Below are 57,671 nucleotides of genomic sequence, written 5' to 3'. Positions count from 1 at the left end.
AGAGGAAACCCTCCAGCCCCTGGCGTACGCCCTCCTCGGTCAGGCCGAAGGTGGTGGTCAGGTACTGGGTGAGGGTCCGGCGCAGGGTGTCGGCGGCGATGGTCGGCCTCATGAGCGGATCACCGAGGTATGTTACTGCACCCCTGACCTGCCCTGACCTGCTCGGCAGCCCGGACAACAGGGTTAGTCGGATTCACGACAGACCGACTTGTCGATCACCGCCTAGGCTGCGACGACTTGAGACGAGATCACCAGCGCCACCGGACGGATCGGGCACGCGGCACGGCCGCCAGTAGACGACAGTCAGCGCCTCGTCGTAGATCACCCACAGGGGACGGAACGGACACAGCATGTCGAACGGCTCTTCCCAGCCTCGCCGTAAGCACCTGCTCAACGGCCGTCGCGTACGCATCACCGACCTGATCGACGCCGAACTACTCAAGCCCGGCGACGAGCTCTTCTTCCAGCAGCGTATCGGCGAAGCCCCGCACGAGGCCGTCGTTACTGAACGAGGCAGGCTGCGGCTTCCCGACGGTCGTGAGTTCAGTACGCCGTCACGGGCGGGCGCCACGGTGGCGAAACGAAGGGCGGTTGCCGGCTGGTCGGCCTGGCAATTGAGGCGAACCGGGCACACCCTGCATCGCCTCCGGCTGGAGTTGCTTCAGGCTGTCGCCAAGGAGGTCGGCACAGACCAGGAGACGTCTCAGGAGGAAGCGGCCGGGGTCCGCCGCCGCTTCGAAATCTTGGAAGCAGCACGAGCGGAGGCCGAGTCGGGGCGACCGCGCTCTTTCACCGTTCGTGAGTTCATTGGTCTATGGGGACTTGAGGATCGAGACCGGATGGCGACCGCGCAGGTCGACGCGGACCTCGCCAATCATGGCCTCACCACAAGTCCCGACTTCCGGGCAGTCAGCATGGACCGGAGCATCCGCATCGTGTTGCCGCCGGACCATGAGGCGAGCGGATCCGACACCGATGACACCGCAGACACGACCGAGGCGGGCGCCGACGAACTGAACGAGGAGAGCGTCGACATCGGTCTGACGCTGGACAATCTCTTTCCGCATCGGATGTCGCTGGTGTCGGTGACCCCGACGGCGACGTTCGAAGAGGCGATCACCGCGATGGAGATCAACGACTACTCGCAGGTGGCCGTCCTGGCAAACGCCCACTCACTTTACGGCTCCGTCTCGTGGGAGTCGATCGCCGCCGCGAAGCACCGCGACCCGGAAGCTACTTTCAGCGAAGCCATTGACCGGCGGGCGCGTGACCGGGTCTTCGACTACGACACGCGACTCCTCGACGTGCTCAGCACCCTTCAGCAGTACGGGTTCATTTTCGTGCGCGACGACCAGCGGAAGATCAGCGGCATCGTCACCGCCGCCGATGTGGTACGCAAGTACGACGAGACGGCGACGCCCTTCTTCCTCATTGGCGAGATCGACCAGGAGTTGCGCCACCTGATCGTGAACACCTTCGATGAGGAGACGGTCAAGCAGGCGTGCCTCGCCGCGAATCTCAGCTTCAAGGCGCTGGACGCGATGACGATGGCCCAATACCAAGCTGTGTTGAACAATGCCGCCTGTTGGGAGCAGTTGGGCTGGCCATTGCACCGCAGCCGGTTCATCGAACGGCTCGACCAGATACGCAAGGTGCGCAACAACGTCATGCACTTCAACCCGGATCCCGTCAGGCCCTCCGAGGTGGCGAAGCTTCGCAACTTTCTGCGCCTGATCCGCACCTACCGGGGCCGGTGACTCGCACGACCGGAGATGGGCGCGCCTCAGCATCCAACCAACGAGGGATTGATTCGTGCCGACCTTGACGCATGAGGTGAAAGACGCTCGCAGCCCGGTGGCCCGGTGGCTGCGGTCAACATTTCCGCACCACCACGACGTGCAGGCCGACTACCGGGAGGTGGCCGGCCCTGCCCTGGTGCTGCCGCCCTCGGCGATCGCGCCCGGGACGCAAGGTGCCGCCATCGACTGGTGGTTGCGGTTCCTGATCGACCCGGCGCCCTCGGTCGGTCTCGCAGCGGCGGGGCTTCGGTCGCGCCGCGCGCCCTGCCGACAGGCCGGCCTCGAACTGCTGCGCGACCTGGGCGCGATCGATGACGACGGCAGTCCGGTCGGACCGATCCGACCTGCGCAATTCGTCGACCGATCCGACGAGTGGTGGGCGCGAGTGTCGTACGCGCTGGCTCTGCTGGTCGAGTTGTACCGGGCGCCCGTGGTCGACGGCTCCAGGCTGATGCGACTCGGCCCGTCCAGCCGAGCGGCGGACCTGCTGGCGTTGGCCAACGCCGAGGAGGTCGCCGACCTGATAGCGATGCGGGACCTCGCGGTCGAGCGGCTGCTGCCTGTGCTGCCGCCCGGCCAAGTGACGACGGGGGCGACGTTCGACGGCAGCGCCGACATCCACGCCGACGCGGATCTCATCGTGGGCGGGATGCTGGTCGACTTCAAGGCCGGCCAGAGCGGCCGGCCGCGGGCGGACGGTAGTCGGGCCGCCGTGCTGCGTCGGGAGGATTTGGACCAATTGCTGGGGTACGTGCTCCTGGACTACTCGGACGCGTTCGGGCTGCGCGCCGTGGGCGTCTACGCGGCGCGCTTCGGGCATTTCATGTCGTGGAGCCTCGCGGAGCTCTGCACCCGCCTGGCGGGCCGTCCGGTCGATCTGGGCGCACTGCGGCCGGAGTTCGCCCAGGTCGTACGGCTCGAACTGCCGAAGCACCGGAGCGAGTCGATCGTGGCCCGGCTCCGCAGCCGGACGTCACTCGCCCAGGCGCCGCCAACCGGCTCCTGACCTCAGGAGCGACTGCCGCCGAAGGAGATGCCACCGTGTACGTCACGCGCCTGCACAACGGACCCGCTGACGTCGCCGGACACCGTGTTCGTCACGTTGCCCGGGTTGGCGGCGACGATGGCCTCTACCTGCGCGAAGCGTGCGCGCAACTCTGCACCGAAGGCGGGATCACGTATCGCCTCCTGTTCAAGGAGTGCGGCGAGGCGCTGCACCGCGTCCGGGGTGGGTTGGCGCAGGACGACCTCGACAGTCTCCTGGGCTGATGCCTCCTGACGGAACCGCTGCCGGAGGAACCCGGACAACCCTTCCACGGCGGACCAGGCACCCGCTGCGAGTTCGGTGGTCGCCCAGGTGACCAGGGTCGTCGCCGCCGCGAGCATGAGCGGGTCGTCCACGCTTCACCTCCAGCAGCGCCAAGGCTCGGGACCGGGCAGGAATCCACTGTAATCCAACCTCCTCAATGGTTACCATCAGTGCTCGCTCGCTATACTCCGGGAGGTCGGCATGGGTGCACAACGCTGGGAGGCGGACCCGTCCGCCCAGCTGAGCCGCCGTTGGGGCAAGTCCTCGCACGAGCTGGGCAATACCTCCGGCGACGGCAGTTGTCCCGACGTCTGGGAGTTGAGCAACGGCGACGTGGCGGTGATCGGGCAGGATCTCACCGACACCTACCGGGACCGGCTCCCCGAAGGAGTCTCCGTCGACCCCGGCGAGCGGCTTATCATCATTCCCCGGTCGACCATGATCGCGGCGAAGGCGGACATCCCTGATGCGTAAGCTCCTCAGCGGGGACCCCGGCGAACTGTTGGCCCTCGACGACTACTGGGCCGACTTCGACCAACGGTTCTGGAAGACCGGCCCGCCGGGATTCTGGAAACTGGAACGGCAAAAGACGTTCAAGGAGCCTCACGACGAGGGCTGGCAGGCATTTGCCGCCGGCCGATGGAACGAGTCGCTGCGGATTCTCGAGGCACGACGTCCCGAGTTCGAGGACTACTACCGGCGCATCGCCGACAGCGGGTTCGCCACCCGTCGAGTCCGGGTGGTGCAGGAGCCGCTGACTCCCTACCTGCAATGGGAACTGCACGTGCTGCGGCTACGCCACGAATACGGCGGGCTGACGCGGGTGGTCGAGCAGGGCCAGGTCGCCGCCGCAGAGACCGATGGTCCGCTGCCGGAGATCTACACCCTCGGCCTCGATGTGATGTACGAGGCGATCTACGACGCCGACGGAGTACTCGAAGCGGCGCGACGGTGGCGGAACCCCGCCGTGGTGACGCGGTGTCAGGGGTTCATCGAGGCGCTCTACGCCGACGGCGAGCCGCTGGACGAGTACTTCGCGCGAGCGGTGGCGCCGCTGGAGCCTCCTCGGCCGGGCTGAGCAGTGGTCGGCGACGGCGAGGACGGGCGAGGGCCGGAGCACGTCAACCGGTCCGCGCTGTCCGGCCCCGCCGACCTCGTGCAGGCCCGCGACGTGTACGGCGGGGTGCACTTCCATCCCGGCGACTCCTCCCCCGCCGATCCACCTCCCCGCCAGCTCCCCGGTGACGTGCGCGGCTTCGTCAACCGGGTGAAGGAACTGCATGCGCTGAACCGACTTCTCGACGACGACGAAGCCCTCAACGCCACCCTCATCGTCGTCACCGGCACCGCCGGCGTCGGCAAGACCGCTCTCGCGCTGCGCTGGGCGCACGCCGTGCGGCAACGGTTTCCGGACGGCCAGCTCTACGCCAATCTCCATGGCTACGACCCGGGTCAGCCCAGCCAACCGGAGCAGGTGCTCGACCGATTCCTGCGGGCCCTGGGCGTCCCCGCATCCGCGATCCCCGCCGATATCGAGGACCGCGAGACGCTGTACCGCTCCCGGCTGGCCGACCGGCGCGTCCTGGTGGTCCTGGACAACGCCGCCAGCGTCCGCCAGATACGCCCCCTGCTGCCGGGCACCAGCAGCTGCCTGGTGGTCGTCACGAGTCGAAGCATGCTGTCCGGTCTTGTGAGCCGCGACGGCGGCCGGCGGCTGACCCTGCGTATGTTGGCCGAGGACGACGCGGTGACGTTGCTGCGCGACGTCACCACCGAGTACCGCGCCGGCGACAATCCGGGTGAGCTGGCCGAACTGGCACGGCTGTGCGCGAGGCTGCCGCTGGCGCTGCGCATCGCCGCCGAACGGGCGGCGAGCCGACCGTTCATGCCGCTCACCGAGTTGATCCAGGACCTACGCGACGAGTCGGCCCTGTGGGATGCCCTCACCGCGGAGGACGGCGAGGAGGCCGACGCCGTACGCACGGTCTTCGCCTGGTCGTACCGGGCGCTGAACGCCTCGGCGGCGCGGCTGTTCCGCCTGCTCGGGCTGCATCCCGGTCCGGACCTCGGCACCCCGGCTGCGGCCGCGCTCGCCGGCCTGTCGATGTCGCAGGTCCGGCAGCCGCTCGACGCGCTCGTCGGTGCGCATCTGGTCGAGCAGAGCGCGCCCGGCCGCTACCAGTTGCACGACCTGTTGCGGGCCTACGCGGTGGATCAGGTCAAGCACCTGGAGAGCGACGAGGGCCGTCAGGCGGCGCTGCGCCGCGTACTCACCTGGTATCTACACACGGCGGACGCCGCGCTGGCCCGCACACTCCCGTTCGGCCGGACTGTGCCGTTGGATCCGCCGGTCGAGGTCACGCCGCTGGCCTTCGCCACCGTCGAGGAGGCGGACGCCTGGTTCGCCGCCGAGCAGGACAACCTCGTCGCCACCACCCGCGCTGCCGCCGAGGCCGCACAGCCACGGATCGCCTGGCACCTGGCCGTTCTGCTACGCAGCGTCTTCATGCACCGCAACGCCTTCGACGCGTGGTTCGCCACCGCGCGGATCGGCCTGGCGGCGGCGCGCTCGCTCGGCGACCGGCGAGGCGAGGCGGAATCGCTGGAGAGCCTCGGGAAGGCCCACTTCCAAGCTCGCCAGCTCACGGAGGCGGCAGAGCACCACCGGGCCGCGCTGGCGATCCGACAGGAGATCGGCGACGAGCACGGCACGGCGGTGTCGATCAACGCGCTGGGGCTGCTGGCGTTGCGTCACCGGCGTCTCGCCGACGCGCTGGCGCGTTTCGGTGAAAGCCTCGACATCTTCACGCGGCGCGGCGACCGGCGGTGGCAGGCCTTGCTGCTGAGCAATCTCGCGGAGGCCCGGTACGAACTGGGCGACCTCGCAGAGGCCGTGACGCTGCTGGATCAGGCGCTCACGGTGCAGCGGGACATCGGCGACCGGGCGCAGGAGGGCAACTCGCTGTTCTTCCTCAGCATGACGCTGCGCGAACTCGGACGTACCGACGAGGCCCTGGCCGCTATCGAGCGCGCGCTCGCCATCGCCGAACGCGGAAGCCCAGTGTGGCTCGCGCACTGGCTGGTCGAGTACGCGCGCGTGCAGCGTGCTCTGGGCCGGCCCGCCGAAGCGCTGGAGGCGACGCACCGCGCGGCGACGATCCAGCGCCAACTGGGTGACCGCAGCCGGGAGGCGATGGCACTTGATGGGGCCGGCGAGGCGTATCGAGAGCTGGGGCAGCCGGAGCAGTCGATCGCCTTCCACCTGCGGGCGGCGGCGGTGCACCGGCGGCTCGGGGACGGCTGGCAGCTCGCCCTGGCGCTGGACTACCTCGCGACGGCGCTGATCGACGTCGGGCGCCCCGAGGAGGCGCACCGGTGGTGGCGTGAAGCGGTTGCGCTGCTGAGCAGCTTTCCCGACGCCCGCGCCGCGCAACTCCGTGGACGTATCGAGCAGTTCCTCCCGACGGAGTCTCACTGACGACACGCTGTGTCGCATGCCCGTCCGACCGCAACCGACAACATTGACACTCTGAGACTCTTCGATGACTCTGTGTGTTTAGGCCCGCACGGGTGAACCGGATCAGGGGTGGCCGGGTGGACCTCGACTCGCTCGTACGGTCGCTCGGCCGCGAGTCGACACTCGCCGTCGTGTCCTCCGACCAGGTCGTCACCGAGGTCCTGCGGTACGCCAAGGAGAAGGCCAAGGACCACGAGGCGTACCGGTACGGTAAGGCTCCGTCGCCGGTGCGGATCGGCCCGGGGGTGCGCACCAGCCCGGCGCAGGTGCTGCACGAGCTTGGTGTGGCCACGACGTTCCTGACCGCCTCGCCCCTGGCCCAGGTGGCCCGGCACTGGGCGCACGTGCGCTACTGCGCGACGCTGACCGCGCGCAACGGTTGCCTCGCCCTGTCCCCGCACGCGGGCAACGTGGTCTACCACCACAAGGTGGCGCAGTCCGAGCAGTTGGGCATCGGGCTGGCGCTGGTGGTCGCGAAGGCGGTGCTGCGCCGGCAGCACCCGGACTGGGACTTCCATGCCGTCGACGCGGAGGTGGCGCTGAAAGCGGGTTTCATCGACGGTGTCGGCGAGGTGGACACCGCGTCGAAGACCAAGAAGCGGCCGGACTACATTCTGCTCGGGCACCACAGCTCCGGGCGGCGCAGCGGCGTGAAGATCGTGATCCTGGAGTGCAAGGGCACCCACCAGTCGTCGAACTTCGCGTACGGGCAGTTGGCGCGGGCCGTCGTACAGGTCGACGCGCTACGGGTGGCCGGGGGCCGCCAGCCGTCGCTGATGGTGGCGTCGTGCCTGAACGGAAGCCGGATCACGTCGTACGTGCTCGACCCGCCGGGTGACGGCGAGCTATGGTCGGGCGCGGACGACGACCTGGACGAACTGCTGCGGGCGGCCCCCGACGACCAGGACTGGCGGCCTCGGCCCGCCGCGCCCGGCGACGTCCGCGCCGGGGAGGCTCACACCGACGGTGCTCCCCCGGTCGCCGAGGCGGCGGTGCCGCCCGCCGAGGAACTGCCGCCCGGGGCGCCTGACGTGTTCGACATCCCCGCCGAGCAGCGCGGCTGGTTCACCAAGATCCTGTCACGGGCGGTGGCGGCGACCACGCTGCTCTTCGCGGGCGACAACGCGACGGCCCGCGGGTATGCCACGCCCCGGCAGCGCGGGGAGCCGGCGGCACCGGCGCAGGATGCCCTGTTCGAGCCGGACCTGCCATGGGCGTCGGGCACCACCCAGACGCTGCGGCTGCGCAACGGCCTGCGCGCCGAGGGCACCCGCTACCTCGCCCCGCTGCCCGGCGGCCGGACCCTCGAGGTGTTCCGGGGCGTGGAGAGCGACCTGTACCGGCATCTCGCGGAAGGCCGGATCGGCCCGTACCTGCGAGCGGCACCGCGCATCTTCCGCAGGTGGTCGGCGTCGCGCCAGCAGGGCGAGGTCTTCTCGCTGGGCCGCGACGGCACCATCCTCGTCGTCCGCGCCGCCGACTGACACCGTTGACACCTCAACCTAGCTGTCCGCCGCTGTCAGCCATTCGATCCCCGCGTTCGACGATTGGCCCTACCGAACGAGAAGGCCGCCATCTAGCATCGGGTTTCTTGCATGCCGCGCTAAACCTCGCCGGGTCGTACGCGGCTGATTACTGTCCCGACGGCAGCGGAGGGAAGCGTGAAACTCAGGCGGACCATCAACGACTGGTACACCAACGCGGAGAGTCTAGGTTCGAACGATTCTCGGCACGACTGGGAGAACGACGATCAACCCGACCGTACGCCCGATGCTTGGCTCGACCGACTTCAGTCCAAGGTCGCGCCGCCGACACCAGCCCTGCGCGTCGACCCGCATCCAGGTCCATTCCGGGGAGCCCGAATCGTCGAAACAGACCCACCCAGCAGGAGTTGGCGGACGCTGCCCGCGCGCTCCAAGCACAAAAGCGCGGCATCAAGGACACCACAATCGTTTGGCATCTTATGCAGAGCGGCTGGCCCGACGTCTCCGCGGACCAAGTCCGCAAGGCGCTGCGTGCCCACCCCGCGAAGCCCGGCAAACAGCCGGCATCGAAAGGTCCCTCGTCGCCACGAAGAACGGAACCGGCCAAAAAGAAGCAGCAGTCGCACGGCACCATCACCGTGATAAGTCCACCCACCGCGACCCAGAAGCCAGCGGGCAGCGATACGGCCGTCCGCGTGCCACAGTCTCTTGTCGAAGTGGTTCACGCCACCCAAGCAAGGCACTCGCAGCTCGATATCAAACGGCTGACCAGGGAGGTACGTGCGCGCGGCTGGCCGACGGTCACCAAACAACAGGTACGAGCGGTTCTCCTCGCACGACCTGTTCCGTCGAAACCCGCCCCCTCGCTTCGCAGCCTGCCAGCTCCGGTGTCCCGTCCGGTCGAGCGGGCACCTCACCCGGACGCCTGTTTCGCGTGCGGCGTGGTCCCGTCGCTGCTGGGAACGTGCCGATGTTCCTGAAGCCGGCGGCCACGCGCCCGCGCAGCGTCGACCCTTGAGGCACCTGCCCGGCCTCGTCGCCGTGCGCGACAGCAAGGACCCGGCCGGGCCCGCCCTCACCTTCTCCGTTGATGCATGGGCCGCCTTCGTACGCGGCGCCAAGCACCGGGCCTGATGCCGCACCGATGGGAGGGCGTCCGCTAGGCAAGCCAGACGCCCTCCCATCGCCCAGGTCAGGACGCAGTGTTACGACAGTTTCCAGCCGGCGTCAAGGGCATCTTGGAGGCGCTTGCTAAAGACACTGTGCGCTTGCCTGTACTCATTCTCGCGATCCGCCTTGTAGAACGGCGGGGTATAGCCTTCGGGCGGCAGGTTTTCCGCGGGGCCGTCCAAGTACTTCAATAGCTCACCGTAGCACTTCTTCGATTGCCCCCAACCCCACTGATTGTAATTCTTAGATATCCGCCGCCCATGACTGTCGAACCACATTTCGCTTTCATAGTCCGCCAGCTGCGGAAATCGAGCGAGATACATCGAAATCAAAGATTCTGCACTCAGCCCCAGCCAAACAGACACGATCGCATCGATCTCTAGCAGAGCCGCACGACGATCCGCCTCTACCCGTAGGGGAGTTCGCCGGTCCCAAATGGGACCGATATTACCCAGTGCAGCGACGGCAGGCTGGCCCGTCACCCAAGTTTCATCGCTCCACGATGGGAGGTACATCTCCTTCCAAATCTCGCTGTACGCACTGGTCAACGCATTCAAACGCAGAACCCGAAGAGCCAACGATGCCGCAAGTGGGTGCTCCTCGACGGGCGAGGGAAGTCGCCGAACGTCGGATTCCTTCACGTGCTCCCTGCCCGCCAGGCGAATTGCATAGTCCAGTGGGAGAGAACTCCAGAATCCTACGGCGAGGACAGTTAGGAGGGCAGAAGGGAGAATTGTAGAACGAACAGACGACAGATGAGCAGGGCCCGGAGGAATCAAGGCGGCAATCAAGCTGCGCTCCGACGAAGCCGGTGCCATCTCTCGCCAAGCCAGCCTGAAGTAGGACGTAGAGGGTCGCCCTGCCCATCGGACCTGTAGATCATCCATCTTGTCCGGTTCAACCACGTAACGAAAAGCAGACACAGCAACTGCATCCGGAGCCAACTCGCGCAGATCAATTGCCTTATCTACGTTGGAAGTATTTGGCGGCTGTTTAGCGAACGGCGCAGAAATCCCGAACTGCGCACCACGCAGCAAAACTTTCCGCCAAGAGTTCGGGTTGACAACCCGCTCCTCAAGATATCCATCGCGAACCAGACCTTTATCAACAAGCCCAAGGTTGATGCGCTCAAATCCGCTAGTTTTTGGGCGGAAGTTCGATAGCGTCTCAATCGCTGCCTGTTCCGACGCGTTCAACGGGTAGAGCAGTCGCGTATGCTCAATCGGCGAATCGAGTTCGTTGGAAAACTCGTGCCAGACTTGCAGAATCTCCTCGTTCACCCTGACGACGCGACTGCGATGGGGGCGCACGTCCCAATTACCCCCCACTTTGATCTTCGGCATATCGCCACTGCCGTCATGCGTCAATGAGGCGGGTAGGGTGTTTGCATCGAACAGCCAGCTAAGATGCAAGAATTCAATCTTGCCAGGAGGCCCATAAATATTGAGCGAGAACTGCTTGTTCCAATTCACTTCAGGGAAGAGTAGCCGCCGGTTATGGAAGTGAGCATGGAGCCGCAAATGCTTATAAGTAGCCGCCCGAAACTCCGCCTCTCGAATTCCAGCCATATGCGTATCATAGTGAATCAGACCTGAAATTCCAGCACGCGCCGCGTTGGCCCACACTTTAATCATGAAACAACGGTAGAGGTTAGGCTGGGTGCCACCGAGCTCCGGATAGTTGACCCGAGACCCCAAGTAGTTTCCGGTAGCGTTCGTTACAAGAAACGCCTGCGTATACGATTTCCAGTCGCCCGCGACAGTCCGAGCCTTTCTCTCAGCCCACTCGTCAACCGACCCATGTATGGAGAACCATGGGTCGTAGTCTGCAAGGACAGCTGTCTCGTTCCACTCCGGCCTCACCCATGGAGGGTTGCCGACCTGGAGGGCGAAACCGCCCAGGGCGAAGGCTTGGGCGAAAGTCAGTTCCCAGTGGAAGAAGCCCTGTTGCTCGGCAATCTGTTCGGCGGCGAGGAGCCAGGGGAAGCGGTCGGAGAGGGTCCAGGGTGAGTCGACGCCGATGACACCGTCGAGCCTCTGCTCGAACTCGCTCATCTCGCTCAGGCTCGTGAGCTTCCGGCCGAGGAACCTCTCGGTGTCCTCGTCCGCGTCGCTGCGGCCGATGAGTGCTTCGGCGAAGGTGAGCCAGTCGTCCAGGTTGGTCAGCGGCACCTGCTGGCGGAGTTGTTCTGCCACGGTCATCCGCCGGGTGCCGCCGGTCGCCTTCGTCGGCAGCTTTATCTGCTGCGCCTGCACGTTGCCGAAGATGTCCTGCGTCTCGTAGACCGGTTCCTCGTACGCCGGCACCTCGCTGACGTGCGACACCTGGACGGGCGCGGCTGGATACACGGGGTCGGAGCCGTCGAGGAGGCCGACCTCGTCGAGCGGCCAGAACCACAGCGCGCACCACACGTCCATCAGCGTCTTGAGCCGCCAGTACGGCGTGCCGGGCGCGGTCAGGTCCGCGAGGATCTTTTCCCGGGCCACCGCCCCGGTGACGGGCGGCAGGTCTTCGGCGCCCCAGATCTTGATGTCGCGGCGGATCTCCCGCTCAGAGATGGCGAGGCGCTGCTGCACCAGGCCCCACAGGAACTCCACCCGCCGCGCGAGCGCTTGCAACCGCTTGACCTGCGAGTTCTTCCCCTTGACCGACGGCACCCGCTTCATCGCCGTACGCCATGCTTTGAGCTTGGCAGTCTCCTCCGGTGCCAGCTCGCGGGCCTCCTTCTCCCCCGCGACCGCGCCCCAGCCGTCGGCGGGGAGCAGGAAGTGGTGGATGGCGCCCTCGTCGATCGGCCCGTCCCGGAACGGCTTCTCGGCCGGCGCGGTGGTCAGCCACGACTTGTCGACGAGCTGCATGGGGTCGTAGAGCTTGCGTCCGCAGCCGATGAGCGAGTTGCCGCGTTGCAGGTGCAGGCCGAACCAGGGGGCCTGGAGGCCGGTGTGCATGACGTTGAGCCAGACGGAGACCTCGGCCAGTTCGACGGCGGTGCGGTTGAGGTCGACGCCGTAGCAGTTGTGCAGGGCGATGTATGCCTTCACCCGCTGGAGTTCGAGGTGGTAGTCCTCGGGGTCGAGAGTGTCGTCGAGTTCGGTCTGCCGGCGGCGCAGGTATTCGGCGGCGACCTGGTTGATGGCCTCGTTGAGGAACGCGCCGGAGCCGAGCGCAGGCTCGCAGATTGTCCAGTCCAGCAGCTCGCGGGCCGGCGTGATGGTGCCGTCTTGGTCGAGTCGGTACTTGAGGGCGAGCTGGACGGTGACCTCGGTGAGCGACTGTGGGGTGTAGTAGGAGGCGCTGGTCTGCCGGTCGCGGCCGGCGAGCCGGTAGACGAACTGGCCTGGCTCGTAGCAGACCCGGCTGCGGACGCCGGTGTAGGCGTTCTCCTTGTAGACGAAGACGTTGTCCTCGTACTCGTCGGTCTTGGAGGCGGGGATCATCCACGAGCCGTCCTTTGGGTCACCGTTCTTGGCGACCTCGTAGAGCTGCTCGGTGGCGACGAACCCGGTGTACGACATCAGGCCCTCGTAGACGGCGCCGAGCTGGTTGATGCCGAGCTGGGCGTAGGAGATGAAGCCGCCGCGCCGCTTCTTGCCGCCCTTGGTGAGCATCAGCCGGCGCAGCACCTCGTAGAGGACCTTGTTGCGCAGCCGGGTGTCGATCTTCGGGCCGTCCGGGTCGTCGGGGTCGCTGCCTGGCTCGGCGATCAGCCGGCCGATGAGCTTCGTCTTCTCCGGCAGGAACAGGTCCGAGCGCATCGGCTCGAAGCGCAGGCCCTCGCCCTCGCTGGCCTTCTCGTCGACCTCCGCGCCGCCGCGCGGGCGATGGCCCTCGTTGACCATGCGGAACAGCAGATCCAGTGACTCGTAGAGGTGGGTGCCGTTCTCGGCGGACGGCGGGAGGCGGCGGGAGACGAGGTCTCCGATGCGGGCGAGGCTGTAGCCGTCGACGTACTGGGGGTCGTTGACGGGCAGCACACCCAGTTCGGGGCGGGCCTCGGCGTAAAGCAGGAACAGGATCCGGTAGAGGTAGCGCAGCGCCTCGCGGCCGAGTTCCTTGGCCAGTTCGTCGAGGTCCATGACCTGCTGCGGTTGGTGGCCGGCCTGCCAGATGCGGTCGAGGACTTCGTTGGCGATGAGTTCGACGGAGACCTTCAGGCCCTCGCGGAGTTCGCTGGAGACGCCGACGGCGTGCTGGCGGGAGCCGGCGACCAGGTCGGCGAGGGGTTCGGTGCCGCCTTCGGCGGGTGGGCGCAGCGAGTCGGCGCCGAAGAGGGCGGCGACGACGTCGTACTCCTTGTCGTCGTTGCGGCCATACAGGGTGTCGAGGCTGACGGCCAGGTAGCGGCCCTCGCCCCAGGCGGCCCGGTCGGCGAGGGTGACGACGCCGCCGCTGAGGATCAGCACGTAGCGGGGCTTCGGGTTGTCGGCGGCGAGCAGCCAGGAGGCGAGCTTCGCGCCGGTGCTGATGGTTTCGTTGCCGGTCAGCGTGACCGGGTCGAGCAGTCGGCCGGCAGCGTCCGGGTCCTGGGCGGCCTCCGTGTCGACGGCCCAGCCGCAGTCGAGGGCGAGGATGCCGTGGGCGGTGCCCAGCTCGGCGTGGGCGACGTGGATCTCGTGCTCGTGGCCGTTGCGCTCGACGGTGATGGTCTGCGGCTGCGGCTCGAAGCCCAGCGCCCTGAGTGCGTCCTGGTGCAGCTTGCGCAGGCGCTCCGGGTCGAAGAATTCGTCGTCGGCCAGCTCGGTCTTGGTGTCGAAGTAGGGGCGACGCATTCCGCGCAGCCCGGTGCGCGGCGTCTGCTCGCCGCCCTTCTCCCGCTCGGCCCACTGCTTGACCAGCCCGCTCTTGAGGGTGGTGGGCAGGATTTCGGCGAGGTAGTGCGCGGAGAGGTACTCGCCGCGGTTGGTCAGCGACTCGAAGCTCATGCTGCACTCTCCGGAGACGGGACGAGGACGGCGAGGACCCGCAGCAGCGGGTCGCCGGCGGTTTCCAATCTGTCGAGCAGGTCGCGCTGTTCCTGGACGGTGGCGGTGACCCGCTGGCGGCGCTTTTCGCGATGCACGCCGGGCAGTTCGTCGAGGAGGCTGGCCTGCTGGAACGTGGTCAGTTTCTCGCGGTGCCGGCGCAGCGGCTCGGCGTTGACCGCGTCCCACTCGGCGCGCTTGCCCTCCAGGTGGTCCCGGGCCACGGCGACGGCTTGTGGGAGCAGGGCCTTCAGCGCGTCGGTCGCGATGGGCTCGGCGCGGTTGACCATGTCGGGGCCGACCCTGGCCTCGTGCAGCACTTCGTCCATGGGGCGGATCGTCGGCTGTGTGGGCAGGCCGGAGACGGCCATCCACTGGACCACGGTGGGTTGGCCGAGGCGGTTGGCGTAGACGCCCTGGATGACGAAGGTCGGGGCGGTGACGTCGGCGGTGAGGACTGGGGCCTGCTGGCGGCCGAGCCGGATCAGCACTTTGTCGACCAGCCAGTCGACCATCGGGTGCACGTCGCTGAGGAAGGCGATCTCCGGCCACATCGGGGTCTTGCTCTGCCGGGCCTGGTCGAGCTTGCGCTGGGCGAGCGTGCGGTCGAAGGTGACCTTGAGTCGCAGGTCCTCGCCCTCGCGGTGGGTGCGCAGGTAGGAGCGGGGTAGGTCGGTGAGCCGGTGTACCAGGTCGTCGGGGGCGAGGAAGGTCAGCAGTTCGTCCTCGCGGCGCAGGTCGATGTGGTCCTCGGGCCGGTCTTTGTAGATCTCGTGCAGTGCGGCGTCGACGAAGTCGCGGGTGGAGTCGAAGAGCTTCGGCACCCGGGCGCGGGGCACGTCGGTGGTCACTGGTGCGGTGCCGACGTCGCCGAAGAGGTCCGCCATCACGTCGATCTCGGCGTGGGCGGTCTCGTAGGACTCCTCCACTGTCCTGCCGGCGAGCAGGTCGCGGACCAGCCGGTCCTCTTCGGCCTTGGCGTCGTAGAGTCCGGTGGCGGCCTCTACGCTGCCGAGACTGCGGTGGGCGGTTTCCTCACGGTTGAGCAGCTTTTCGGAGATGGTGCGGTCGTCCTTGGTGTCCTCGCGGTTCGAGGTGAGGATGAGCGCCCGGAACTGGGGCTGGTGCTTCTGCCCGTACCGGTCGATGCGGCCGTTGCGCTGCTCGATGCGGATGAGGCTCCACGGGATGTCGAAGTGGATCAGGTGGTGGCACTGCTGGTGCAGGTTGACACCCTCGGAGGCCACGTCGCCGGTGAAGAGCAGCCGTACCTCGCTGCCGGCCAGTTCGAACTCCTGCAGGATCTTCTGCTCGTCGGAGTCGGCGACGCCGCCGTGCAGCACTCGGATGGCGTTCGGCTTGAGGCCGAGCATGCCGGGGACGACTTCGGCGAGCCATTTGATGGTCGGTACCCGCTCGGAGAAGACCACCGCTCGGGTGTCGCTGCCCTTGCCGACGTCGATCTTCTTCAGCTCGTCCACGAGGTGTTGCAGCTTGCTGGAGTCGCGGTCGGTCATCGCGGAGGTCAGCTCCGCGAGCCGGTCCAGTGCTGCCCGTTCGGTGCCGGTGGCCTTCTTGCGCCGGTTGGTCACCGTCTCGTGTAGCGCGCGGTGGGAGGAGAGGAAAGACTTCAACAGGGTGTACGGGAAGAGGCGGTGCTGGCCGGTGATCGCCTCGTCGGTCCACTTGCCGGCCAGCCACACGTCGGTCAGCTCGTCGAAGACCTGCTCCTCGAGCTTGCTGGCCGCGCAGTGCAGCGCCTGGGAGGGGCCGCGGTCGGCCCAGCGGTCGCCGATCTGGTCGCGCACCTCGGGGCTGATTTTCGTGCGGCGCAGGTAAAGGTGCGCGATGTCGCTGGCCTGGTAGTTCTTCTCGTTGGCGATGGCCGCCGGGTCGAGCAGGGAGATCAGCTGGGCGAAGGATTCCTTGTCGCCGTTGTGCGGTGTGGCGCTGGCCAGCAGCAGCGCGTCGGTCTTCGCGGCGAGCCGTCGGGCCAGCTCGTTGCGTTGGGTGCCCTTGTTGATGAGGTTGTGCGACTCGTCGATGACGACGACGTCCCAGGTGGTGGCGTCGAGGTGGTGGCCGAACTGGCCCGCGTCCTTCAGCGTGTCGACGGAGATGATGGCCCGTTTGAAGTAGGTGAACGGGTTGCGTCCGGCGGGGATTTCCTGCTGGATGCGCTGGATGCCGGTCGAGTCGAGCCGGACGAGCGGGATGGCGAAGCGGGTCCAGAGTTCCCGTTGGAACTGTTCCAGCACCTGCTGCGGTGAGACCACCAGGATTCGATCGCCTCGGCCCCGGCGGATCAGCTCGGCGAGGATCAGCCCGATCTCGAGGGTCTTACCGAGCCCGACCACGTCGGCGAGCAGGATGCGGGGCCGCAGGCCGGACAGGGCCAGCTCGACGGGCCGCTGCTGGTAGGTCAGCGGGTCGAGCAGGAATCGGTCGGTCAGGGCTAGACCTCGCTCGGTGCGGGGCAGCGGGGTACGCCGGAGGACGGCTTCCAGGAACAGTCGGCTCTGCCGGAACCGCGACGAGGTGTCCTGGATGAGTTCCGTTTCCTCGGGAATCAGCGCCGTGATGTCTTCGAGGGCGGTGAAGAAGGTGGCCTCCACGTCCTGCACGAACTCGGACACGCCGACGGCCTTCACCATGGTGCCGTCCGCGGTGCCGGTCTTGACGCTGCGGACCAGCCATTCCTCGTCCCGTACGGCGATGCGGGAGCCCGGGGCGAAGGTCGTGGCCTGGGGGGTGGTCATCGGTGCAGCCTTCCTACAGGGTGGAGCGGCGGGCGTACTGGCGGCGGATCTTGTCGACCAGCCACCCCACGTCGGCGCGGGCGGTGGTGGGCCGCCCAGGGTCAACGGTCGTGGGGGTTGGCTCGCGTACCGGGGGGGCGTCCTCGTCGACGACCGCTGTGCCCTCGGGGTTCTGCCGCGGGTCGTCCAACTCGGGTGGGACCGGCAGCTCTGCGTCACCGTCGTAGGTAAGGTCAGCGACTTCCTGCCGCAGGTCGATGATGCTCTTGCCGCTGGTGGCGGTGGCGACGGCCAGCAGGCGGGTGCGGACGTCGTCGAGCCCGGGCCGTGCGGTCGGATCGAAGGCGAGCATCGCACCGAGTAGCTGCACCACGTCGGCGGGCACGCTGGAGAGGTCGGGCAGGTCCTCGGGTTCGCTGATCCGCAGTAGCAGGTTCCAGGAGTTGGTCAGCGGGTAGAGCCCGCGGCCGGTGAGGGCGAAGACGAGCGTCGCGGCGAGGCCGTAGATGTCGACAGCCGAGGTTAGCTCCCGTTCGCCCCGGACTTGCTCGGGAGACATGTAGGCCGGCGTGCCGACCAGGGCTCCGGGCTCGGTCAGGTAGTCGTCCCGCTCGATCAGCACTGCCAGGCCGAAGTCGATGAGCATGGGGCCGTCGGGGCCGAGGATGATGTTCTGCGGCTTGAGGTCACGGTGCAGCAGCTTGACTTGGTGCACCTTGGCGAGGCCGTCGGCGAGCATCGCGCCGGCCATGGCGGCCAGGGGCAACGGGAGTGGGCCCTTCGCGTCGACGTATTGGCGCAACGTCACACCGGGGACGTATTCGACGGCCAGCCAGGCTGGGTCGCCGTAGGGGTCGGCGTTCTCGAGGCGGGCGACTCGGGAGCCGAACACCAGCTTGAGGTTGTCGACCTCGGCAGCGAAACGTTCCCGAACCGTCGGCGCCTCGATGAGGTGCTGCTTGATCACCTTGAGGGCGACCCGGTCCGCGGTTGGCGAGACGGCGAAGAACACCTCGCCCATGCCGCCCGAGCCGAGCGGCTTGACCAGTTCATAGCCGCCGATGTTGCGCAGCGTCATTCGTCCCCCTCACGATGACACCCATCTGAATTGCTGGTCCGTCGTGTCGGCCCCACGCCTGACGGACGCATGACCGTACATCGTTGCGTGAGCAAGAATCTAGTGACTCCTCGGCGATTTGCGCTGGTCCAGGGACGTGCCATCTGGTCGCAGACCGCCTCGCGCCAGTCCATCCGCGATCAGTTGCACGAGTTCCGCACCCAGCGAAGCGGCCTGTCGGATTGCCGACTCGAACGCGTCGAGACGCCGGAACGCCTCCCCGTGCGCCCGCTGCTCGTCGAGAGGCAGTCGCCGCACCTGGGCGCGGCGGATGTCGAAACGCGGGGTTCCCGACAGGCTGGACGTCTGTTTCTCGTTGGCGGAGGTGCGTAGCTGCCCGGCGAGGAACCACGGGTCGAGCGCGGCCGGGTTGGGGCGCAGCAGGTAGAGGTTGCGACCGAGCAGCGCGCCCTCGGCAGTGATCACCCGGGCGGTCAACGTGTGGGCGATCATGGGCACCACCACGTCCCCGACGGCGAGGGAAATCTCCTGGCCGACCTGCTCGTCGACCTGTTCGGAGGCGTCGACGCCGGCTAACACGTCGGGCACGGTGAGCACGCGTGACCTGCTCGTGGAACGGGCTGCGGAGGAGACACGCACCGGTCCGATCAGTTGGAGCGCACCGCTGCGGATCAGCTCGGCGACTGAGGTGGACAGCGGCGGGGCCCCCGCGGGCATGGGGCTGACCTGCGGCATCAACGCGGGCAGGTCACCGACGATGGCGGCCAGATGCTCCCTGGTGCGTACGAGATGCTCGCCGGTCTGCTCGCCCCCGATGACAGGTTGCCGGCGAGCGGGGGTGAGGTCGATTTCCTCGTCGAGCAGTTCGATGACCGGCACCGCGCGAGCGAAGCCTGCCTCCTCGACGTCGGCGTCGGGTGCGGTGGTGAAAGCCCGCCACGTGGCGAGGACCCGCGCGGACAGCTCGGCGACGTCGCCTTCGGCCGCGTCGACCAGCAGGGTCCGCGCCGGCGCTGGCACGTCGGCTGCGGGCCGCCGCAGCACCCATAGGTGCAGCGGAACGCCGTGTGGTGCGGCCACCCCGCTGGGCAGGGCGATGACGGCGCGCAGGGCGCCGCGCCGCAGCAGCTCCGCGCGGATGCGCCGGCCTGCGCGCCGTCCGGCTGCGGCGGGTGGCATGAGCAGGACGGCGTGTCCGCCGGGACGTAGGTGGGCGAGGGCGTGCTGCACCCAGGCCAGTTCCGGTTCGGTGCGTGGCGGGGGGCCGTACTCCCAGCGGGGGTCATAGGCGAGTTCTTCGCTGCCCCAGTTGGTGATGCCGAACGGCGGGTGGCAGACCACCGCGTCGACGGTGCGGCCGGCGAAGGCGTCGACGCGAAGCGAATCGCCGGAGCAGACCTCGGCGGGAACGTCGCGCAGGGCGAGCCAAAGGGCGGCGAGCTTGGCGAGGTCGGGATCGAGTTCTTGGCCGTAGGCCGAGGTACAGCCGGCGCGGGCGGCGGCCCGCAGGGTGGCGCCGGAGCCGGCTGCGGGGTCGAGGACGGAGCCGCGGCTGACGTCGGCGATTCCGACCATCAGGTCGGCGAGTTCGTCGGAGGTGGCGTAGTGGCGGCCTGGGCCGGGGGCGGAGAAGCGTCGCCACAACTGGTCGAAGGCGGCTTGGGGGCCGAGTTCGTCGGCGAGGGCGTCGACGTCCGGCAGCAGGGCCGACAGGTGGGCGTCGACCGTGGCACGGGTGCGGCGTTCGCCACGAAGCCGGGCCAGCAGCAGGGCGCCGACGGCGGCGAGTGCGGAGGCCGGGGTCTCTTTCGGGGCTGCGAGGTGCTGCCAGAGTCGGTCCGCGGGGGACAGCTCGGGGAGCTTGCCTTGGGCGCGTAGCCACTGCTCGACGTGGATTAGGTCGAACTCCGGGCTGGCGGTGGTGCCGCCCACTGGGGTGGGAAAGTCGGGGTGCCGCTTGCGCCAGTTGCTGACCGCGGCGCGACCGACGCCGGCGAGCCGGGCGATCTCTGCCGCCGTGACGGTCGGTGTCTTCACCTCCGCAGTCTCGCACATCCGTCAAGGTTCACAGCGTCTGTTGACACAGTTCTCGGACAATGCTCTCATTGACGCCGCAACGTTCACATCAGGAGGACAACGATGCGCAAGACCACCACCCTCGCCCTCGTCGCCGCCGCGGTCGTCGCGCTGGGCTGCAGCTCTGGAACTACCGACAGCTCCAGCAGCTCGGGCAGCTCGGGCAGCGACAGCGGCGCCAAGGGCGAAGACAAGGCGCCGAAGACCGCCAAGATTGGCCAGCCGGCCCGGGACGGCAAGTTCGAGTTCACGGTGAAGTCCTCCAAGTGCGGCGTCGCCAAGGTCGGCACCGACCTGCTCGGCGAGAAGGCCCAGGGCCAGTTCTGCCTGGTCACGCTCAACGTCAAGAACATCGGCAAGGAAGCGCAGATGTTCGACGGCAGCAGCCAGAAGGCGTACGCGGCCGACGGCACCGAGTACTCCTCCGACACCGGTGCCGCCATCTACGCCAACAAGAACGCCGAGACCTTCCTCAACGACATCAACCCCGGCAACCAGGTCACCGGCGTCGTCGTCTTCGACATCCCGAAGAAGGTCAAGCTCACCAAGCTCGAGCTGCACGACTCCCCGTTCTCCGGCGGCGTCGAGGTCGCCCTCACCTGATCCGCCTCGCACCGGGCGGGCACCACCGGCCGGACCGCGTCAGGTGCTCCGCGTTCAACTCTGCCCACCCACCGGAAGGTTGCTGCCCGTGAAAAAGGCGATCAGCGCCGCTCTGCTCATCACGGCCCTCGCACTAACCGCCTGCAGTCAAGCCACCAGCGCCGAACCGACCACAGCCACCTCGCCCGCGGCCAGCACCGCCACCGCCAGTCCGGCACCCCGCCTGGGTGACCCTGCGCGTCACCCTCCAGTGCAGCAACGGCCTGTATTGCACCAACATGGACGGCTCCACCTGCGTGTACTCCGACAGGTTCAAGCCATTCCCCAGCCAAAGCCTCACTGTCTCCGACGGCAACGGCAACGTCCTCAGCGCCAAGTCCATCCCGCTGGACGGCGAGATCAGCGGCAGCACAGAGACCAGGGACTACGTCTGCACCTCTGCCCTCACCTTCGAGGTGCCCGAGACAGACCTGTACCAGGTCGACGCCTTCGGTTTCACCACCAAGACGGACAGGGGTCCTTTCACCCTCACCATCCCCTGAGCTGCCAGATGAAACCGATCACCTCACGACGACTTCCATGAGCAGCAGGAGACACCATGTCGGATCCGACCGCTCCAATCCCCGAGCAACCCACCTCCCCGCCGCAGCCGTCGGCCCACCCGGCTACCCCCACGTCTCCCACCCCGGTTCCCCCCGGCAGCGTCCTACCCGGTGCCGCAACACCGACCAAGCGCGCCAACGCCCGCGCCTGGGCCATCGGCGGTATCGCCCTCGTCATCGCCCTCTGCTGCGGCGGCGCAGTGGTCGGCGCAGTCACTAGCGACGACGCTGACCCGGTTGCCAGCGCCAGCAGCTCGGCTGTGCCTGTCCCGAGCAGCGCCACCCCGACCACGGCTACACCGGCGACCGCCGCCCCGACGACGGCCGCCCCGACGACGGCCGCTCCCACGACCGCCGCTCCCGAGCCGACCACGCCTCCGCCGACCCCGAAGCCCAAGGTGATCAAGGGACGCGGCGACGACGTGGTACGAGTCAAGGAGCTGACCGAGCTGTCGGTCGTGAAGTTCACCTGCAAGTGCTCCAGCAACACTGTTCTGAAGAGCGACGGAGACGGCCTGCTGGTCAACGAGATCGGCTCCTACAGCGGCAAGCGATGGATCAACCTCGAGAACGGGTCCCTGACGACCCAGTTCGAGATCGAGGCTTCCGGGTCCTGGACGTTGACCATCGGCTCGGTAGACCAGCTGGCCACGAAGGCGCTCGCCGGCAAAGCAAGCGGCAAGGGTGACGACGTGCTGGTACTGGGCGGCGAAGCCACCGCCGCGAAGATCACCCACACAAGGGGCAGCTCGAACTTCGTCATCCATGCCTACTCGATCGAGACCGGCGAAGGCGGCCTGCTCGTCAACGAGATCGGTGGCTACTCCGGAGTCCGTCCGCTCCAGGCCCCCGCCCTCGTCCAAATCACGGCGGACGGCAACTGGAGCATCACGCCCGCCTGATCCGCCGAGAACATCAGCCCGCAGCGCCGAGACGACGAGGCCCATTGCCCAGCGCCCTCCCTCACCCCACTACGAGACGTCAGGAGGCATCGTGCGTCCCGATGAGTTCCTGCAAGCCCTGGACCTGCTCCCCGCACCCCTGCACGAGCGCGCCGTCGCGTTGTGCGCCTACGCCCAGACGCCCCGCCGTGAGGTACGTCGTCAGCGACGGTCACTACGGCCTGCGCGGCCGGGGCACCGACCGGATGGATGAGCCCTTCGACGTGCGCCCCCGGGCGCATTCCCTGGTCGATGCCTTCCTGCGCGACTGGCACACGACCGTCGCACGCTGACCGCATCCGCAGCCTGCACACCCACGGGAGACGATCATCGTTCGCACCGATAACGGCACCGCCATCTCGTCCACCGCCGCCACAATCCACCCCTGGGCCGGTCCCGGCATGGACGCCTGACCGACGGGCTTGTTGATCATCTACTTCTCCGGCTGCACCTTGAGCTCGCAGCGGTACGGCGAACGGCGTTTGCCCCACTGACGCCTGCACAGACGGGGCAGCTCGACAGCGACCCGAAGAGCAGCTGACCCGTCCACGACATCAACATCACCGCATCCGCAACCTTGCCCCCACCGCTCACCCGGGCGGGCCCGCATCTGATGCCGGCCCGCGGAGACCACGCGCCTGGAGATCACCATGCCGCTGCCCCGTCAGCACTCCCCCGCGACACAGCCCGGGCCCACCCGCCACACGGAACCGCTGGCCGAGCTGATCTTCGACCGGCTCGCCGCCGACGACGTACCGGACGGCATCGCCGAGGTCGTCCTCGCCGCGTTCAGCGGCGATACCGACCTGGCCTCTGCCCTCGCCGGCAAGCGGACCGCCCTCGGCCTGCCCGCCCCGACAACCGACGGGCCGCCGACGCAGATCTGGCTCTCCTCGATCACCGTCGCTGGGTTCCGCGGCGTTGGCCCGGAGCGCACCCTCCAGATCGCCCCCGGCCCGGGCCTCACCCTGGTGGTCGGCCGCAACGGCTCCGGCAAGTCGAGCTTCGCCGAGGCCGTCGAGCTGGCGTTGACCGGCGACAGCGCCCGCTGGGCCGACCGCAACAGCGTCTGGCGTACGGGGTGGCGCAACCTGCACTCCCCCGACCCGTGCTGGATCGTGGTGCAGCTGCGCACCGACGGCGTGGCGAAGCCGGTGACGATTACCCGGTCGTGGCCGGTCGGCGCGGCGCTGCCCGACGCGGAGGTCACCGTCACCAGCGACCGGGGCCGGCACGCCGACCTGACAGAGCTGGAACTGGCCCGCCCGCTGGAGTTGTACCGGCCGTTCCTCACCGCCGCCGAGCTGGGTCGGCTCACCGCCGGCACGCAGAGTCAGCTCTTCGACGCGATCTCCGCGATCCTCGGCTTGGAGGCGATCACCGAGGCCGACCAGCGGCTGATGGCCGCCGCCCGGCCCATCGACGCCGCCATCAAGGACGTACGCACCCGGCGCGCCGCTCTCGCCGAGCGCCTGGCCGAGGTCGCCGACGACCGGGCCCGGCGGGCCGCCGCGCTGCTGACGGGCCGCAGCGTGGTCGACCTTGCGGCGCTGACCGCGATCCTCGACGAGCCGGAGGAGGCGATTGCCGACGGGCCGCTGCTGCTGTGCCGGCAACTGGTTGCGCTGACCGTGCCGGCGTCGGACGAGGTGGCGCGGCTGGCCGTCCAGCTGGCCGACGCCGCCGCGGAGGCGCAGCGGCACGACGGCGGTCGGTCCCGGGCGGCGCTGCGCAGCGCGGAGCTGCTCCGCCTCGCCATGGAGCACCACGCGGACGCCGGCGACGGTGCCTGCCCGGTCTGCGCCGCCGGCACCCTCGACGGGGACTGGCGCACCGCCGCCAGCGTGTCGCTGGCGCAGCTGCGAGACCGTAGCCTCGCTGCCCAGTCGGCGGCGGCGCGGCTGAGCGCGCTGCTCCGGCAGGCGCACCACCTGGTTGACGACCTCACCGTGCCGGAGGGTGACGCGGCGGAGGTGCCGCTGGACGGGCTGCGCGAGGCCGTGGCCGCGCTGCGGCGCGTACCCGGTGAGCCTGCGGAGCTGGCGGCGCACCTCACCGCGCGGTACCCGGCCGTCGTGGCCGCGGCGGAGGCGGCCCGCGCGTACGCCGAGGGGTTCCTGCGGGAGCGCGACACCGGTTGGCGGCGGGCGGCGGGCGAGCTGCGCGGCTGGGTCGACGTCGCGGCCGGGCTGCCCGAGCGGGACGCGATGCTGGCCCGGGTGAAGGCGGCGCGGGCCTGGCTGAAGGCCACCGCGGTCCAGCTGCGCAACGAGCGGGTGGCGCCGTTCGCGCAGCATTCGCAGCGGATCTGGGCGCAACTGCGGCAGGAGAGCAACGTCGAGCTGGGCGCGATGACCCTCGAAGGGGCGAACACCCGGCGGCGGGTGGTGTTCCCGGTCAGCGTGGACGGCGCCGACAACGGCACCGCACTCGGGGTCATGAGCCAGGGCGAGATGCACGCCCTGGGGTTGGCGACGTTCCTGCCGCGCGGATGCGCCCCGGAGAGCCCGTTCCGGTTCATCGTCGTCGACGACCCGGTGCAGAGCATGGACCCGGCCAAGGTCGACGGGCTGGCCCGGGTGCTCGCGGAGCTGGCGGAGCAGCGGCAGGTGGTGGTGTTCACTCACGACACCCGGCTGCCCGAGGCGGTCCGCCGCCTCGACCTGGGCAAGGCCCGGATCGTCGAGGTGACCCGCGCAGAGCGGTCGGCGGTGACGCTGCGGCCCGGCTCTGACCCGGTAACCCGCTACCTCGACGACGCGTACGCGCTGTCGCGCAACGACGAAATCCCGGCCGAGGTGTGCGGACCGGTGGTGGCGGAGCTGTGCCGCTCGGCGCTGGAGGCAGCCTGCCACCGGGTCGTGTGGCGGCAGCGGGTGACGCGCGGGATGCCGCACCACGACATCGAGGTGGCCATCGTGGACGCGTCTCGGCGGCTGGCCACCACGGTCGCGTTGGCGCTCTTCGACGACGCCGAACGAGGCGGCGACGTGCTCGGGCACCTGAATCGCCGGTACGGGCAGCGGGCCGTGGCGGCCTACCAGGCGTGCCGGGAGGGCGTGCACGGGGCGTACCTGGCAGATTTGCCCGGCCTGGTCGCGGACACCCGCCACCTCGCGAAGGCCTTGTCGTGACCGCCCGTGCCGATGCCGGAGCGGCCACGCCGACGCCCCGGCACTGCCTGGCGGCGGCCGACCAGCTGCTGCGCGGCGCCGGTACGTTCGGCGCGGCTGCAGCCAACGCCGGATGGTGGCCACGGGCCTGCGCCTGCCTGATCCGGCTCGCCCTCGAAGGCGGCATCGACACCTACTGGCAGCAGACCAGGCCGGCGGTGGCGCAGTGCCGGCAGGGCCGGGCGAAGCAGCTGATGCTGCGCGGCCGGCTCGGGCCTGGCGCGGCCGTCGCGCGCCGCGTCGCGTTCGCCTGGGCAACCCTGTCGGCCGTCGCCCACCACCACTGCTACGAGCTGGCGCCGACAGCCGCGGAGCTGCGCCGCCTGCACACCGAGGTGAGCGCCCTGCTCACCCAACTGGCCGGAAGAACGGAACCCTGACGATGACCTACCCGCAGCCCCACCACGACCCCGCCGGTCCGCTGCCGGTCTCCGGCGTCCCAGGACCGTTCCCGCCGGTGTCCGGCCTGCCCGGCCCGTACCCTCCGGTCTCCGCCACGCCCTACCAACCCGCCGGCTACCCCCAACCCGTGCAACGGGTAACCGTGCAGCCGCCGCTCACATCGGGCACGGCGACCGCGTCAATGGTGCTCGGAATCCTCGGCGTACTCGGCGGCTGGTGCCTGTTCGGCCTGCCGTGCATCCTCGCCGTCATCCTCGGCCACGTCGCCCTGCGAGAGACCCGGGACGGCACAAGGTCGGGTCACGGCATGGCGATCGCCGGTCTCGTCCTGGGCTACGTGTTCGTGGGTCCGATGATCGCCTTCACGATCCTGATGTTCTTCGGCGGCGTCATGGGCGCGGCCGCCCCGTCGCCGACCCCCTGATTCCCGGGTCAGGTATTCATCCGCGGGGCAGTACCGGCGGGTACACCGCACGTTGCATGCGGTGACGCAGGAGGGTCGATTTTGCCGCAGCGACCGCGGTGTCAGCGATCGTGGACGCCGATGCTGGGCGGCAACCGTGCCTCGATTCCAGTTCGCCTACGCGACCCGGCTGCACAGTGGCGCCGGACGAGTTCGTGCTGCGGATATCCGACGAACCGCCCCTGCTCATCCACGGCACCGCCGCCGACGTAGCGAAGCCAACGACGTGCAAGATCTCGCCGGGGAGCTGCGCGGTCGAGGCCTTCCGCACGAGCGTATGCTGCTCGACGGGGGTCGGACACTACGTCGCCACCTCCACCCACGCCGAGGCACTGGAAGCGGAGCCTGCTCCCCGCAACCGGATCTGCTGACCGAGCAGATGCCGACATGGAGCCGCCGGACGCTTGCGACGGCTCTCGCCAAGCCTGCGGCCGGCACCATGCATCCGGCCAAAGAGTGGTGCGCAGGTCGAACTGCTCGACCCGCGGCGTTGGCTCATCGAACTCGCCAACTCGATCTTCGACTACCCTGAGATCTGGCACAATCGCCAACACCGACAAGCAGATACGGTGCCGGCGCAGGCGCCTACGGCAGCGGGCTCCGCTAATTCCCGCGCGCCACTGTCGTCTAGTTTCGGGAATGGAGCATGCGAAGTATCCCCAGCCAAAGTGAAGTAAATCGGCATGGTTGATCCTTAGAGCGCCAGCTCAGGAAGTCTGCTCCCCGCGCACGCGGGGGTGGTCCGCCGTCGTCGTCAACCTGCGCGGCTGGCTCGACCTGCTCCCCGCGCACGCGGGGGTGGTCCGCCGTCGTCGTCAACCTCCGCGGCTGGCTCGACCTGCTCCCCGCGCACGCGGGGGTGGTCCCGCGTCCAGGACGGCCCGCAAGCCCTCCCGGTCCTGCTCCCCGCGCACGCGGGGGGTGGTCCCAGGACCGACTTCGATCCGGTCGCCAGCGCCGGCTGCTCCCCGCGCACGCGGGGGTGGTCCTCGAACGTGCCGTGCACGGTCGTGACCAGTCCGATGTGCTGCTCCCCGCGCACGCGGGGGTGGTCCCGGCGGGCACCTTTTGCCCGGCTGGAACCTGGTCTGCTCCCCGCGCACGCGGGGGTGGTCCTGGCGACTTACACGAACGATAATGGTGGGGAGACTGCTCCCCGCGCACGCGGGGGTGGTCCGTACGACGCCGCGGCCGCCGCGCTGAAGGCGATCTGCTCCCCGCGCACGCGGGGGGTGGTCCTGCCCGGGTGCACGGTAGACCGGTGCCCGATGGCTGCTCCCCGCGCACGCGGGGTGGTCCCTTGTCGTCAGGCAACGCGGGATCCTCCGGCACCTGCTCCCCGCGCACGCGGGGGTGGTCTCCTCGGGTGGTGGCAGTGGACGAAGTTCGACGCGGCTGCTCCCCGCGCACGCGGGGGTGGTCCCTCCGGCTCCGCCGCCCCCTCCCGGTAGACGGCCTGCTCCCCGCGCACGCGGGGGTGGTCCCGGGTCGGTGGCCTTGTTGAACAGCTGGATGGGCTGCTCCCCGCGCACGCGGGGATGGTCCAATGTCCGCAGTCGGGCCAGCCTCACCCCTGTCCTGCTCCCCGCGCACGCGGGGTGTCCGGTGACCCACGTGCATCCTGCATGGAGGGTGGCCTGCGCCCCGCGCACGCGGGGGTGGTCCCGCCGTCACGGCCGACAGGATCGAAGCGGGGTCCTGCTCCCCCGCACACGCGGGGTGGTCCTCGCGACCCCGAGCCGATCCCACTACCTCTGCTCCCCGCGCACGCGGGGGGTGGTCCCACCAACCCCACCAGCGACCACGTCGGCGCCAGCTGTTCCCCGCGCACGCGGGGGTGGTCCGGAGGGCGACCCGCTGAGGATCTGGACCAAGGTCTGCTCCCGCGCACGCGGGGGTGGTCCCGTCCCCGACCCGGGCGTCCGACCGCCGGGGGCCTGCTCCCCGCGCACGCGGGGGTGGTCCCTCCTCCATCGCGCTGAACACGTCGGCCCACGCCTGCTCCCCGCGCACGCGGGGGTGGTCCCGTGTTCGGGGTCATGGTGAACCAGCGCATGCCCTGCTCCCCGCGCACGCGGGGGTGGTCCGGCCAACGAGCAGCTCAACGCCCGCGCCGCCGACTGCTCCCCGCGCACGCGGGGGTGGTCCGTGGGGCCAGGACGTCCCCGTCACCGACGAGTCCTGCTCCCCGCGCACGCGGGGGTGGTCCGGTGTCCTTCGCTGGCGGCCGGATCACCTCGACCTGCTCCCCGCGCACGCGGGGGTGGTCCGACCGCCGCACTGCGGAAGAAGCGCAAGAGCCCCTGCTCCCCGCGCACGCGGGGGGTGGTCCCCAGAGGTCCTCGGGGTCGACCGCCGGGTCATACTGCTCCCCGCGCACGCGGGGGTGGTCCCCGTCAGCCGGGTCGGCACGCCACCCGCCGACCCTGCTCCCCGCGCACACGGGGGTGGTCCCCTGCCGCAGATCCTTGCACTGGTGCAGCGGATCTGCTCCCCGCGCACACGGGGGTGGTCCCCACCCCAGGGGCGCGCGGCCGGGCCCGCCGCACCTGCTCCCCGCGCACGCGGGGGTGGTCCCCGGTGCCCGTCGTCCAGCCGCAGATGCCACACCTGCTCCCCCGCGCACGCGGGGGTGGTCCGGGGATCGGCCTGACCGGGAAAATGACCGCCACCTGCTCGCCGCGCACGCGGGTGGTCCAGGTCGACGCACCGGCCTGTGCGGTCGCCCCCGCTGCTCCCCGCGCACGCGGGGGTGGTCCGTCCATGAGGTTGTCGAAGACGATGACCTCGGGCTGTTCCCCTCGCACGCCGGGCGTGGTCCACCGTGCTCACTACCGGCGCCGTCGGGCTCGCCCTGCTCCCCGCGCACGCGGGGATGGTCCGGCGGCCTTCGTGATGCGTGCGCCGTTGGCGTCCTGCTCCCCCCGCACGCGGGGTGGTCCCACCGCGTCGAGCTTGGGAAAAGCCGCCCTTGCCGCCCGGCATCCTCTACGCTGGTCGCCCGCGGCGCCCAAACCGGCGGCGCCTGGCCGCCTTGCTCCAGCCCTCGGGCACGGCAGGGTTGACCATCGGGTCAGCAGGGCGACGCATCAGGGTCACGCCATCCACATCTACAGGGGTCCAGTGATGGTCATGCGCCAGGAACGAAAGTCGCCGTTCACCGCGAACCTGAAAGACCATCAGTGCCCGGCCCGCACCAGCCATGTCGGTCACTCGAGTCCACAATCTGTTGCGTACGCGAGTGCTCGCGTGGCCGACGTACACGCCAGCGGAAAGTTCAAACAGCCACTGTGTCAGATGCCCACGCAGTCCGGGTGGGCAGGCGGTGAGGATAATGACGGTCATCAAAAATCGACCTGGCCAATGTCGGCGTAATTGCGACCCGCACTCAGTTCGAGCCCGGTGTCGTCCCAGAGGCGAAGGGAGTCTTCATCCTCAATCTCGCCACCTGGTTGGGGTTGGAGCAGCAACATGCGGATGTCGCGTACACATCGGGCGAGGATGGCCCCATCGTGTACACGGTCACGCACGGCGCGTCGAGTGTCGGTGCCGATGTCGGTCGAGCCGCCAGCCACCACATCGAAAGCAACGGGGATGGTTATCTCAGCCTTGTAAAGGTCGGCGATGTCGTACACGAAAGCGCGTTCATGCCCGGTGTGAACAAAGCCGAGACCGGGCGCGGCTCCGAGCGCGACGATGACCGTGTGCACGATGCCGTACAGACAGGCGTGTGCGGCAGACAGAGCCATTTTCATCGTGGGTAGCGGGCGTCCTCGGCGGCTTGGAGGACGAGGATGGCCTGCACGATCGTGGTGGCGCGGCGGGGGCAGCAGCGTAGCTTGGTCAGGATTTTCCAGGTCTTGAGGGTGGAGACGGCGCGTTCGCCGAGGGCTCGGATTTTGGCGTGGTGCCGGTTGACGGACTTCTGCCGGCGGGACAGGCGGGTGCGGCGGCGTTTGAATGGGGTCCAGATGGTACCGCGGGCGCCTTGGTAGCCCTTATCGGCGAAGGTCAGCACGTTGGCGCTGGCCAGGGCGTCGATCAGGCCGTGGGTGCGGGCTGCGGTCAGGTCATGAACGGAGCCGGGCAGGGCGGGTGAGGCCCAGATCAGCCGCCCGGCGGCGTCGGCCAGGACCTGCACGTTCACCCCGTGGCGCTTGTGCTTACCGGAGTAGTAGGGCCGCTGGTCAGCGACCCGGTCGATCGAGATCAGCGTGCCGTCGAGGATCGCGTAGGCCAGCCGTGCCGCCTGGCGCATGACGGCGGTGAAATCGTCGGCGCAGGCGGCGAGCAGGTCGACGGCCTCGCGTAGATAGCGCCACACGGTCGCCACGGACACCTCGAAGCCGGCTGCGAGGCGGGTGAGGGTGTCGCCGTTGCGCAGGTGGGCCAGGGCCGTCAGGGCCTGCTGCTGCGCGGGTAGCCGGCGCCAGCGGCCGCCGAGCGTGCGGCGTCGATCGCGGATCAGCTCGGTCAGGCGGGTCAGGCTGCGCGTGGACAGCGGAATGCTGGCAGGATAGGTCAGCAACGAAGCTCCCGTGCTGGGCGGTGCGTCTTGGTCGACTGCTGTCCTACCGGGAGCTTCGTCCTGTCTGGAGCAACGACACGCCGCTGAGTGCCTGCTCAGGCGACCTGATCACGATGAAAATGGCTCACAGTGCCTGGTTGATGGGATCCCCGGCGGCAAAGTCGGCGCGGTCATAGTCGCGGTTGCGCCAGGCGATGCCGGTCCGTTCGGCGTGTTCCCGGTACGTCCGGCGGACTCGTGCGCCCTCCTTGCCTCGCAGTTGCTGCATGGTGAGGTTGGCGGTGTTCTCGCCTGGGAAGCGCATCGCGTACATGGTGCGGGCGACGGCGAGCCGGCGGTCGCGATGGCTAACGGCGGCGGCCTGCGCTACGAGCAGGCGGCTGGACGCGGCGAGTGACCGGCCGTGTGCGTAGTAGCGCACGCCCCGCTCGCCGACCCAGACGGCGGTGGCACCGTGGTCGGCAAGCAGGGCGATGGCCTGGTGGGTGATGCTGGTGCCCGGACCGAGTAGCAGGACACCTACTGAGGCGGCCGGAATGTGCACGACACCTTGATCATCGGTTGCGGTGATCGCGTTGCTATCTCGGTGGATCACGCTGCGTTCGAGGTAGAGGAAGCTGATCCGGTCCTCGGCGCGGGCGAGGTCGGCGAGTTCGGCTGGCGGCACGCCTGGGATCTTCATCGGTCAGCTCGGACTCAGCCGGTCGGGGCGAGGGTAAGCAGGCCGCAGCCGTACGCCTTGGCGTGCCCGATCCCGCTGGTCAACGTCTGGCGGAAAGCGTCCGCATCGGTGACCTGGAGGATGCCGTCGTACGTCACCGTGGTGAGGGTGACAGTACCCATGCCCCGTCTGAAGCTCTGCGTTTGGCGGTGGTGCAGCCGCAGGTTGGGCCGTCCGTCGTGTTGGGTCGCTAGGGCGAAGCCGTGCCGGCTGGCCCGGCTGGCCAGCCACTCGACCTGCTCCGGTTCACGGAGGTAGCCGAAGCGTTGTGTTTCCTTCGCGTCGGCGGTTTTGCGGCCGCTGTGGGTTGGGTTGGCGGTGAGTCGGAACGCCCACTGCTGGCTGGGGCGCAGCGAGCCGAGCAAACCGTCGTAATCACGGGTCGCCCAGGTTTCCGTGGTGGGCCAGCCGGCCTGCTCGACCAGGTGGGTGAGGTCGGGTCGGCCGGGGCTGACAATGTAGAGGTGCACGGTCGCGGTGGCCGGGGTGTCTAGCCGCCACAGGGTACGGGTGCTGGCCCGCTCGTGGTCCTCTGGGACGGCGAAGGCGGCGCGGACGGCCGCGTGCATGGCGTGTGGCGAGGAGAGCAGCTTCCGCGCGCCTCGGCGTGCCGGGTTGATCCGGAATCGGGTGAGGAACATGGTCATCCTCCCAGCAGGCTCAGCGGGTCGTGCTCGGTGACACCGGCCCGCTCGGCGAGGTCGTTGGTGACATCGACGTGCCGACGCAGCACCGACCGCCAGGTGTGTTGCCGATGCGCGGGGTCGAAGCTGACGGGCTCGTCGGGAACGGTCTCGGTGACCGGTTCGCCCGGTCGGGCGTCGCGGATGATCTCCAGCCGGACCGTATGGGCCGCCCGGCGCCGATACCAATCCGCGGCGAGCCACGGCCACGAGGTCAGCGCGTCGTCGAGGGTTCCGTCGTGTACGCCGAGGCTGATCGGACCGACCGGCGGGCATGAACGGCGCCCGAGATAGAGGGGAAAACGCGGCCGCGCCAACGCCTCCGCCAAGCCATGCAGCAACTCCCGGTCACCACTGACGGCAGCGAGGAAGGCCGCGTCGGACAGGTAGAAGCGGTAGGTCAGCGGCGCGCTGTCCCGCCCGTCGAGGGTGCGGGCGGTGTGGAAGTCCCGCAGGATCTGCCCGGGCTGGTCCAGCCTTACCCCGAACTCCAGGCCCAACAGCTCCGTGAGCGGCTCGGTGCGGCGGACACCCTTGGCGGCGGCCAGCAAGCCGATCACTCCGCTCTTGGTCGGTGCGACCTCGGTGCCCCGGCGGGCGAAGCGGCTGGACGAGCCCCACGACTGCAGCGGACCAGCCAGCCGCAGCAACAACACGCTCATGCGGGCTGTCCGAGCGCCACGGCGACCTGCTCCCCCACCCCGTTGACCAGCTCGCTGAAAGTGACCGCCTTGCCCAGGTCGGCCAGCACCGCAGTCTTGTCGCCGACCTGGGTCACCCAGCTGGCGACCGGACGCTCGCCGAACGCGTTCTCGACCGCGACGGTGTGCTTCGCCAGGGCTGCTGCGGCCAGTTCGACCCGTCCGACGGTGTCCGTCTCGCGAATCGGCGTTTCGAACGCGCCAACCAGGTTGATCGGCTGCGTGTCGCGCACCCGCACCATGACCGCGTCGGGCAGCGTACGGTGCGCGAACGTGTTCTGCTTGCCAGTAGGCATGCTGCGCGCGAACGCGACCAGGAACGCCTCGATCGCCGCCCGGGTGGCGTCGGCGTCGCCGAGGGTACGACGCAGCTCGTCCACGTCGACCGTCGCGTACCGGTACAGGGTCGACGAGTTGAACTCGATGGTGCCGATCATGCCGGCGCCGGTCTCGTCGGCGTCGGCCTTGCGGTCATCGACGGCGGTGAAGTAGTCGAACTCGTTGTCGACCGGGTGCACGCTGATGGCGTGTGCGACCTGGCACGCGGCGTCGACGTTGATGTCCGCCATGTCGGCCACCATCCGGCCGAACATGGCGACGTCGACGGAGTGTTCGGTGTTGGCCAGCGCCTTGAACCGGGCCTTGTCCAGGGCGGTGCCGGTGCGCGAGGCTTCCAGCGCTGCGGCGGCGAGGTTGTCCAACTGCCGGTGACTCAGGAACAGCAGGTACCCGGATTCGACGTCCTTCGCCTCGCCCTTCTTCTTCTCAGCCTTGGCAAGGCCGGACGCGACGAAGACCTGGGCGGCCATCGCGGACGCGGTCTCGTCGGACACGCTCGGGTCGAGGGCCTTGATCCGAGTCGCGAGCGACTCGCCCACGCGCTTGGTCCGCTCGCCGAGCTGGGAGCGGTCGAGCAGGCCGGCGAACGCCAGTCGGATCGCTCGCTTCCATGCCTGGCTGGACACCCGCGCGCGTCGTACCCCGCCGTAGACGGCGGTCTTCGGCGAGCCGGTGTCGTCGCGGTTGAGGTTGCTCGGTGGCACCGTCTGCAGCGCGTAGACGTCGATGATGGTGCGGCTCATGATGGGTCCTCCTCGGGGGCATCGGTGGCGGTGGCGTCAATGTCGGTGCTGGGGCGACTGCGGAAGAACTCTCGACCCCAGGTGGCCTGCACCTTCGGCCGGCCTGCGGGCCGGCGCAGGGTCTGCAAGTCGTCGGCGAGCAATCCGTAGTCGAGCGGGATCTGGGGCTCGCGCAGCATGGTGATCAGGCTGCGAAGGTGGTAGATGCTCTCGTGGTAGGTGCTGGCGGTGCCGAGCGCGGCGAAGCGGCGGCGCACGCCGTCCGGTCCGCTGGACTTAGCGACGAGGTCGGCCAGGGCATGACCCAGCCCTCGTCCGTCCACGTGCATTCGGTCGCGGCGCGACTGCTGGTGCAGCGCGTACAGGCTGACCGCGTCGTGTACGGCGTACTCGGCATCGGTGGCATCGTCGGACGGTTGGAAGCCCAACAGGCGCTCCGGCACCTGCATGTAGGACTCCAGCGTGTAGTCGAACCCGGGGACGCGGCCGATGGCGCGACGCAGTCGGGCAAGTGCGCTGACCGCCTCCGGCTGGGGCGGATCCCGCAGCAGCCGCACCTGCAGACCGCCGACCGTCCGGGCGACGTGTTCGCCCAGTTCACTGCGACGCCGTCCCCACGGCTTGCGGGCCAGAGACTCCGGCTGATCCATCTCAGTCATCGTCATACTGCTACCTCCTGCTCCTGACGTGAGGGTTGGGCCGCCATCGGCAACACCTTGGCCAGGCCTGCGCGGAACCACGCCTCGGCCTGCGAGCTGGAGTAGTGCACTTCCTTGCCCGTGCGGTCCGCGCCGGGCCGGCCGACCCAGGCCGCTGGGCCAGCGGCGGCGACCAGCTCACCGCCGATCCGCTCGACGCCCCGCCGCACCAGGCGCTGCCACGAGGCGCGCTCCGCTACCGAGTCGCTGTCGGGACCGAGCTGCGCCAGCCAGTCACGGAACGCGCGGTCCAGCAGGGCGTACGCGCGTTCGGCCGCCCGCTCGCCGTCCCCGCTGTCGGTATCCCGGCTGCCCGCGGCCCGTACCAGGTTGGTGGCGAGCCGGCGCAACATCCGGACCGCGGCCTCGGCGTCGGCAGCAGCGTCAACGGCCGTCGCACGCAGCGCCGAATGCTCGACCAGCAGCATCACGTTCATGGTCAGCGCGTCGCTGAACACCTCGTCGATGACCGCCTGCTGTGTGCCGTAGGTGGCGCTGGTGGCGCGGGGACGGACCTGGAAGTCCGACCCGACACCGCCGGTCACGGTCAGCCGAGCCAGCCACTGCACTACCATCGGCGACAGCCGCTGCGGCGGTTCGGCACCCAGCGGCGGTGGCGATGGCAGCAGGGTATGCAGTCCTCGCCACAGTGCTCGGGTGTGGTCGTGCGGCCGGGGCAGGTAGACCGGGGTCCGCTTCTGTTCGCGCTCGCGCGGCGCGCTGCGTCCCCAGACGCTCATCGGCTCCAGCAGATGCCGATCCTGCCATTCGAGCCGGTCACCATTGGAGATCATGGCTCCGGTGATGGCACGGGCATCGCCGAACAGCCGGATTCGTCGGGACTGCCAGGTGTAGAGGCTGAGCAGGCCGTACGGGCCGCGTGTCGAGTCGGCCTCCTCGACGGCCGTCTGCGGCTCGCGCTCCCATACCGGCAGGTCCCGCTCGTCGGCTATTTGCCAGTTGGGCGCGATCGGCACCAGATTGAGCAGCAGCGTCTCCAGCAGGGTCGCGCCCTCAAGGAAGACGCCGCCTAGCCAGCCGAGCGCGCTGGGGCCAATCGGGTAGCCCTTGCCGTTCTTGGCCCGTGGATCCCCGACCGCGCCTGTCTTGATGCCCGACGGGTCGTACGCCTGGCAGTGGACCAGCCAGCGGGCCGCCTCGGCCGGTGTAATCGACTCCATCCCCTTACCGGCCCGGCTGGTCAGGAAGGGCATGCCGTTGGGCACGTCGGCGATGAGCCGCTCCAGCCCGTACGTGTTGTTCTTCTCCGCCCGCAGGTCGGCGACCTGGTAGAACGGGTGCTCCGGGTGAAGGAGGTCGAACCGGTCGCGAAACGCGTCGAGGTAGTCCGCGATGTCCACCAGCGGGAGGTGGCGCTCTCGCCACAGCGCCTGCCAGGCAGCCTCCCCAGGTGGGCCGCCGGTGGCCCGATGCAGGATCGCCAGCGCCAGCCGGAGGATCGCGAACGTTTGCGTGGGGAGTTCACAAGCGATCAGGCGCACGTCGCCGGCCTGCTCGAACAGGCCCAGCAGCGATGCCTCGCGGCGCTGACCCGAGACGTCTAGCACCGGGATCCACGTCTCATCCAGCAGTGAGAATCCGGTTGGGTGCGGTGAGTCGGTCACCGACATCACCTCCTTTGTGGTCGAAGTGAATTCAGGCATCGGCGCGGATGACGCGCAGGCCTTCGTCCGGGTCGTAGTGCAAGTCGAAGCCGGCCACGGTGGCCCGTCCGTCCGCGTCGATGTCGAGCACGAGCTCGCCGGCCAGCCAGTGGCTGTCCTGCCATGCGGTGGCGTCGGTGCGCCGCTCCAGTTCGGCGATGACCTCGTCGATGACGTCTGCGGCGGTCATCGCGCGTGGCAGCGGCAGGGTGCAGCGCGCGATCTGCCGCGGCAGTGGCCAACGCGGGACACTGCCGGTCGACACCGCGATCCCGCCACCGTCGATCCATGGCGGGAGAACCAGGCCGTTCGGTGTCCGTACCAACAGCAGGACCTCAAGTGACTCGCCGTCGGTGTCGCGGACGTGGCCCCGAGCCGTGTGCTCGTCCGCGTCACCAACACCGCCGGAGAGCCACCCGATCAGCGGGACGCCACGCTCCGCGACCTCAGCCAAGCAGAAGCCGTTGGCCTTGAGCTCCTTGGCGACGATGTCGTCCCGCAGTCGCGCCTCCGCCTCGACCATCACAGGCTGCCACGACGCCGGGCCGACTGCGGCACCGCCGTACGCGGACTGGGTGAGCGACGCGATGTCCGCCGGCAGCCGCAGGGACGCGCCGTCGAGGTACGGCAGCAGAACGGCGGCGCTGCGCAGCAGCGTGGCGGGCTGGTAGACGCGACGTGAACCGGTGACCGGCTGCGGCGGCTCCTGGGGTCGCGTCCAGTCGGCGCCGGTGATGTAGCACGTGGGCACAGCGAGCCGGGCGGGACGGTCGCCGCGCGGGTGGCGGTGCAGCCGGCCGATGCGCTGCAGCACCAGGTCAACCGGGGCCAGGTCGGTGACCAACAGGTCGAAATCGATGTCGAGGGACTGCTCTGCAACCTGGCTGGCCACCACGACGTGCCGCTGTGGGCGGCTGCCCCTACCGGGCGGCCCGAACGTGTCGCGCAGCCAGCGGTCCTTCGCGGCACGGTCGACGGCCATGAACCGGGAATGCGCCACCGACACTGGAGTGTCCGGCCCGAGTGCCGCCCGTAGCTCCGCCGCCGTCTGCTGGACCCTCGCGACCGTGTTCCGTACGACGAGTGCGCAGCCGCCGTCCGCGAGCTGCCCGTGCAGCAGCTCGACCAGGGTGGGCAGGTCATCGTCCAGGCGTCGCAGCTGCACGGTGATGCTGCGGCCGGAGTCTGCGCAGGTGGTCGCGGTGCCACCACGCCCCGCTTCCGATGCGGTCACCAGCGGGTATCGCAGGTCGGTGCGCAGCGCCGCGTGGTGGTCGGCCCTCGGCTTACCCCGATCACGCCAGGTGAGCGGGGGCGGCGGTCCGAGCCGGCCGCGGTCGTACGCCTCCATCAGCTCAGCCCGGCGGTGCGCCGGCAGCGTCGCGGAGAGCACGACGACCGGCACGCCGTACGCCCCGAGCCACTCCAACGCCCGGTCCAGGAATCGACCCATGTAGACGTCGTAGGCGTGCGCTTCGTCGATGACGACGACCTTGCCGGCCAGACCGAGGTGGCGCAGCACCAGGTGTTTGCTGCGTAGCGCCGCGAACAGCAGCTGGTCGATGGTGCCGACAACGAAGCTGGACAGTAGCGTTCGCTTCGACCCGGCTAGCCAGGCGTGTACGCCGACGTCGGTGCCGCCCGCATCCTCGGCGATGCCACTGGGCAGCGACGTCGTTTGCAGCCGGTCGTACTCGGGGTTGAGCGCCGCCTTGCCGTGAGCCAGCCGCACGTCGCGGTCACCCCGACCGACCTGCGCGTCGGGCAACCGGAGCAGCCAGGACAACATCCGACCGAACATGGCGTCGCTGGTGGCCCGGGTGGGTAGGGCGAGGTAGCAGCCGGACGCCCCGGTGCGGCGGGCCAAGATCTCCACCGCCGCCAGCGCCGCCTCGGTCTTGCCCTCCCCCATCGCCGCCTCGACGATCATCATCCCGGGCACGGGCATGGTCGCGGCGAGTTCGGCGACGGTGCGCTGCACCGTGCGTGGCACCGCGCCGGCGGGTAGCTCGAACCGTGCCGCGAACAGCGCGTCCACGCTCGCCGGCGGCGCGGCCGGATGCCACGGTACGGGTAGGTCCAGCAGCTCCCAACCGGCCAGCAGCCGATCGGCGTCCGCGCTGTCGAGCGTGTACGGGAAGAATTCCTCGTTGCTGGCGATCCAGTCGGCGACGATGACGAGGCCGGTGAGGGCGGCCTGGGCCGGCTGTGACAGCGGCGCTTCGTTCCACTCGATGAGCCGGTCAGCTGCCCCCGACCGCTCGGTCATCCAGGTCAGCAACTCCTGCTGCACTTGCTGCCACGCCTGGTCACCGCGCAGGTGTGGGCGGACCTGCACGTCGCGGAGGCCCTCGTCGGTCGGCGGTACCCCGTGGTGCCGCCGACGACGACTGTGTACGGGTGCGGGTTGGTCCAGCCCTGCTCGTTCAGCCAGTCGGCCAGCACAAGTTGCCCGGCGGTGGCGTGCGGGGCGTAGCGGCGGTCGGCGCGGATCAGCTCTCGGTCGTAGCCGAGCCCGCGGTCGCGCATGCGCTCCGCCAACGCGTACGCCTGGCAGGCGAAGGCGGGCGTGGCCTTGCCGATGTCGTGCACGCCGGCCAACCAGACGGCCAGCGTGCGGGCGTCCGCGTCACCAGCGGGCAGTTCGTCGGCAATGCGGCGGCGCACGGCTGGGCTCAGCCAGTGATCCCACAGTCGGCCGGCCACGTCGGCGGAGTCGGCCAGGTGTCGCCACAGAGGCAGCCAGCCCACCGGCGACAGACCTCTGCGGTCGGTCTTGCCCCACACCGAGCGGGCCGCGTCGCCTAGCTTCGGGCCGCCGGCGACGATGCGGGTGCTCATCGTGCCCCCGGCAGCAGAGGGCTGGGCGCTCCGCTGTGCGACAGGTAGAGCACGTCGCGGGCGCGGGTCAGCGCGACGAACAGCAGGCAGCGCTCACGCTGCAGGTCCTGCATGTGGGCGTGTGGGTCCTCCGCCGCGGACGTCACCGCGTTCGGTGCGGGCAGCACGCCCGCGTCCAGTCCGGCGACCGCGAGGCACTGGAACTCCAGTCCCTTCATGCGGTGCATGGTGGCGACCCGCACCCCGTCGACGCCCCGCTTGTCGTCGGCGACGGGAATGTAGGCGTCGCTCAACGTCTTGCTGATGGTCTTGACGAGTTGCCCGGTGCGGGCGGCGACACCGACCGCGTGGGGCTCCACTCCCTGGTCCAGCCAGGTTCCCACCTGCTCGATCAGCGCCTCGAACTCGCCGTCGCGGCTGCCGTGCGCGGCGACGACGGGCGCGCCGCCGCGGGTAATCGAGCGGTAGCCGCGCAGTGTGTCGTTCTCGCCGTCGAGGCCGAGAGCGGCGTCGCCGTTAAGGACCTTGACCGACAGGTCCAGGATCTCGTGGGTGGTGCGGTAGTTGACGGTGAGCCGGCGGGTCCGGCCGCGCACCCCGATGCCGAGTTGGGCGAGCGACACGTGGTTGTCGTAGATGCGCTGGTACGGGTCGGCCAGCAGGAACATGTCGTTCGGCCCGGGTGCGACGAGGGCGCGCAGCAGCCGCCATTGTGCCGGGTGCAGGTCCTGCCCCTCGTCGACGACGACGTGCCGGTACGGGGCGGGTGACTGGCGCGCGATCGCGGCCGCGCCGTCGGCGAGCTGGGTATGGGTACGCAGGCGCCGCTTCGCCAGCTCGCGCGCGACGCCTTCGATCGCGGTCCACGCCTGATCCCGTTGGGCGGCGCGCAGCCCTTCACCGCGGCCCCTACGCGGGGCGTCGCGGTACTCCTCCAGGCTGGTCACCTGCTGTGCGAGCACCACCTGCTCCCACTCGCGCTTGAGGAAGGCGGCGCTGAAGCTGGTCACCCGGCCGGCTCGGTTCACGTACGTCGGCCCGGCCTTCGCGGCCTGCTCCCACAGCCGGTCCGTGACATCGTCCTCAGCGACCGCGACCCTTCCGCCGCGCGCAACGATCTCGTACGCCAGCTTGTCGACACTGACCACGTCGACGTGTGCCCGTACCTTCGGATCGGCGGTGAGTCGGTACAGCTGTTTGCCGAGTGCCTCGGCGAGCGCGCGGGTGAACGTCGTCAGCAGCACCTTCGAGCCGTCGTCCGGCAGCCCCTGCGCGAGGAAGACCGCCCTGTGTAGGCCGGTAACGGTCTTCCCGGTGCCGGCGCTGCCGGTCACCAGCGCCGGACCGCTGTAGACCTCCCGGTAGGCAACGTCGCGTTGGGTCGGGTGCAGGAAGGTGCGCCACACGTCGAAGGGGTGGGCGAGGATGGCCGACAACTCCACAGGGCCGGAGACAAAGGCGATCCGCTCTGGCGTACGACGAGCTGCGGTCAGGAGGTCATCGGTGTCGACACCCGACACGATCCGGTTGGCTACCTCGGCCCAGACATCCTCGACGGGCAGCCCGCTGGCTAGGCCACGCAGAACGTCGAGCTGCACCTCGGGCAGCCGCCGGCCAAGGCTTTCCAGCTGCTCGTCTGTGCTGATCAGCCGCAGCAGCGGCACCAGGTCCGGGTCCACACCGAGCCGACCGAAGTCGGCGTTGGACACGCCGTCGAACAGCCCGGCGGTGGGCAGTTGCGAAGGCGCGGTGGAGGCGAACTCCTCGATGCCTGCCTGATCGCGCATTTCGAGGACGCCGAGCGCCTGGTTGACGGTGAACCGCCGGCTCACCGCGAAGGCGACGGCGTCGTCGTGCGGCATGACGTTGAGCAGCGCGTACCTCTGCCCTCCGAGGGAGAGCACAACCCCTCGATAGAACTGGTCGATGCGGATGGTGCGGATGTTCGGATCCCGAGCCCCGGTCAGCTTCTCGAGGTGCAGGCCCGCGTGAGTGTGCTCGGCAAACTTGCCGATCGCTGCATCGACGGCGCGCTGTACCCGGCGCTCCAGCCTGGCGTAGGCGGGCAGAAACCCCCGGTCGATGGCCAACTCGGCCATACCATCCCCCCCGTCGTTGGTGCCTGAGACAGACCAAGGCGCCACAGCTGGCACCGCGACAAGCACGGGCAGCACGACCAGCCCTGGACCGTGCGAGGCGAAGGACAGCTCAGCCAGAGCTTGCCCTGCGATTGATCGACATTGAACCAGTCTGTGAAGCGTGTTTGCAAGGCATTTGCCCGTGCTGTCAGTTCACCGACACGGGCGCCGCGCACCACCAGGCATGCGGGCCACAGTGGGCGTTGGCGGCTAAACTGAGCCTCGTGCTGGCGGACAAGCGCCTCAAGGATCGGTACATCCTGAGCCGTTACCCATTGGCCCACAATGGGATGGGCGAGGTTTGGACGGCGCGAGACACGGCGCTCGATCGCGACGTCATAGTAAAGTTCGTCAACGCTGCGGCTTTGGATGTGGATCTGCTACGCCGGTTCCGACGCGAAGCGTTGCTGACCGCCCGACTTGATCACCCTGGAGTGCCCGCGGTCTACGATCTTGACCAGCACGACGGCCGCCCCTACGTCGTCCTGCAAAAGATCGACGGAATCACGCTCTCGGACCTGATCGCAGAGCATGACCCGATCCCGATCGGGTGGGTGGCAGCCATCGGGGCACAGATCAGCAGCGTTCTGATCTCCGCCAGGCAGGTCGGCCTGGTACACAGAGACATCAAGCCGAGCAACATCATGCTGGACGCGAGCGGCGCGGTGAAGGTCTTGGACTTCGGCTTGGCCGTCATACGCGACGACGACCGCTACTCGCGGATCACCCAGAGCGGACAGAGCCTCGGCACGGTCGGCTACATGGCGCCTGAGCAGATCCTCGGCGAGCCCACCGATCACCGCACCGACCTATACGGCCTGGGCGCCACGCTGTTCGATCTGCTCACCGCCCATACGCCATTCGACGGCGACACCACCGTGACCTCGCTGCGGCGCCAGTTGGACGACCCGCCGCCCCGTCCCGGCGCACTACGCCCAGAGATCCCGACAGCACTCGATGACCTGGTTCACTCGCTGCTGGCATTCCACCTACAGGACCGGCCGGCCGACGCCAGCGAGGTGTACACCGCACTGGCTCCGCTCGCCCAGGACCGGACACCATTGCCTGGAGTGGTCCCCGACCGCGTCGGCGCCGTACAGAAGTACGCCGCGATCGTCGGGCGGGTACCGCAGCCGACCCGCCACACCGTTACACCACCGCAGGCCCGACACGCAGACCTCGATGTGGAACAGGCCGCGAGGCAGGCGGAGCAATCCTATGCAGCCGGCAAGTTTCGCGCCGCCGCCCGCACATGGCGACGGCTCGCCGACTATCACGCGCAGCGGCACGGCGATGACCACCCGCTGGTGTTCGACCTCCGACTGCGCGCCGCCCGTGCCCACATGCCGCTCGGCGAGCACGACCGCGCGCTCCGCCAGCTCAACGCGCTGCTGCGGGACCGGATCCGGACGGATGGGCCCGAGCACCCAGCCGTGCTGGACCTGCGGCAGGAGATCGAGGACCTCAGCAAGGAACACACCGCACATCGGCCCCCTCGATACGTACCGAACGCGGATCGCTGAACGACCAGGGCAACAGCACCGCCTTCTGCTCCGGGAACCGGCCAACCTCGCAGTGGAAGATCCGCGCGCAATTCTGCCCACGCGTCTCGGTTGTCAGGGCACGCCGCGCGAGCGGCGAGTACATCAGGCTGTGTTTCAGCCAGGCCGCCTCCTCGCCGTGACGGTCGAACCCACGGCCGCTGGCCGCGTGCCCGAACGCATCGTGCACCGCACGGAACATGTCGTTCTCACCGTCACTGAGATACGGGTGCGGGTTACCGCTCGCCTCGCTGGCCCACACCTTCAGCCGGCGCTGCCGCACATCGTCGACCATGGACTCGACGTTCGCGTACGGATCCTCGTCGACGATCCGCACCGCCAGACCAAGGCCACCGAACTCGACCCGGCCCACCAGGAAGTGGTACTGCCGTACGGTCTCCTGGCAGAACGCCGCATAGGCCGCATAGGCCCGCTCGTCCCGGATCGGCGCGGCAATGTAGGCGTCCGCGATGGCAGCCCCCAGCATGGGGTCAAGGCGCACTCGCGCGAATACCTCCGGAGCGATGGTGTCACTGACGCCGGAGCCGTACCGCCGCGCGCCGGCGAGCAGGTACCCGACCGGCGGAAAGGATGTGGCCGAGGTTGTTGACAGCGCAGGTGCGAGCAATGGTGTTCATGGTCCTCCTTCGGTCGTTGAGATAGGACGAATCCGGTCAGCAGGTGGCTGCGACCTGCCGCAGCTCGGGGCTGTCCGGACGCTGGCCGGACGTCACGCGCTGCTCGCGGCGCAGCAGCTCGCCGAGCACGCGGATCTCCGAGGCCCGACGGTCCTGGTAGAACTTGGCGATCTTCCCGATGGTCGTGCTGTGTCCACGACGTGGCATGAATCCCCCTCAAGAGGGCTGGCGAACCGGAACTCCCAAGAGAGTACGGCTTGTGAACCGAGTACACAAGCGCCGGCTGCATGGTAGCGTTCACGCGTGACAACAGAGCGAGGCGCGGCCATCGGCGAGGCAACCCTGACCGCCAGCGGCATCGCGCGACTGGCCAACGTCGGCAGGGCCGCCGTGAGCAACTGGCGTCGTCGGTACGCCGACTTCCCGACACCAGTTGGCGGCACTCCAACCAGCCCGTTCTTCGATGCACGTGAGATAGAGCGATGGCTACGCCGACACGGCAAGCTGCACCAAGCCACCACCGAGCAATGGGCCTGGCGACACATCGAGAGCTACCAACCCGCAGCCCACATTACCGACGCCCTCGGCATCTCCGGCGCCTACCTGCTCGCCCGTTCCAGTCAGACCGCCGACACCGGCAGCGGCCTTCTCACCCCGACACAGCTCGTCACCCACCTGCGCGTACTCGACCCCCGCCTCGCCGAATTGGTCGCCAACCTGCTGCCGAAGCGGTGGACTCCGCAACTCACCACCATGCTGCGCACGGTCGACCAACTCAGCAGGGAACAGGACCCGGAGGCCGCCTTCGAGTACCTGCACAGCCAGTACGTGACCTCGGCTCACCCGCTGTCCGGCCTCGCCGGCACCCCGGACAGCGTCGCCGAGGTGATGCTGACTCTCGCCGGGTCCGGCGCCCGCACGTTCGACTTCACCAGCGGCACCGGATCGATCCTGCGCATGGCCGCCGACCGGGCGCTACAGCAGGGCGCCGTGACCCACTGCTACGCGCAGGAGATCAACCCGCAGTACGCCCTGATCACCCTGCTACGCCTCTGGTTCGTGCACCTACGCGCCCAACGCGCCGGGCACCCGGCGGCTCCACCCGCCGTACACGTCGGCGACAGTCTGCTCGCCGACGCCTTGCCCGACCTACGGGCCGACGTCGTCGTAGCAAACTTCCCATTCGGCATCCACGACTGGGGCCACGACCGCCTCGCCTACGACCCGCGCTGGACATACGGACTGCCCCCACGCACCGAACCCGAACTCGCCTGGGTGCAGCACGCCCTGGCCCACCTCGCCCCCGGCGGCACCGCCGTCCTACTCATGCCCCCGGCCGCCGCGCTACGCCCGGCCGGCCGCCGCATCCGCGCCGAACTGGTACGCCACGGAGCGCTGCGTGCCGTCATCGCCCTGCCCGCCGGCCTCATGCCGCCGACCGGCATCGGCCTGCACATCTGGGTACTCACCCAGCCCGATCCCCAGCAGTCACTCGCCGGAGGCCTGCTGGTCATCGACACCACCACCGCGACAGAAGGCCTCACGCTTCCCGAGATTGTTGGGACGGCGTGGCGTGCCTACCTGTCCGGCCACAACGCTGAAGCGCCCGGCGTCCATCGCACCATACCCGCCATCGAAGTACTCGACGATCAGGTCGACCTGACGCCGCAGCGCCATCTTCCCCAGGCCAACGAACTCGCCGCCGACCCGGCTCACATCATCACCAGAATCAGCGACTTCGGTCGACTCGTCGACGAAGTACGGCGCGGTCTCCCCTCCGTACGGGAGGCACAGACGGCAGCGCTACGCACGGCACCCCAGGCCGACGTTGCCGACCTGATCCGGGCCGGCAGCGTAGCCGTGCACCGGGCGGTTTCCCGTAGCCGATCAAGCGGCGCGACCGCCGATGGTTCCGTGCTAACCTCCGCCGACATTCTGACCGGTCGACCGGCGACCGGCACTGCCGCCCGCGCCGTGAGCGACGACCCCGGACCACGCATACAGGCCGGCGACATTCTCATCCCGGTCATCGGCCGCGAGATCATCGCCCAGGTAGCCACTCCCGAGCAGGTCGGAGCCGAACTGGGGCCGGGTGTGCAGTTGGTGCGCGTCGACATTTCCCGTTTCGACCCGTGGTTCGTCGCCGGCGTCATGTCCCGCACGGACAACCTGCGCGTCGCCGGCCGAGCCTCCAGCGCCGGCAGCGGCTCACTACGCATCGACATCAGGCGACTCACCATCCCCGTACTGCCGCTGGACCAGCAGCAGGAATACGGACAAGCCTTTCGCCGGATCGCCGAGTTCCGCGCCGGACTCGACCAGGCCGCAGCGGTCGGGGCCGCCCTGGCCCGCCAGATCAGCGACGGCCTCACCGCAGGTATCCTGGCCGTCACGTCCTGACCGGATTACGTCGGGCAGCCGTGCTGCGCTCTGCGCGCCGGCAGCGGTTGGCTGCCAGGCCTTCCGGGACGGCATAAGCAGCATCCCTGCTCCAACATCGCGGTATGTCAGGCCTCGTCGACAGCGCGTCCGCCATCGCGTCGGCACCGGCCCGGTGGATCGACCGAGACTCCCGATCTCTGTCGACGAGGTCGGTCCAGGTGCCCTAGCAGGACGGCGACGGCAGCACACCATCTGCGACTCGCTCTCAATCCGGTCCGGGCCCGCCAGCCTGGTCGAGGCCGCTGCGGTCGATGCCCGCCAGATCCGACATAAGATGCCCGCGGCCGTCGCCCTAACAAACTCCACGGTGTCGCCGTCGTCGACGAGGCGTTGGGCGTCGTCGCCTTCGCGGGCCGGCTCGCCGACAACGAGCTCATCCGCACCCTGGCTGACCAGACCGGCACCAGCAGGAACGGCCATCAGGCCCGTGATTCCACAGGCAGCCAGGTTCCCCCGCCCGAGCCAACGAACATCGGGCCTACGAGAATCCTGCCTTGGCGCGCAGCCGCCGGTAGCGCCAGTCCCTGCCATCCCCTCTGCTCTCAACCGGCCGCCGCCCACCGCAGCGGCTTACCGGCAGATTCGCAGCTTGCGGGTAAGCCCACCGCCATCAGAATTGGCGGCTGGCGCCAACTGCAGACCGACCATGCAATCCCCTATCCTGAGCATCAACGGATCAAGAGGAGGCGGCGAATGCCTTCGACATGGCTATCACCAAAGTCGCACGCTGCCACCCACTTCGCCGAGCAAACCGATCAAAATCCTCACTCTTGATCTCCAGAACCGCAGGTCACGAAGCCTGCTCCCCGCGCACGCGGGGGTGGTCCTGCACGCGATCGAATCTCGGGCCGGCGTGTACCCTGCTCCCCGCGCACGCGGGGGTGGTCCGACCGACACGGCCGTGCGGGCCTGGCAGGTCCGCTGCTCCCCGCGCACGCGGGGGTGGTCCGACGGCCCACGCGATCGTCCTCCAGGACCTGCTCCCCGCGCACGCGGGGGTGGTCCCACCAGGATCAGCTTCTTGTTCACGGTTGTTTCCTGCTCCCCGCGCACGCGGGGGTGGTCCGCAGAGTCGTCTGCGAGTAGGACTGGCCGGAGTCTGCTCCCCGCGCACGCGGGGGTGGTCCCCCCATCGGCGAGATCGTCGAGGAGGTCGTTGACTGCTCCCCGCGCACGCGGGGGTGGTCCTCGACAGAATCGCGCGCATTGCTGCCGCATCGTCTGCTCCCCGCGCACGCGGGGGTGGTCCGGAGCCGGAGGAGTGAGCGCCATCGCTGACGTTCTGCTCCCCGCGCACGCGGGGGTGGTCCGTCCGCTAGCCTGGTGCATTGTCGACGCATCCTCTGCTCCCCGCGCACGCGGGGGTGGTCCGAGCCGGAGGCCCGCCGCATGACCACCACCCTCCTGCTCCCCGCGCACGCGGGGGTGGTCCGCTGACGGTGGGGGAGTGTTGGGCGAAGTGGGGCTGCTCCCCGCGCACGCGGGGGTGGTCCCGCCAGGACCTGGCGGAATTCCTCGGACGCCTCCTGCTCCCCGCGCACGCGGGGGTGGTCCTGGCGAGTTCTTCCGAGAGGGAATGCCTCCGCCCTGCTCCCCGCGCACGCGGGGGTGGTCCCCAGAGTCGGGACGTCGGCCCCGTCGAGCCGGGTCTGCTCCCCGCGCACGCGGGGGTGGTCCCACCAACGGCGTACTCACCCAGCGCATCCGCACCTGCTCCCCGCGCACGCGGGGGTGGTCCCTGTGCCGTCGACCGGACCGCAGTGCCACCCAGCTGCTCCCCGCGCACGCGGGGGTGGTCCGTTACACCACCTGCGCCCGCCCACGCCACCCCCCTGCTCCCCGCGCACGCGGGGGTGGTCCCAGCTCGTCCCCGGGCGCGGGGTCGACATCCTTGCTGCTCCCCGCGCACGCGGGGGTGGTCCGCTGCCGTCACTGCGGGAACTGGCCGAGCTGTACTGCTCCCCGCGCACGCGGGGGTGGTCCCGCTGATCCGGCCTCGGGTCCCCACGCGGTGCTCCTGCTCCCCGCGCACGCGGGGGTGGTCCCACGAGCCCCGCCGCCATGAACGCGAGCCCAGGCTGCTCCCCGCGCACGCGGGGGTGGTCCAGTGCTGCACAACCTGATTGACCACCAGGCGCGCCTGCTCCCCGCGCACGCGGGGGTGGTCCTCCAGCACCAGCGCCGACAGGCCGCTGTCGGCCCTGCTCCCCGCGCACGCGGGGGTGGTCCGGCCGAGGGCCGGGAGGTCCGCGAGGACGAACGCTGCTCCCCGCGCACGCGGGGGTGGTCCAGGTCCACCCAGACCGGCACGGCGGCGTCGGGGCTGCTCCCCGCGCACGCGGGGGTGGTCCCGAGGCCCACATGGTCCACGAGCCGCCGGAGGACTGCTCCCCGCGCACGCGGGGGTGGTCCGTCGGCCGGGTCCGTCGTCCACCTGCCGTTCTGCTGCTCCCCGCGCACGCGGGGGTGGTCCTCGATCCGCAACACCCGATAGATCAGGAAGGCACTGCTCCCCGCGCACGCGGGGGTGGTCCCATCGCACGATCGGAGACACCCTGATGGAGATCCTGCTCCCCGCGCACGCGGGGTGGTCCTGCGCCGCCGCCGTGGGGAGTAGCTGCTCTGCCCTGCTCCCCGCGCACGCGGGGGTGGTCCCGACCCGCGCGCCTCGACGGTCGGCGACTGCGACTGCTCCCCGCGCACGCGGGGGTGGTCCCTGGTCGACGCCGCGCGCCGCGAGCTGGCCGGCCTGCTCCCCGCGCACGCGGGGGTGGTCCCTGGACCGCCGTGGTGGTCTTCCCGCTGCCTCCCTGCTCCCCGCGCACGCGGGGGTGGTCCGCGGGGGGGGGGGGGGGCAAGCCGGTGCTCGGTGTCGTTGATCTGCTCCCCGCGCACGCGGGGGTGGTCCGTAGGTCTCCTCGGTCTTGTACGGGCGGATGTGCTGCTCCCCGCACACGCGGGGGTGGTCCGACGGGCTGGCGTGGCATCCTGACGGGACCGACCTGCTCCCCGCGCACGCGGGGGTGGTCCGAAGTGGCGGAAGACCTGACGACGCTCATCGAACTGCTCCCCGCGCACGCGGGGGTGGTCCGCCGCCTCCGCCCTCGGCGACGTGTACCTCCGGCTGCTCCCCGCGCACGCGGGGGTGGTCCCCCGAACCCTGGGACTTTCTTCTCCCAGAGCGCCTGCTCCCCGCGCACGCGGGGGTGGTCCCTCGTTGCTCGGGTCGGCCTTGCCGTCGGCGACCTGCTCCCCGCGCACGCGGGGGTGGTCCGACGGCCGCATGGACCTCGGCCGGCCTGGTCGGCTGCTCCCCGCGCACGCGGGGGTGGTCCCCGTGACGGGGCCGGCCTGGTCGTGGACGGGGCCTGCTCCCCGCGCACGCGGGGGTGGTCCGGATCTTGGGGGCTACTGGTGGCGTGCAATGGCCTGCTCCCCGCGCACGCGGGGGTGGTCCCACCGACCACCGGTTCACCCCCGACAACCCCACCTGCTCCCCGCGCACGCGGGGGTGGTCCGTCCTCCCACGTCGGGTGCGCCGCCAGCAGGTCCTGCTCCCCGCGCACGCGGGGGTGGTCCAGCATGCCCCGGAGATCGGTGAGGCGATCTCCACGGCTCCCCGCGCACGCGGGGGTGGTCCGTCGATGACGGGGTCGCCCGGCTCGCCCCACAGCTGCTCCCCGCGCACGCGGGGGTGGTCCCTGCTGCGCCAGCATCCCGACCTCGCCGACATCCTGCTCCCCGCGCACGCGGGGGTGGTCCCGGGATCACCTGGCCGAGCGCCGCCCACATAGCCTGCTCCCCGCGCATGCGGGGGTGGTCCCGAGATCGGCCGGCTCACCGCCGAGAACGCGCGCTGCTCCCCGCGCACGCGGGGGTGGTCCTCCGCCACATGACGGGCCCACGTGACGATGTCGCTGCTCCCCGCGCACGCGGGGGTGGTCCGGCCGCCGAGGTCGCGGCGCTGCCCGGCGTGAACTGCTCCCCGCGCACGCGGGGGTGGTCCTGCCGGTGGCCGACGAGGGCGTGGCGGTGCAACCTGCTCCCCGCGCACGCGGGGGTGGTCCGCGCGGCACCCGACCGAACGCGCCGTGCCAGTACTGCTCCCCGCGCACGCGGGGGTGGTCCCCCACCTATGCCCACCACGCCCGCCTACCTGAGCTGCTCCCCGCGCACGCGGGGGTGGTCCGTTGATTGCCTCCGGGGCCGGGAGCGCCGGACGCTGCTCCCCGCGCACGCGGGGGTGGTCCTGATCTGGCACAGGAGTTCAACGCACAGCCGTACTGCTCCCCGCGCACGCGGGGGTGGTCCGCAGGTCGCCGCCGACCTCGCGCCGGCGCTGCTCTGCTCCCCGCGCACGCGGGGGTGGTCCGTTGCGAGGACCGCTCGACCTTCGGTCGGGACCCTGCTCCCCGCGCACGCGGGGGTGGTCCCGCCGACATCCTCTCCGGGGCGGGCCTGGAGATCTGCTCCCCGCGCACGCGGGGGTGGTCCCGAATCGAACTCATCGACGCTGAGTAGCTCGATCTGCTCCCCGCGCACGCGGGGGTGGTCCCGGTGCGCCGATCTGGCCGGCCGTGTAGCTGATCTGCTCCCCGCGCACGCGGGGGTGGTCCCGGCTCCTCCCGGTCCGGCCGGTCATTGGCATCCTGCTCCCCGCGCACGCGGGGGTGGTCCCTACGACCAGGACCGGACATGGATCGACGTGAACTGCTCCCCGCGCACGCGGGGGTGGTCCCACGCCCGGAAGGCTTCCGACACGGCGCCGGTACTGCTCCCCGCGCACGCGGGGGTGGTCCGCTGCTGCGGGCCGAGCCGATCGCCGTGCAGTGCTGCTCCCCGCGCACGCGGGGGTGGTCCCATCGTCGACTACACGGCGGTACGCGACGGCATCTGCTCCCCGCGCACGCGGGGGTGGTCCCATCGTCGACTACACGGCGGTACGCGACGGCATCTGCTCCCCGCGCACGCGGGGGTGGTCCCGACCTGTTGGACACGATCAACTATCAGTCGCTCTGCTCCCCGCGCACGCGGGGGTGGTCCGTTCCTCGGGCCGGCACAGCCGACGGCGCGGCTCTGCTCCCCGCGCACGCGGGGGTGGTCCGCTCTCTGGCGTGGTCCCCCCGGTCCCTCTCCCCTGCTCCCCGCGCACGCGGGGGTGGTCCTTGCGCCTTCCCCTTGTTGTCAGAATGGCTGTCCTGCTCCCCGCGCACGCGGGGGTGGTCCGTGGTCACGAAGGCCCTGGGCCAGCTCCCGCAGCTGCTCCCCGCGCACGCGGGGGTGGTCCCAACCGCGCCCCGTGGGGCGTCGCGAAGGAGGACTGCTCCCCGCGCACGCGGGGGTGGTCCGTACGTGCCGACCTCGCGCTGGCCGCGCCAGTCCTGCTCCCCGCGCACGCGGGGGTGGTCCTTCCGGGTCGGGCCGTATTCGTAGAGGAACGCGCTGCTCCCCGCGCACGCGGGGGTGGTCCGTGGTCGCAGGCCGGTGGCAGCAAGAACAAGCCCTGCTCCCCGCGCACGCGGGGGTGGTCCTCCCCCCGGGCGGCCCCACCGTCTTCCCCGCCGCTGCTCCCCGCGCACGCGGGGGTGGTCCGCGGATCGTGGCGCTGGGCACGGTGGTGGTCGCCTGCTCCCCGCGCACGCGGGGGTGGTCCGCCGGGCCGCACGGTGGGCCGGTACCGGCAGCACTGCTCCCCGCGCACGCGGGGGTGGTCCCGTCGCGCCCACCTGGTCGGTTCGGCCGATGCTCTGCTCCCCTCGCACGCGGGGGTGGTCCCTGCGCCACCGGCGGGTTCCGCAGCGCGGACAGCTGCTCCCCGCGCACGCGGGGGTGGTCCCTGAATAGCTCCGCTCAGCTAGTGCGGAGCAGGCTGCTCCCCGCGCACGCGGGGGTGGTCCGTCCCTGTGGCTCGGGGAGGACGGCGGCCCTCGCTGCTCCCCGCGCACGCGGGGGTGGTCCTGGACCGCATCGGCCCCGTGTGGCAGGCGATCGCTGCTCCCCGCGCACGCGGGGGTGGTCCCTGCTTTCCCCGCACCTGTCACGGCCCGCACGCCCTGCTCCCCGCGCACGCGGGGGTGGTCCGCGCGGCCAGCGGCACCAAGTTGGGGTCGCTGACTGCTCCCCGCGCACGCGGGGGTGGTCCCTGTGCTGCTGGTCAGGAACCCCGCACCACGATCTGCTCCCCGCGCACGCGGGGGTGGTCCCTTCGGCATGTCGAACTTGGGGTCTGACTTCGTCTGCTCCCCGCGCACGCGGGGGTGGTCCGGTCGCGGCGTAGACGCTGTTGATCTTGCTTTCCTGCTCCCCGCGCACGCGGGGGTGGTCCGGAACGCCGAGAGCGCGTCGCCCTGGTCATGAGCTGCTCCCCGCGCACGCGGGGGTGGTCCTGCCTAACGCCAAGCGGCAGCCCCAGAACGGGGCTGCTCCCCGCGCATGCGGGGGTGGTCCGTCGATAAAGGACACGTCGGCTTCCGCCTCAAGCTGCTCCCCGCGCACGCGGGGGTGGTCCCCAACCGGCGGGCGGCTGGTCCGGGGTGCTCCTCTGCTCCCCGCGCACGCGGGGGTGGTCCTGACCCGGGCGGACGAGGCCCTTGCGTGGATCGCTGCTCCCCGCGCACGCGGGGGTGGTCCTCAGGGCGTCCGGTTCTCCATCACCGCCGCGGGCTGCTCCCCGCGCACGCGGGGGTGGTCCCACGGCTGGCCCTGCTCGACCGCGCTCGCGCACCTGCTCCCCGCGCACGCGGGGGTGGTCCCGGGTTCGGCCGGGCGTCGGTGCCGTCACCGCGCTGCTCCCCGCGCACGCGGGGGTGGTCCTCGGCGGCCGGGGCCGGCTTGGCCGGTACGGACCTGCTCCCCGCGCACGCGAGGGCGGTCCGTCGATCACTGTCTGTAGCCCGCCGTATACCTTCTGCTCCCCGCGCACGCGGGGGTGGTCCTTCGCCGGGTGTGCGTACCGATCGTCTCGGTGGCTGCTCCCCGCGCACGCGGGGGTGGTCCAGGCTAGCCCCGAACAGTATGCAGGACATCAAGACTGCTCCCCGCGCACGCGGGGGTCGCGGGGGTGGTCCGGCCAACGTCGGGTTCGGGCCAGCCGGCCCCTTCTGCTCCCCGCGCACGCGGGGGTGGTCCACAACCGTGGACGCTGCTCACCAACGTGGACCCCTGCTCCCCGCCGCGCGCGGGGGTGGTCCGATGAGGGTGTCGTCGTCCTGGCCGTCGACGAGTTGCTCCCCGCGCACGCGGGGGTGGTCCCGACGAACAGACCACCTGCGACCGCTGCGGCCGCTGCTCCCCGCGCACGCGGGGGTGGTCCGTCGACCACGATCCGGGTCCGGCCGGGCCGCGCCTGCTCCCCGCGTACGCGGGGGTGGTCCCCCTGCCGGGGTCCGACCGACCGGGTGACCGGTCTGCTCCCCGCGCACGCGGGGGTGGTCCGTAGGTCACCGCGATGAGGACGCCGGCGCCGCCCTGCTCCCCGCGCACGCGGGGGTGGTCCGGGCCGCGAGTGGGGTCGGGTGCTGATCGCCGACTGCTCCCCGCGCACGCGGGGCTGGTCCGCTCCAGCGGCTCACGGTCGACGCCACTGACGCCTGCTCCCCGCGCACGCGGGGGTGGTCCGCACCCTCGCCGGCGTCCTCCGCCAGGATCGTCCTGCTCCCCGCGCACGCGGGGGTGGTCCCCCGGAGACCCCGCTCCGCTGACCCAGCCTGCACTGCTCCCCGCGCACGCGGGGGTGGTCCCGAGAAGGGGCGGCCCACGTGGACCCCACCCTTCTGCTCCCCGCGCACGCGGGGGTGGTCCCTGTCGTCGTGGGGCCCGAAGCTGGGGCGGATGCTGCTCCCCGCGCACGCGGGGGTGGTCCCCGCGAGCAGGTCCCGCTTCGTGGTTATGGGCACTGCTCCCCGCGCACGCGGGGGTGGTCCCCAGACGTTCGCAGACCTGGAGGTGGATCAGGTCTGCTCCCCGCGCACGCGGGGATGGTCCGTCCATGCCGTCGTACGGCAGACCCCACACCACCTGCTCCCCGCGCACGCGGGGGTGGTCCGGTAGGGGCTGAGGACCCGGTCGAGCAGGGTGTCTGCTCCCCGCGCACGCGGGGGTGGTCCCGCGACGGTGCAGGACGACGACCACCTACAGGTCTGCTCCCCGCGCACGCGGGGGTGGTCCCATGCCGGCGTCGGCCATCAGCGTTCTTGGTGCCGCCGAGCTCATCGTCGAGGTCAACGACATCGACTCCGGCCGACTCCAGTACCGCGCGGACGGCATCGACGAGCTGCTTGCCGGTGCCGTAGAGCAGACCCTCGCGGACCGTCGATGCCCCAGTTTCGGCTTCCTCGAGATCGCGCTCCAGCGCGCGTGTCGGCGAGTGACGTAGTCCGCCTCAAAAATTCGGTCAGCGCCGTTTGCACATCACGTTCACGGCGGGTCAAAAAGGTCTGGTCGGTCGCGAACTGACGCCTCGCCCGACGCATCGCGCCTGGGACGAACTCCGGCAGCGCCTGCTCCCGCAGCCACTGCGGGGGAAGTGGCCACGGCGTCTCAACGGGCACGACGTAACGCCGCTCGACACCATCCGGTGAGATCCCTGCCGCCACGACCGGCTCACCGAGCTCAGTCTCCAAGATCGGCACCAGAGTGCCCTTCGGCGGGATGCTGGACGCGCCCGTTGTACGACTCAAGCGTCGCTCCGCTGAGCGACAGACTGCGCCACAGAGGTGCCGGGTTGCAGTTCAACATCCGTAGTGCGAGCTGGCCGTCGGCGTCACCGAGCTCCTCGGCAGCCGGCACCCGCGCACCCTTGCCGATCGCCCGACTGCTGACGCTCGTGTAGCTCTGGCCGATAGGGACGGAGCCATCGTGTTGGAAAAGGACACTGCGCGGCTTGTCTTCGAGGTCACCGATCGGGCTGATCACCAGGGCGGTCTCGCCCCGGCTCTCGGCACCCTGCTGGAAGCAGTTGAACTCGTCGGCGCCCTGCCCGGAGTAGACGCTCGGCTGCACAGCCACTGCACACGACGGGCGCGGCCGGTCGAGAACTGTGGCCCCAGCTCCTCGAACTCCTGCGCAGCCTCGCGGAGCAGCTCGCGGCCGTCCGGGTCTAAGGATCGCAGCCTCGATCACCCGGCGGTCTCTACTTCCAGCGAGGTACCTCGCGTGGTTACTGCAGCACAGCACATGGACGCTCGCCATCCAGCAGGCCATCGGCCGAGACGCCCTTGGCAATCAGCAAAGCGGTGATCCAGGGCGCAGGGCTGGCCTCATCAGCGCCGTCCGGCCGTACGACGCGCGGCACGCCTGCCTGACCTACCTCGCCGGCACCGGAGTGCCCGGCCCTGGTCGCCCTGGTCGTGCGGAGCACCCCACGTGCATGGGAGGACGGCCTGGATCGCGGTCAGCATCACGAACGGGTCGGAGCACCCCCACGTGCGTGGGGAGGACAACACCGCCCACGTCGTGTCCGCGTTCGCCGTCGGAGCACCCCCACGTGCGTGGGGCCCCCCAGGCGGCTCGCGCAGGTTGGCACGTCGGAGCACCCCCACGTGCGTGGGGAGGACGCTGCGCCGCGTAGCGCGGTCCGCGCCTTGGCCGGTGCACCCCCACGTGCGTGGGGAGGACTTGAGGCGGGCCAGGAACCGGTCCGCCCACACCGGAGCACCCCCACGTGCGTGGGGAGGACTGGGCGAGCTGGGCGTCGTCGACCCCGACCGGCGGAGCACCCCCACGTGCGTGGGGAGGACGAGGTTCTCGCCCGGCTCGCCGCCCCAGCCGTCGGAGCACCCCCACGTGCGTGGGGAGGACGCGGCGCGGGCGGCCGGGTCGCGTCCGGTCAGCGGAGCACCCCCACGTGCGTGGGGAGGACTCAAGGCCAGGTTGCGGACCGAGGCCCGCCGCCGGAGCACCCCCACGTGCGTGGAAAGGATGCTTGCGACGGCGACTACCAACCGAGGGGTCATCGGAGCACCCCCACGTGCGTGGGGAGGACGCAAACAGGCCCTTGGCCCGCATCACCGCGTTCGGAGCACCCCCACGTGCGTGGGGAGGACAGCCCACACCGGTTATAAAGCCACAGGTAGTCCGGAGCACCCCCACGTGCGTGGGGAGGACCTCGTCCGCGTGCACGAGCACAAGGACCCGATCGGAGCACCCCCACGTGCGTGGGGAGGACCCACAGCTCGCCGCTCACCGGCGCCGGCGATCCGGAGCACCCCCATGTGCGTGGGGAGGACTACCTCCGGTTCGCCGACAAGCTGGCCGCCACCGGAGCACCCGCACGTGCGTGGGGAGGACAACCGCTTTCCGTTCGTCGCGTCCCCGTTGATCGGAGCACCCCCACGTGCGTGGGGAGGACTCATGTGGCCCTCACCTCCCCCAAGGTGGTGCCGGAGCACCCCCACGTGCGTGGGGAGGACGCCGTCCCGGTTACGCCAATGGGCGGTGACGTCGGAGCACCCCCACGTGCGTGGGAAGGACACTTCGCGACCTGCGGTTTTACCAGCCCTCTGGCCAGATGGTCTCGGGGGTGGGGGTGGCAGCGTCTGGGTGCTCCATGGGGCTCATTGCCACCAAAGTAAGGCCGTCGAAGTCGATCGGGCGGCGTCTGCGTTCCCCTGCGGTCCGTAGAGAGAAGCCTTGCTCGGTGTCGTCTGGGTGGATGAGGACGGCGGCACCGTCACCGACGACCGCGCTCGCGGCGTTCCATAGTTCGTCGCGGACCTTGGCCGAGAGGGTGCCAACGAACATGCCCGGGGTGACCTCGATCATCCAGCGGCTGAGCGCGCCTCGCAGATGGTCGGGTACGGCGGTGGTGGCGAGGACGACCATGGAAGCCATGTCAGTCCCAGGGGTCTGTGCCGTAGTTGACACCGGACGGCATGGCGCCCATCTCCGGGTCCCAGAGGGAGGTGATCTCGGCTGTGGGTTGCCGCTGTTTGGGTGTGCTGTCGGGGTCGAGCAGGCGTTGGATGTCGGTGACGATTGTCGGCATCAGCTTCAGCAGCCGGAACTCGTCCCGTAACTTTCGGCGTACGTCGCGTTCGGGTTGCGCGGAGGTGCTCATGGAGAAGGCGAGCGGCACGGTGACCTTTGCTTTGTAGAGGTCGGCGACGTCGTAGACGAAGGCGTGTTGGGTGCCGCTGTGTACGAAGCCGAGCGCCGGTGAGCAGCCCAAGGCGAGGATGACGGCGTGAACCACACCGTATAGACAGGTGCTGGCGGCTGACAGTGCCAGGTTGACGGGGTCCTGGGTGTCCCAGGCGTCGGGGTCGTAGTTGCGACGGAATTTGCCGGTTCGGTATTTCTGTGCGAGCAGCCGGTAGAGCGTCTTCATGCGTTGGCCCTCCTTGCCGCGGAGCTGGGCCAGTGTGGTGCCTTCGGGTACGGACTCGCCGAAGCGGTGTTCGTACATACGTACCGCCACCTGCAGCCGGCTGTTGTCGTCGGCCCAGCATCGGGCCTGCTTCTCAAGCCAGTTGGTGGTCAGGGATGTGGGCGTGATCCCGGCGTAGCAGCGGACGACGCCGGAGCCGACGCAGACGACGGTGGTGCCGTGTCGGGCCAGGGTGGTGTCAAGCCCCGGGTTTGATGGAGAGTTGGTTAGCTGGTTTTCAGGGGTGCGGTGACCGGCTGGGTCATCGCGTGTAGCGCCTCGTACTCGGCGG

41 protein-coding genes and 2 CRISPR repeat arrays (1 of these 43 running past the window's edge) are annotated in these 57,671 nt (G+C 69.9%); of the genes, 18 read left to right on the top strand and 23 right to left on the bottom strand.

Going from position 1 to position 57,671, the window contains the following annotated elements; translation table 11 throughout:
- Positions 1-112, bottom strand: partial view of a DEAD/DEAH box helicase gene (locus tag ACZ6O2_RS23295; RefSeq protein WP_466024261.1) — the start only. 6,320 nt of this gene lie to the left of the window's left edge; 112 of the gene's 6,432 nt are visible here — the first part of the coding sequence; it begins with the start codon at positions 110-112; the stop codon falls past the left edge of the window.
- A gap of 238 nt (positions 113-350) precedes the next feature.
- Here ACZ6O2_RS23295 and ACZ6O2_RS23290 point away from each other — a divergent pair, with 238 nt between their 5' ends.
- Entirely contained in the window at positions 351-1,757 is a 1,407-nt protein-coding gene (locus ACZ6O2_RS23290; protein ID WP_466024260.1) for a restriction system modified-DNA reader domain-containing protein, read from the top strand.
- Between the two features lie 55 nt (positions 1,758-1,812).
- On the top strand, positions 1,813-2,805 hold the full coding sequence (locus ACZ6O2_RS23285) for a hypothetical protein (protein ID WP_466024259.1): 993 nt from the start codon (positions 1,813-1,815) through the stop codon (positions 2,803-2,805).
- A 2-nt stretch (positions 2,806-2,807) separates the two neighbouring features.
- Here ACZ6O2_RS23285 and ACZ6O2_RS23280 read toward each other — a convergent pair whose 3' ends face one another.
- Entirely contained in the window at positions 2,808-3,200 is a 393-nt protein-coding gene (locus ACZ6O2_RS23280) for a hypothetical protein (RefSeq protein ID WP_466024258.1), read from the bottom strand.
- Between the two features lie 109 nt (positions 3,201-3,309).
- Here ACZ6O2_RS23280 and ACZ6O2_RS23275 point away from each other — a divergent pair, with 109 nt between their 5' ends.
- The 5 genes from ACZ6O2_RS23275 (at position 3,310) to ACZ6O2_RS23255 (ending at position 9,243) form a co-directional block, all read left to right on the top strand.
- Complete coding sequence (locus tag ACZ6O2_RS23275) at positions 3,310-3,582, top strand: hypothetical protein (RefSeq protein ID WP_466024257.1); 273 nt, start codon at positions 3,310-3,312, stop codon at positions 3,580-3,582.
- Positions 3,575-4,186 (top strand): DUF6879 family protein, encoded by a 612-nt coding sequence (locus ACZ6O2_RS23270; protein WP_466024256.1) that lies wholly within the window; start codon positions 3,575-3,577, stop codon positions 4,184-4,186. The genes ACZ6O2_RS23275 and ACZ6O2_RS23270 overlap by 8 nt, the downstream gene beginning before the upstream one ends.
- 3 nt (positions 4,187-4,189) lie before the next feature.
- Positions 4,190-6,586 carry an ATP-binding protein gene (locus ACZ6O2_RS23265; protein WP_466024255.1) on the top strand — a complete coding sequence of 799 codons (2,397 nt, stop codon included), beginning with the start codon at positions 4,190-4,192 and terminating at the stop codon, positions 6,584-6,586.
- A gap of 92 nt (positions 6,587-6,678) precedes the next feature.
- Positions 6,679-8,109: a hypothetical protein gene (locus tag ACZ6O2_RS23260; RefSeq protein WP_466024254.1), complete on the top strand. Its 1,431-nt coding sequence runs from the start codon at positions 6,679-6,681 to the stop codon at positions 8,107-8,109.
- Between the two features lie 780 nt (positions 8,110-8,889).
- Positions 8,890-9,243, top strand: a complete 354-nt coding sequence (locus tag ACZ6O2_RS23255; protein WP_466024253.1) for a DUF397 domain-containing protein — start codon at positions 8,890-8,892, stop codon at positions 9,241-9,243.
- A 71-nt stretch (positions 9,244-9,314) separates the two neighbouring features.
- Here ACZ6O2_RS23255 and ACZ6O2_RS23250 read toward each other — a convergent pair whose 3' ends face one another.
- From ACZ6O2_RS23250 to ACZ6O2_RS23235, 4 genes are all read right to left on the bottom strand, one after another.
- A complete protein-coding gene (locus ACZ6O2_RS23250; RefSeq protein WP_466024252.1) occupies positions 9,315-14,201 on the bottom strand; it encodes a DNA methyltransferase family protein in 4,887 nt (1,628 codons plus the stop codon).
- Complete coding sequence (locus ACZ6O2_RS23245) at positions 14,198-16,999, bottom strand: helicase-related protein (protein ID WP_466024251.1); 2,802 nt, start codon at positions 16,997-16,999, stop codon at positions 14,198-14,200. The genes ACZ6O2_RS23250 and ACZ6O2_RS23245 overlap by 4 nt, the downstream gene beginning before the upstream one ends.
- 13 nt (positions 17,000-17,012) lie before the next feature.
- Positions 17,013-18,077 (bottom strand): serine/threonine-protein kinase, encoded by a 1,065-nt coding sequence (locus tag ACZ6O2_RS23240; RefSeq protein ID WP_466024250.1) that lies wholly within the window; start codon positions 18,075-18,077, stop codon positions 17,013-17,015.
- 99 nt (positions 18,078-18,176) lie between these two features.
- A complete protein-coding gene (locus ACZ6O2_RS23235) occupies positions 18,177-20,114 on the bottom strand; it encodes an N-6 DNA methylase (RefSeq protein WP_466024249.1) in 1,938 nt (645 codons plus the stop codon).
- Positions 20,115-20,216: 102 nt separating this feature from the next.
- Here ACZ6O2_RS23235 and ACZ6O2_RS23230 point away from each other — a divergent pair, with 102 nt between their 5' ends.
- The 8 genes from ACZ6O2_RS23230 (at position 20,217) to ACZ6O2_RS23195 (ending at position 26,708) form a co-directional block, all read left to right on the top strand.
- Positions 20,217-20,756: a DUF4352 domain-containing protein gene (locus tag ACZ6O2_RS23230; RefSeq protein WP_466024248.1), complete on the top strand. Its 540-nt coding sequence runs from the start codon at positions 20,217-20,219 to the stop codon at positions 20,754-20,756.
- Between the two features lie 227 nt (positions 20,757-20,983).
- Entirely contained in the window at positions 20,984-21,298 is a 315-nt protein-coding gene (locus ACZ6O2_RS23225; RefSeq protein WP_466024247.1) for a hypothetical protein, read from the top strand.
- A 56-nt stretch (positions 21,299-21,354) separates the two neighbouring features.
- Positions 21,355-22,260 carry a hypothetical protein gene (locus ACZ6O2_RS23220; RefSeq protein WP_466024246.1) on the top strand — a complete coding sequence of 302 codons (906 nt, stop codon included), beginning with the start codon at positions 21,355-21,357 and terminating at the stop codon, positions 22,258-22,260.
- Between the two features lie 188 nt (positions 22,261-22,448).
- Entirely contained in the window at positions 22,449-22,592 is a 144-nt protein-coding gene (locus ACZ6O2_RS23215; protein WP_466024245.1) for a hypothetical protein, read from the top strand.
- Positions 22,593-22,949: 357 nt separating this feature from the next.
- The gene (locus ACZ6O2_RS23210; protein WP_466024244.1) at positions 22,950-25,433 is read left to right on the top strand and encodes an AAA family ATPase; all 2,484 of its coding nucleotides are present in this window, start codon (positions 22,950-22,952) and stop codon (positions 25,431-25,433) included.
- Complete coding sequence (locus tag ACZ6O2_RS23205; RefSeq protein WP_466024243.1) at positions 25,430-25,852, top strand: hypothetical protein; 423 nt, start codon at positions 25,430-25,432, stop codon at positions 25,850-25,852. The genes ACZ6O2_RS23210 and ACZ6O2_RS23205 overlap by 4 nt, the downstream gene beginning before the upstream one ends.
- Positions 25,853-25,854: 2 nt before the next feature.
- Complete coding sequence (locus ACZ6O2_RS23200; protein WP_466024242.1) at positions 25,855-26,298, top strand: DUF4190 domain-containing protein; 444 nt, start codon at positions 25,855-25,857, stop codon at positions 26,296-26,298.
- Positions 26,299-26,474: 176 nt separating this feature from the next.
- Positions 26,475-26,708 carry a hypothetical protein gene (locus ACZ6O2_RS23195; protein ID WP_466024241.1) on the top strand — a complete coding sequence of 78 codons (234 nt, stop codon included), beginning with the start codon at positions 26,475-26,477 and terminating at the stop codon, positions 26,706-26,708.
- A gap of 2,617 nt (positions 26,709-29,325) precedes the next feature.
- Here the strand turns inward: ACZ6O2_RS23195 and cas2e (ACZ6O2_RS23190) are convergent.
- The 12 genes from cas2e (ACZ6O2_RS23190) to ACZ6O2_RS23135 all read right to left on the bottom strand — a co-directional run bounded on the left by cas2e (ACZ6O2_RS23190) (position 29,326) and on the right by ACZ6O2_RS23135 (position 41,354).
- Positions 29,326-29,682, bottom strand: a complete 357-nt coding sequence (gene cas2e, locus ACZ6O2_RS23190; protein WP_466024240.1) for a type I-E CRISPR-associated endoribonuclease Cas2e — start codon at positions 29,680-29,682, stop codon at positions 29,326-29,328.
- Positions 29,682-30,086 carry a CRISPR-associated endonuclease Cas1 gene (locus ACZ6O2_RS23185; protein WP_466024239.1) on the bottom strand — a complete coding sequence of 135 codons (405 nt, stop codon included), beginning with the start codon at positions 30,084-30,086 and terminating at the stop codon, positions 29,682-29,684. Before ACZ6O2_RS23185 ends, cas2e (ACZ6O2_RS23190) begins: the two co-directional genes overlap by 1 nt.
- A 2-nt stretch (positions 30,087-30,088) precedes the next feature.
- Complete coding sequence (locus ACZ6O2_RS23180; protein WP_466024238.1) at positions 30,089-30,865, bottom strand: transposase family protein; 777 nt, start codon at positions 30,863-30,865, stop codon at positions 30,089-30,091.
- A 124-nt stretch (positions 30,866-30,989) separates the two neighbouring features.
- Complete coding sequence (cas1e, locus tag ACZ6O2_RS23175; protein WP_466024237.1) at positions 30,990-31,547, bottom strand: type I-E CRISPR-associated endonuclease Cas1e; 558 nt, start codon at positions 31,545-31,547, stop codon at positions 30,990-30,992.
- A gap of 14 nt (positions 31,548-31,561) precedes the next feature.
- Positions 31,562-32,227 (bottom strand): type I-E CRISPR-associated protein Cas6/Cse3/CasE, encoded by a 666-nt coding sequence (cas6e, locus tag ACZ6O2_RS23170; RefSeq protein ID WP_466024236.1) that lies wholly within the window; start codon positions 32,225-32,227, stop codon positions 31,562-31,564.
- 2 nt (positions 32,228-32,229) lie between these two features.
- The gene (gene cas5e, locus ACZ6O2_RS23165) at positions 32,230-32,931 is read right to left on the bottom strand and encodes a type I-E CRISPR-associated protein Cas5/CasD (RefSeq protein WP_466024235.1); all 702 of its coding nucleotides are present in this window, start codon (positions 32,929-32,931) and stop codon (positions 32,230-32,232) included.
- A complete protein-coding gene (gene cas7e / locus ACZ6O2_RS23160; RefSeq protein ID WP_466024234.1) occupies positions 32,928-34,052 on the bottom strand; it encodes a type I-E CRISPR-associated protein Cas7/Cse4/CasC in 1,125 nt (374 codons plus the stop codon). The genes cas5e and cas7e overlap by 4 nt, the downstream gene beginning before the upstream one ends.
- Positions 34,049-34,711, bottom strand: coding sequence for a type I-E CRISPR-associated protein Cse2/CasB (casB, locus tag ACZ6O2_RS23155; protein ID WP_466024233.1), 663 nt, complete (start codon positions 34,709-34,711; stop codon positions 34,049-34,051). The genes cas7e and casB overlap by 4 nt, the downstream gene beginning before the upstream one ends.
- Before the next feature lie 2 nt (positions 34,712-34,713).
- Complete coding sequence (gene casA / locus ACZ6O2_RS23150; RefSeq protein ID WP_466024232.1) at positions 34,714-36,381, bottom strand: type I-E CRISPR-associated protein Cse1/CasA; 1,668 nt, start codon at positions 36,379-36,381, stop codon at positions 34,714-34,716.
- A gap of 25 nt (positions 36,382-36,406) precedes the next feature.
- Positions 36,407-38,752, bottom strand: coding sequence for a CRISPR-associated helicase Cas3' (gene cas3, locus ACZ6O2_RS23145; RefSeq protein ID WP_466024231.1), 2,346 nt, complete (start codon positions 38,750-38,752; stop codon positions 36,407-36,409).
- Positions 38,689-39,255: a CRISPR-associated endonuclease Cas3'' gene (locus ACZ6O2_RS23140; RefSeq protein WP_466024230.1), complete on the bottom strand. Its 567-nt coding sequence runs from the start codon at positions 39,253-39,255 to the stop codon at positions 38,689-38,691. Before ACZ6O2_RS23140 ends, cas3 begins: the two co-directional genes overlap by 64 nt.
- A complete protein-coding gene (locus ACZ6O2_RS23135; protein ID WP_466024229.1) occupies positions 39,252-41,354 on the bottom strand; it encodes a UvrD-helicase domain-containing protein in 2,103 nt (700 codons plus the stop codon). Before ACZ6O2_RS23135 ends, ACZ6O2_RS23140 begins: the two co-directional genes overlap by 4 nt.
- A gap of 263 nt (positions 41,355-41,617) precedes the next feature.
- Between ACZ6O2_RS23135 and ACZ6O2_RS23130 the strand changes: the two genes are divergently transcribed.
- Positions 41,618-42,916: a protein kinase domain-containing protein gene (locus ACZ6O2_RS23130; RefSeq protein WP_466024228.1), complete on the top strand. Its 1,299-nt coding sequence runs from the start codon at positions 41,618-41,620 to the stop codon at positions 42,914-42,916.
- Here the strand turns inward: ACZ6O2_RS23130 and ACZ6O2_RS23125 are convergent.
- The gene (locus tag ACZ6O2_RS23125) at positions 42,858-43,562 is read right to left on the bottom strand and encodes a hypothetical protein (RefSeq protein ID WP_466024227.1); all 705 of its coding nucleotides are present in this window, start codon (positions 43,560-43,562) and stop codon (positions 42,858-42,860) included. The genes ACZ6O2_RS23130 and ACZ6O2_RS23125 overlap by 59 nt on opposite strands.
- Positions 43,563-43,608: 46 nt before the next feature.
- Positions 43,609-43,779 (bottom strand): hypothetical protein, encoded by a 171-nt coding sequence (locus ACZ6O2_RS23120; RefSeq protein WP_466024226.1) that lies wholly within the window; start codon positions 43,777-43,779, stop codon positions 43,609-43,611.
- A gap of 96 nt (positions 43,780-43,875) precedes the next feature.
- Between ACZ6O2_RS23120 and ACZ6O2_RS23115 the strand changes: the two genes are divergently transcribed.
- Together ACZ6O2_RS23115 and ACZ6O2_RS23110 are read left to right on the top strand one after the other, a co-directional pair.
- Positions 43,876-45,972 carry an HsdM family class I SAM-dependent methyltransferase gene (locus ACZ6O2_RS23115; RefSeq protein WP_466024225.1) on the top strand — a complete coding sequence of 699 codons (2,097 nt, stop codon included), beginning with the start codon at positions 43,876-43,878 and terminating at the stop codon, positions 45,970-45,972.
- Between the two features lie 841 nt (positions 45,973-46,813).
- Positions 46,814-53,142: a CRISPR direct-repeat array (repeat unit 28 nt; unit sequence CTGCTCCCCGCGCACGCGGGGGTGGTCC).
- 94 nt (positions 53,143-53,236) lie between these two features.
- Positions 53,237-54,180: a CRISPR direct-repeat array (repeat unit 28 nt; unit sequence CTGCTCCCCGCGCACGCGGGGGTGGTCC).
- 1 nt (position 54,181) lies between these two features.
- Positions 54,182-54,388: a hypothetical protein gene (locus tag ACZ6O2_RS23110; RefSeq protein WP_466024224.1), complete on the top strand. Its 207-nt coding sequence runs from the start codon at positions 54,182-54,184 to the stop codon at positions 54,386-54,388.
- Positions 54,389-54,624: 236 nt separating this feature from the next.
- Here the strand turns inward: ACZ6O2_RS23110 and ACZ6O2_RS23105 are convergent, their stop codons facing one another.
- The 3 genes from ACZ6O2_RS23105 to cas1e (ACZ6O2_RS23095) all read right to left on the bottom strand — a co-directional run.
- Positions 54,625-55,014: a hypothetical protein gene (locus tag ACZ6O2_RS23105; protein ID WP_466024223.1), complete on the bottom strand. Its 390-nt coding sequence runs from the start codon at positions 55,012-55,014 to the stop codon at positions 54,625-54,627.
- 1,488 nt (positions 55,015-56,502) lie between these two features.
- Entirely contained in the window at positions 56,503-56,835 is a 333-nt protein-coding gene (cas2e, locus tag ACZ6O2_RS23100; RefSeq protein ID WP_466024222.1) for a type I-E CRISPR-associated endoribonuclease Cas2e, read from the bottom strand.
- Between the two features lie 10 nt (positions 56,836-56,845).
- On the bottom strand, positions 56,846-57,671 hold an 826-nt coding region (cas1e, locus tag ACZ6O2_RS23095; RefSeq protein ID WP_466024221.1), incomplete at its 5' end, for a type I-E CRISPR-associated endonuclease Cas1e.

It is taken from the genome of Micromonospora sp. NPDC048040 (assembly GCF_055587185.1).
Note: the sequence above shows the minus strand (reverse complement) of the source record. Positions and strands in the feature narration are given on the sequence as shown.

Excerpts from the sequence above, each read along its gene's own strand:
- ACZ6O2_RS23290 (WP_466024260.1), top strand. The coding sequence starts at position 351 with ATGTCGAACGGCTCTTCCCAGCCTCGCCGTAAGCACCTGCTCAACGGC.
- ACZ6O2_RS23275 (WP_466024257.1), top strand. The coding sequence starts at position 3,310 with ATGGGTGCACAACGCTGGGAGGCGGACCCGTCCGCCCAGCTGAGCCGC.
- ACZ6O2_RS23270 (WP_466024256.1), top strand. The coding sequence starts at position 3,575 with ATGCGTAAGCTCCTCAGCGGGGACCCCGGCGAACTGTTGGCCCTCGAC.
- ACZ6O2_RS23250 (WP_466024252.1), bottom strand. The coding sequence starts at position 14,201 with ATGAGCTTCGAGTCGCTGACCAACCGCGGCGAGTACCTCTCCGCGCAC.
- ACZ6O2_RS23245 (WP_466024251.1), bottom strand. The coding sequence starts at position 16,999 with ATGACCACCCCCCAGGCCACGACCTTCGCCCCGGGCTCCCGCATCGCC.
- ACZ6O2_RS23240 (WP_466024250.1), bottom strand. The coding sequence starts at position 18,077 with ATGACGCTGCGCAACATCGGCGGCTATGAACTGGTCAAGCCGCTCGGC.
- ACZ6O2_RS23230 (WP_466024248.1), top strand. The coding sequence starts at position 20,217 with ATGCGCAAGACCACCACCCTCGCCCTCGTCGCCGCCGCGGTCGTCGCG.
- ACZ6O2_RS23220 (WP_466024246.1), top strand. The coding sequence starts at position 21,355 with ATGTCGGATCCGACCGCTCCAATCCCCGAGCAACCCACCTCCCCGCCG.
- ACZ6O2_RS23210 (WP_466024244.1), top strand. The coding sequence starts at position 22,950 with ATGCCGCTGCCCCGTCAGCACTCCCCCGCGACACAGCCCGGGCCCACC.
- ACZ6O2_RS23200 (WP_466024242.1), top strand. The coding sequence starts at position 25,855 with ATGACCTACCCGCAGCCCCACCACGACCCCGCCGGTCCGCTGCCGGTC.
- cas2e (WP_466024240.1), bottom strand. The coding sequence starts at position 29,682 with ATGACCGTCATTATCCTCACCGCCTGCCCACCCGGACTGCGTGGGCAT.
- ACZ6O2_RS23185 (WP_466024239.1), bottom strand. The coding sequence starts at position 30,086 with ATGGCTCTGTCTGCCGCACACGCCTGTCTGTACGGCATCGTGCACACG.
- cas1e (WP_466024237.1), bottom strand. The coding sequence starts at position 31,547 with ATGAAGATCCCAGGCGTGCCGCCAGCCGAACTCGCCGACCTCGCCCGC.
- cas6e (WP_466024236.1), bottom strand. The coding sequence starts at position 32,227 with ATGTTCCTCACCCGATTCCGGATCAACCCGGCACGCCGAGGCGCGCGG.
- cas5e (WP_466024235.1), bottom strand. The coding sequence starts at position 32,931 with ATGAGCGTGTTGTTGCTGCGGCTGGCTGGTCCGCTGCAGTCGTGGGGC.
- cas7e (WP_466024234.1), bottom strand. The coding sequence starts at position 34,052 with ATGAGCCGCACCATCATCGACGTCTACGCGCTGCAGACGGTGCCACCG.
- casB (WP_466024233.1), bottom strand. The coding sequence starts at position 34,711 with ATGACTGAGATGGATCAGCCGGAGTCTCTGGCCCGCAAGCCGTGGGGA.
- casA (WP_466024232.1), bottom strand. The coding sequence starts at position 36,381 with ATGTCGGTGACCGACTCACCGCACCCAACCGGATTCTCACTGCTGGAT.
- ACZ6O2_RS23140 (WP_466024230.1), bottom strand. The coding sequence starts at position 39,255 with ATGAGCACCCGCATCGTCGCCGGCGGCCCGAAGCTAGGCGACGCGGCC.
- ACZ6O2_RS23135 (WP_466024229.1), bottom strand. The coding sequence starts at position 41,354 with ATGGCCGAGTTGGCCATCGACCGGGGGTTTCTGCCCGCCTACGCCAGG.
- ACZ6O2_RS23120 (WP_466024226.1), bottom strand. The coding sequence starts at position 43,779 with ATGCCACGTCGTGGACACAGCACGACCATCGGGAAGATCGCCAAGTTC.
- ACZ6O2_RS23110 (WP_466024224.1), top strand. The coding sequence starts at position 54,182 with ATGCCGGCGTCGGCCATCAGCGTTCTTGGTGCCGCCGAGCTCATCGTC.
- cas2e (WP_466024222.1), bottom strand. The coding sequence starts at position 56,835 with ATGGTCGTCCTCGCCACCACCGCCGTACCCGACCATCTGCGAGGCGCG.